Source organism: Thermoflexibacter ruber, assembly GCF_900113045.1.
In the GTDB taxonomy this organism is placed as follows: Bacteria; Bacteroidota; Bacteroidia; order Cytophagales; family Thermoflexibacteraceae; genus Thermoflexibacter; species Thermoflexibacter ruber.
Genome location: NZ_FONY01000038.1, coordinates 1 through 53,377, shown reverse-complemented (window position 1 = coordinate 53,377; position 53,377 = coordinate 1). Strand labels below are relative to the sequence as shown.

39 protein-coding genes and 1 tRNA gene are annotated in these 53,377 nt (G+C 37.9%); 12 read left to right on the top strand and 28 right to left on the bottom strand.

Annotated features, from left to right (window positions below):
• Positions 1-332, top strand: a 332-nt coding sequence (locus BM141_RS17905) for a transposase (protein ID WP_143090980.1), incomplete at its 5' end; no start/stop codon positions are given.
• A gap of 283 nt (positions 333-615) precedes the next feature.
• On the opposite strand, the gene uxaC is transcribed toward BM141_RS17905, so the two are convergent.
• Both uxaC and BM141_RS17895 read right to left on the bottom strand, forming a co-directional pair.
• Entirely contained in the window at positions 616-2,016 is a 1,401-nt protein-coding gene (uxaC, locus tag BM141_RS17900; RefSeq protein WP_091548844.1) for a glucuronate isomerase, read from the bottom strand.
• 120 nt (positions 2,017-2,136) lie between these two features.
• Positions 2,137-3,453: a DNA/RNA non-specific endonuclease gene (locus BM141_RS17895; RefSeq protein WP_091548843.1), complete on the bottom strand. Its 1,317-nt coding sequence runs from the start codon at positions 3,451-3,453 to the stop codon at positions 2,137-2,139.
• A 227-nt stretch (positions 3,454-3,680) separates the two neighbouring features.
• On the opposite strand from BM141_RS17895, the gene BM141_RS17890 reads away from it, so the two are divergent.
• Positions 3,681-4,751 carry an Mrp/NBP35 family ATP-binding protein gene (locus BM141_RS17890; RefSeq protein ID WP_091548842.1) on the top strand — a complete coding sequence of 357 codons (1,071 nt, stop codon included), beginning with the start codon at positions 3,681-3,683 and terminating at the stop codon, positions 4,749-4,751.
• A gap of 138 nt (positions 4,752-4,889) precedes the next feature.
• Here the strand turns inward: BM141_RS17890 and BM141_RS17885 are convergent, their stop codons facing one another.
• Positions 4,890-8,267, bottom strand: coding sequence for a DUF4175 family protein (locus tag BM141_RS17885; RefSeq protein ID WP_245764100.1), 3,378 nt, complete (start codon positions 8,265-8,267; stop codon positions 4,890-4,892).
• 855 nt (positions 8,268-9,122) lie between these two features.
• Here BM141_RS17885 and BM141_RS17880 point away from each other — a divergent pair.
• Positions 9,123-15,767, top strand: a complete 6,645-nt coding sequence (locus BM141_RS17880; protein ID WP_091548841.1) for a T9SS type B sorting domain-containing protein — start codon at positions 9,123-9,125, stop codon at positions 15,765-15,767.
• Between the two features lie 126 nt (positions 15,768-15,893).
• Here BM141_RS17880 and BM141_RS17875 read toward each other — a convergent pair whose 3' ends face one another.
• The 3 genes from BM141_RS17875 to BM141_RS17855 form a co-directional block, all read right to left on the bottom strand.
• Positions 15,894-16,640: an ABC transporter ATP-binding protein gene (locus BM141_RS17875; RefSeq protein ID WP_091548840.1), complete on the bottom strand. Its 747-nt coding sequence runs from the start codon at positions 16,638-16,640 to the stop codon at positions 15,894-15,896.
• Positions 16,641-17,964: 1,324 nt separating this feature from the next.
• Positions 17,965-18,189 carry a hypothetical protein gene (locus tag BM141_RS17860; RefSeq protein WP_091548837.1) on the bottom strand — a complete coding sequence of 75 codons (225 nt, stop codon included), beginning with the start codon at positions 18,187-18,189 and terminating at the stop codon, positions 17,965-17,967.
• 131 nt (positions 18,190-18,320) lie between these two features.
• Positions 18,321-18,512: a hypothetical protein gene (locus tag BM141_RS17855; RefSeq protein WP_091548836.1), complete on the bottom strand. Its 192-nt coding sequence runs from the start codon at positions 18,510-18,512 to the stop codon at positions 18,321-18,323.
• 195 nt (positions 18,513-18,707) lie between these two features.
• Between BM141_RS17855 and BM141_RS17850 the strand changes: the two genes are divergently transcribed.
• On the top strand, positions 18,708-20,090 hold the full coding sequence (locus BM141_RS17850; RefSeq protein ID WP_091548835.1) for a leucine-rich repeat domain-containing protein: 1,383 nt from the start codon (positions 18,708-18,710) through the stop codon (positions 20,088-20,090).
• Positions 20,091-20,163: 73 nt separating this feature from the next.
• Entirely contained in the window at positions 20,164-20,652 is a 489-nt protein-coding gene (locus tag BM141_RS17845) for a CAP domain-containing protein (RefSeq protein ID WP_091548834.1), read from the top strand.
• Between the two features lie 7 nt (positions 20,653-20,659).
• Here BM141_RS17845 and BM141_RS17840 read toward each other — a convergent pair whose 3' ends face one another.
• From BM141_RS17840 to BM141_RS17830, 3 genes are all read right to left on the bottom strand, one after another.
• Entirely contained in the window at positions 20,660-22,576 is a 1,917-nt protein-coding gene (locus BM141_RS17840) for a PP2C family protein-serine/threonine phosphatase (RefSeq protein WP_091548833.1), read from the bottom strand.
• Entirely contained in the window at positions 22,569-23,843 is a 1,275-nt protein-coding gene (locus tag BM141_RS17835) for an McrB family protein (protein ID WP_091548832.1), read from the bottom strand. Before BM141_RS17835 ends, BM141_RS17840 begins: the two co-directional genes overlap by 8 nt.
• Positions 23,844-23,910: 67 nt before the next feature.
• Positions 23,911-27,021, bottom strand: a complete 3,111-nt coding sequence (locus BM141_RS17830) for a hypothetical protein (RefSeq protein WP_091548831.1) — start codon at positions 27,019-27,021, stop codon at positions 23,911-23,913.
• A 264-nt stretch (positions 27,022-27,285) separates the two neighbouring features.
• Between BM141_RS17830 and BM141_RS17825 the strand changes: the two genes are divergently transcribed.
• Genes BM141_RS17825 through BM141_RS17810 form a run of 4 tightly spaced genes read left to right on the top strand, consistent with a single transcriptional unit; the run spans position 27,286 to position 32,676 of the window.
• On the top strand, positions 27,286-29,292 hold the full coding sequence (locus tag BM141_RS17825; protein ID WP_177217439.1) for a CHU_0125 family OmpA-like outer membrane integrity protein: 2,007 nt from the start codon (positions 27,286-27,288) through the stop codon (positions 29,290-29,292).
• A gap of 10 nt (positions 29,293-29,302) precedes the next feature.
• Entirely contained in the window at positions 29,303-30,547 is a 1,245-nt protein-coding gene (locus BM141_RS17820; RefSeq protein ID WP_091548829.1) for an ABC transporter permease, read from the top strand.
• Positions 30,548-30,552: 5 nt separating this feature from the next.
• Positions 30,553-31,245, top strand: coding sequence for an ABC transporter ATP-binding protein (locus BM141_RS17815; RefSeq protein ID WP_091548828.1), 693 nt, complete (start codon positions 30,553-30,555; stop codon positions 31,243-31,245).
• Between the two features lie 3 nt (positions 31,246-31,248).
• Positions 31,249-32,676: a hypothetical protein gene (locus BM141_RS17810; protein WP_091548827.1), complete on the top strand. Its 1,428-nt coding sequence runs from the start codon at positions 31,249-31,251 to the stop codon at positions 32,674-32,676.
• A 32-nt stretch (positions 32,677-32,708) separates the two neighbouring features.
• On the opposite strand, the gene BM141_RS17805 is transcribed toward BM141_RS17810, so the two are convergent.
• Both BM141_RS17805 and BM141_RS17800 read right to left on the bottom strand, forming a co-directional pair.
• The gene (locus BM141_RS17805; RefSeq protein ID WP_091548826.1) at positions 32,709-34,892 is read right to left on the bottom strand and encodes a PP2C family protein-serine/threonine phosphatase; all 2,184 of its coding nucleotides are present in this window, start codon (positions 34,890-34,892) and stop codon (positions 32,709-32,711) included.
• A 244-nt stretch (positions 34,893-35,136) separates the two neighbouring features.
• The gene (locus tag BM141_RS17800) at positions 35,137-36,426 is read right to left on the bottom strand and encodes an aminopeptidase P family protein (protein ID WP_091548825.1); all 1,290 of its coding nucleotides are present in this window, start codon (positions 36,424-36,426) and stop codon (positions 35,137-35,139) included.
• A gap of 580 nt (positions 36,427-37,006) precedes the next feature.
• Between BM141_RS17800 and BM141_RS17795 the strand changes: the two genes are divergently transcribed.
• Entirely contained in the window at positions 37,007-38,866 is a 1,860-nt protein-coding gene (locus BM141_RS17795; protein ID WP_091548824.1) for an ABC transporter ATP-binding protein, read from the top strand.
• 5 nt (positions 38,867-38,871) lie between these two features.
• Here the strand turns inward: BM141_RS17795 and BM141_RS17790 are convergent, their stop codons facing one another.
• From BM141_RS17790 to crcB, 11 genes are all read right to left on the bottom strand, one after another.
• On the bottom strand, positions 38,872-40,146 hold the full coding sequence (locus tag BM141_RS17790) for an NRAMP family divalent metal transporter (protein WP_091548823.1): 1,275 nt from the start codon (positions 40,144-40,146) through the stop codon (positions 38,872-38,874).
• 6 nt (positions 40,147-40,152) lie between these two features.
• Positions 40,153-40,941 (bottom strand): acetylglutamate kinase, encoded by a 789-nt coding sequence (argB, locus tag BM141_RS17785; protein ID WP_091548822.1) that lies wholly within the window; start codon positions 40,939-40,941, stop codon positions 40,153-40,155.
• Between the two features lie 225 nt (positions 40,942-41,166).
• A complete protein-coding gene (locus tag BM141_RS17780; RefSeq protein WP_091548821.1) occupies positions 41,167-41,850 on the bottom strand; it encodes a porin family protein in 684 nt (227 codons plus the stop codon).
• A gap of 160 nt (positions 41,851-42,010) precedes the next feature.
• A complete protein-coding gene (locus BM141_RS17775) occupies positions 42,011-42,769 on the bottom strand; it encodes a YoaK family protein (protein WP_091548820.1) in 759 nt (252 codons plus the stop codon).
• A 177-nt stretch (positions 42,770-42,946) separates the two neighbouring features.
• A tRNA-His gene (locus BM141_RS17770) sits at positions 42,947-43,022 on the bottom strand.
• A gap of 53 nt (positions 43,023-43,075) precedes the next feature.
• The gene (locus BM141_RS17765; protein ID WP_091548819.1) at positions 43,076-44,419 is read right to left on the bottom strand and encodes a dihydroorotase; all 1,344 of its coding nucleotides are present in this window, start codon (positions 44,417-44,419) and stop codon (positions 43,076-43,078) included.
• A gap of 51 nt (positions 44,420-44,470) precedes the next feature.
• Positions 44,471-44,674: a hypothetical protein gene (locus BM141_RS22630; protein WP_143090979.1), complete on the bottom strand. Its 204-nt coding sequence runs from the start codon at positions 44,672-44,674 to the stop codon at positions 44,471-44,473.
• Positions 44,675-44,786: 112 nt separating this feature from the next.
• Positions 44,787-45,548, bottom strand: a complete 762-nt coding sequence (locus BM141_RS17760) for a sulfite exporter TauE/SafE family protein (RefSeq protein ID WP_091548818.1) — start codon at positions 45,546-45,548, stop codon at positions 44,787-44,789.
• A complete protein-coding gene (locus BM141_RS17755; protein WP_091548817.1) occupies positions 45,545-45,952 on the bottom strand; it encodes a DoxX family protein in 408 nt (135 codons plus the stop codon). The genes BM141_RS17760 and BM141_RS17755 overlap by 4 nt, the downstream gene beginning before the upstream one ends.
• A gap of 35 nt (positions 45,953-45,987) precedes the next feature.
• Positions 45,988-47,238, bottom strand: coding sequence for an aminotransferase class I/II-fold pyridoxal phosphate-dependent enzyme (locus BM141_RS17750; protein WP_091548816.1), 1,251 nt, complete (start codon positions 47,236-47,238; stop codon positions 45,988-45,990).
• A 124-nt stretch (positions 47,239-47,362) separates the two neighbouring features.
• Positions 47,363-47,737: a fluoride efflux transporter CrcB gene (gene crcB, locus BM141_RS17745; protein ID WP_143090978.1), complete on the bottom strand. Its 375-nt coding sequence runs from the start codon at positions 47,735-47,737 to the stop codon at positions 47,363-47,365.
• A gap of 77 nt (positions 47,738-47,814) precedes the next feature.
• Here crcB and BM141_RS17740 point away from each other — a divergent pair, with 77 nt between their 5' ends.
• Both BM141_RS17740 and tnpC read left to right on the top strand, forming a co-directional pair.
• Positions 47,815-48,153: a DUF6444 domain-containing protein gene (locus BM141_RS17740; RefSeq protein WP_091548814.1), complete on the top strand. Its 339-nt coding sequence runs from the start codon at positions 47,815-47,817 to the stop codon at positions 48,151-48,153.
• Positions 48,131-49,240, top strand: a complete 1,110-nt coding sequence (tnpC, locus tag BM141_RS17735; RefSeq protein WP_091548813.1) for an IS66 family transposase — start codon at positions 48,131-48,133, stop codon at positions 49,238-49,240. Before BM141_RS17740 ends, tnpC begins: the two co-directional genes overlap by 23 nt.
• Positions 49,241-49,434: 194 nt before the next feature.
• On the opposite strand, the gene BM141_RS17730 is transcribed toward tnpC, so the two are convergent.
• From BM141_RS17730 to BM141_RS17705, 6 genes are all read right to left on the bottom strand, one after another.
• On the bottom strand, positions 49,435-49,929 hold the full coding sequence (locus tag BM141_RS17730) for a hypothetical protein (protein WP_143090977.1): 495 nt from the start codon (positions 49,927-49,929) through the stop codon (positions 49,435-49,437).
• Positions 49,930-50,001: 72 nt separating this feature from the next.
• Entirely contained in the window at positions 50,002-50,172 is a 171-nt protein-coding gene (locus BM141_RS23075) for a hypothetical protein (protein WP_177217438.1), read from the bottom strand.
• Positions 50,173-50,334: 162 nt separating this feature from the next.
• The gene (locus BM141_RS17725) at positions 50,335-50,835 is read right to left on the bottom strand and encodes a peroxiredoxin family protein (RefSeq protein WP_177217437.1); all 501 of its coding nucleotides are present in this window, start codon (positions 50,833-50,835) and stop codon (positions 50,335-50,337) included.
• 25 nt (positions 50,836-50,860) lie between these two features.
• Complete coding sequence (locus BM141_RS17720; RefSeq protein ID WP_091548810.1) at positions 50,861-51,520, bottom strand: hypothetical protein; 660 nt, start codon at positions 51,518-51,520, stop codon at positions 50,861-50,863.
• A gap of 679 nt (positions 51,521-52,199) precedes the next feature.
• Positions 52,200-52,421, bottom strand: coding sequence for a hypothetical protein (locus tag BM141_RS17710; protein WP_091548808.1), 222 nt, complete (start codon positions 52,419-52,421; stop codon positions 52,200-52,202).
• A 45-nt stretch (positions 52,422-52,466) separates the two neighbouring features.
• On the bottom strand, positions 52,467-52,658 hold the full coding sequence (locus BM141_RS17705; RefSeq protein ID WP_091548807.1) for a hypothetical protein: 192 nt from the start codon (positions 52,656-52,658) through the stop codon (positions 52,467-52,469).
• Positions 52,659-53,377: the final 719 nt, after the last annotated feature.

Sequence of the window (53,377 nt, the reverse complement as noted above, 5' to 3'; positions counted from 1 at the left end):
CGGCAGATGTTTCTGATAATCAAGCGGGTATAGCAGCTATTGAGCAGTTATCAGGGAAAGTACCAAGACTTCAAAAGATAGCCGCTGATAGTGGCTACAAAGATAGTTTCATTACACATGTTCAAGAAGTCTATGGCTGGGAAGTAGAAATTGGACAAAAACCAGAAAGTCAAAAAGGATTTGTACCTGAAAAAAATAGATGGCAAGTGGAAAGAGCTTTTAGTTTCTTAAATTTCCGAAGGAGATTATTCAGAGAAATAGAAAAAACAATAGAATCAGCAGAAGCTATGATACAAATTGCTTTTATATCTTTTATTATCAATTATTTATAATCGCAAAACATTATCTTACAGCATAGGAATATATAGTTAATGTGATTGGGTTATTACAAAAATTATATATCCTGTGCTTTTTTCCAAATTTACAAGCATTTACTGCTGTTTATTTGTGTACGGTTTTAAATTTTTCCTAATCCAAATTTCAAAACCTTTTACTTTTTAGTATAATATATCAGCTAATAGACTTCTTGCGAAAATGTTTTTTATCGCCTCACCCTCCCTCTCCTTCTGAGAGGGAAAATAAGTGCTTTCGCAAGAACTCCAATAAAAAATCACTTCAAAAACTAAAGTATTCTTTGGCATTGTAGTAACAAATATTTTGTACCATCTGCCCCAACGTATCTATGTCAGAAGGGAGTTCTCCATTTTCTACATCATTGCCCAGCAAATTGCACAAGATGCGTCGGAAATATTCATGTCGAGAGTAGGAAAGAAAACTTCGGGAGTCGGTCAGCATTCCCACAAAGCAGGAAAGTAAGCCCATATTAGAAAGTGCGTTCATTTGCTTTTCCATGCCGTCTTTCTGGTCTAAGAACCACCAACCTGAACCGAATTGTATTTTTCCTCTGACTGAACCATCATTAAAATTACCTAACATAGTAGCAACGACCTCATTATCTTTGGGATGGAGATTGTAAATAATAGTCTTAGCCAAGCGGTCGTTTTTGTCTAAACTGTCTAAAAATCTCGACAGTGGCTTAGCAATAGAAAAATCGCCAATAGAGTCAAAACCAGTATCAGGTCCTAACATCTCTAACATACGAGAATTATTATTACGCATTGCTCCTAAGTGAAATTGCTGTACCCAACCTCTCTCTGCATATCTTTCTCCTAAGAATAACAATACCGCCGACTTATATTTGAGTGCTTCTTTTCCTTTGACTTCTTTACCTTCTCGGGCTGTTCTGAAAATTTCTTTGATTTCGCTTTCTTTGAAATCCTCTGCGTAAATAGTTTCCAAACCATGGTCAGAAAGCCTACAACCTAAACTATGGAAAAAGTCTATGCGGTCTTGGAGGACTTCTTGGAGGTGTTTAAACTTACGAATCTCCATGCCAGATGCCTGCTCTAACTTGTCCAAATAGGCATTGAACTGAGCAATATTTTCTATATTGAGAGCTTTATCAGGTCTGAAAGTAGGCAAAACCTTAGTACCAAAATCCTCTTCGCTGAGGAGTTGGTGATATTCTAAGCTATCCGTAGGGTCGTCAGTCGTGCAAACAACCTCTACTTTCATTCTTTTTAGGATTCCTCTTGTTGTAAACTCGGGAAGTGCCAGTTTTTCGTTACACTCTTCGTAGATTTCCTCTGCGGTTTGAGGATTGAGTATTTTTTCTATGTCAAAAAACTTTTTTAACTCTAAGTGCGTCCAATGATAAAGAGGATTGCGCATCGTTTGTGGGACAGTTTCTGCCCATTTCATAAATTTCTCGTAGTCGCTTGCCATACCAGTGCAGTAGTATTCGCTGATACCATTGGTACGCATGGCTCGCCACTTGTAGTGGTCGCCGTCCAGCCAAATCTTAGTGATATTCTCGAATTGCCTATTTTCCGCAATCTCTTTAGGGGAGAGATGGCAATGGTAGTCTATGATAGGCATTTGTTTAGCAAAATCATGGTACAAGGTTTTTGCTGTTTTAGTGTGCAGTAAAAAATCGTCAGTGAGAAATTTTTTCATGAGATTTTTAAATATTTAAAGCCATTAGTTGATATTTATTACTTCGCTGAAGGATGCTTTCTACAAATATATATTAAAATCATTTACTTCGAGTAAAAACTAAATATTTATCAAAGTATCTTACTCTATTCTTACATTATCTACTCTTGTTTCTATGGCATTTTGAGTAGCAGCAGGTAAGCGGCTAAAAAAATCCAGCCCTGTTTTTGCCTCTATTTCTCTTGCACTCACTCTAAACTCAAACCACTTTTTATCTTTGGAATCTTCTGTATTGGGCACATCTACGGCAATCACTCTGGTATTAGCGTTGATGCGGCTCAGGTCATCACCCCCGTCAGGAAGTACTAATATGACTTTCCAAATCCTGCTTGGTACTACTACCCTACCGTTAGCAATCGTTTCCGTAACTCCTCCATTACTTCCTGCGCCTCCTCTGCCGTACACCCCAGAAATGATATACATTTCATTTCCTTGCTCTGCCAACTTTCGGCAGTATTCTTCTAAAAGTCTCCATGTTTGCCTGTTATTTTGAGGGGCTTGTGGGAAAATATTGGTCATTAAGAAAGTAGCAGAATTGTCTTCTTTACTTGCATCGCGGTCATCAGAAGGGCAGAGATGTCCCCTATCAAAACCTGTATTGGTGTAATCACTTGGTCTTACAGCATACCAACTCGAGGGAATATCAGGGTCTGGGCGAAAATCGTCTTGGCGTTCTGCATTGCCTTTCCAGTCTTTATTTAGATGCCAACTTACCCAGTTAGCAGTTCCGCGGCTGCGATTGTAAGAAAGTACATACTGAGGCTTGGACATGAGGTAGTTATCAGGAAAGTTTACATTGGTGGTAGCGTTAGATGGATTGCCAAGTGCTAAGTGGTCATCTTTGCCTGCTACGCCCCTACTGGTAGTTTTTACACTCTCAAAACTAATATTGTCTATGTTTAGTCTGCCACCGTCTATCTTGCGAATTTCTATTTGCAAGTTGGCTGCGGGTCTGATGTCAAAAGCTACTACTTGGAGGGTAGTGCTGCCTGTCTGCACTGTATTTCCTTGCTTGCGCCAGTTTCTGCCATTATCCGTAGAAATCCACAATTCCCAAGTGGCTGGGTTATCTGTTCCATAAAGCGCGTGTTCTATGGAAATTTTCTGCACATTGATATTAAAATTGGCAGTAATTTTCCCATTATCTCTGATTCTCACTGCTCTGCTTCCTTTTTTACGGTCGCTCTCAGAAGTGCCTATGAGTGCCTCCTCCAGCGTCCAAGTCCCTAAACTTCCATTGACATTGCTTGTAGTGTAGGAAGTTTTGCTGGCAGATTCAAAATCTTCTGTAAGAATTTCTACATTGGGGTCAGAAGGACTTACCGACTGAGTTTGCTTACAAGCTACTGCAAACACAATCAAAGAGAAAAAAAATACGTATTTTACAAGATATTTCATAAGGAGAAAATTAATTTTTTTCAAAATTAATACTTTTATTTAATTTTTTTTGATTCTTTTCAATTTTCCTTGAAAAATATACCTTTGCAAAGCAAAAATGAAATCGTTTACTGGTTATCTGACCGATAATTAAACAAATTCTATCAATTATGATTTTATTTGATAGAAATTTGTAAAAAGATAATAAAGATAGATTTCGTCAGCCATTATTTAGAAACTTAAAAAATATGACCAAAGAAGATATACTCAAAGCCCTTGCGACGGTGGAAGAACCAGACTTGAAAAAAGATTTGGTTTCTTTGAATATGGTACAAAATATTGGTATTCAAGGGAAAGTAGTGCGATTTACCATAGTACTTACTACGCCTGCTTGCCCTCTCAAAGAACTCATCAGGCATAACTGCGAAAAAGCTATCCATAAGTTAGTAGATGCAGAGGCTCAGGTGTTTATTGATATGACAGCTTCGGTTACGACTTTGCGGGATAGTACGCCACTCTTGCCCAAAGTGCGCAATATTGTAGCTATTGCCTCTGGGAAAGGGGGAGTAGGCAAGTCGACAGTAACTGCCAACTTAGCCATGTCTTTGGCAAATACAGGGGCAAAAGTAGGCATCATAGACGCAGATATTTTTGGACCTTCTATGCCTACGATGTTCAACTGCGAGTCAGCGCGTCCAGGGCTTATCAACCAGAATGGCAAACAGTTACTTCTACCCGTAGAACAATATGGTATTAAGATTTTGTCTATAGGATTTCTTGCCCCTCCTGATGATGCAGTAGTTTGGAGAGGTCCTATGGCAAGTTCAGCATTGCGTCAATTCATTAGTGATACGGACTGGGGCGAGTTAGATTACATGCTCATAGACCTACCTCCCGGCACGAGTGATATTCACCTGACTCTGGTACAAACTGTCCCTGTTACGGGTGCGGTGATAGTTACTACTCCTCAGAAAGTTGCCTTAGCAGATGCCCAGAAAGGTTTGGCGATGTTCAGACAGAAACAAATCAATGTACCTATTTTAGGAGTAGTAGAAAACATGGCGTATTTTACCCCAGCGGAACTTCCTGAAAATAAGTATTATATTTTTGGGAAAGACGGTGGAAAAATTTTAGCCAATAGGAATCAAGTTCCCTTTTTAGGGGAAATCCCCTTAGTGCAAAGTATAAGAGAATCAGGAGATAAAGGTAAGCCCATAGTTACCCAGCAAGACAACCCAGTAGCGATTGCTTTTCAGGAAGTAGCTGAGAAATTAGCTCAGAATATTGCTATTAGAAATGCACAAGTAGCTTTAGTTTAGAAGATTTCTTTAAAAAGATGTTTGTTAGATTTAGAACACAGATTTTACAAAACGGTTTTCACAGATAAATCTCTGCTTTTGATGCCATTAGTAAAGTAAAATCTGTGTTCCATTGATTGACTTCCCCCAAAAAGAGCCTTACTCATTTATCTTTTTGAAGTACTCATTGACCTCTTTTTTATAGTACGGGTTTAAAGAGGCAGGAATAGACTTGAGCAATTCTACTTGTTTTTCCTTGATTTTCAGATACTCTGAAAACTCAGTAGGATTTTTTCGCTCTTTAGTATCTTTTGGCTTCTCAGCTTCTCGCTTCTCATCTTGCTCTCTTTCCCTCAGTGCTTTTTCTGACTCTAACAGTCTTGTCAAAATTTCCTTTTGGCGTTTGAGTGTTTCTTGGGTAATACGCTTATTAACAAGGTCTTCCTCTGTTTTCTCCATGTCGTCTAAGAGTTTGCCTAAGTTGCCATCTCCTCCATCTTCACCTCCATCACCTTCTGTACCTTTGCCGTCTTTTTGTCCTTTTTTCTTTCCTTCCTTTCCTTTCATTGCCTCTTTGAGTGCTTTGCGGATAAGCTCTTGCTGTGCGGCTAATTTTGCTAATTCTTGGGAAAGTTCCTTGCCCGATTTTCCACTTTTCATCAAGTCTTGGATTTGTTGGTTCAAAGATTTTTGCATTTCTCCCATTTGTGGGGAGGGTCTTTTCTTATTGATAATTTGCATACCCGCCATTTGCTGTCCCATTTGCTGTTGCATTTGGTGCAAAGTTTCATCGAGCATCAATGCCAAATTGTTCATAGAAGTCATAGCAAACTGCTGTTTACCTGAAGCGGCAGGTAGGTTTTTCTTTTTAATTTCCTGCAAACTTTCCTCCATGTATTGGTTCATCGTACCTACCTCACGCGTTACGTAGGATTGGATTTGAAAAACCCTTTTGGCTAAGGCAAGCAAGCTATCCTCGATGATTTTTGCATCATCTTTGAGTTTGAGTTGGGTTTGTCCTAACTGCAATATTCTTGGGTCATCTTGGCGTATTTTCCTAAAATCTTTCATCAAAGATTCTTGGTCAAATGAAAGTTTCACTAAATTTTCCAAAATTTTCCTCAAATCATTGTAGTCCTCTATTTGTTGTTGCATTTCTGCATTTTGCTGCATTTGTTGCATCTGTTCGGACATCTCTTTCATTTTTTGTCCTGCTTTTTTCTGGTTCTCAGCTGCTTTTTGAGGTTGATTTTGCTCTAAATTTTCTTGCCCTTTTTGCTGTTCCTCTTTGATTTCTTGCTGTTTGTCTTTGGTCTGCTCCAAGTCCTTCTGATTTGCTTTTTGCAAGTCCTCGTTCATTTTCTCCATTTTTTTCATTTCTTCTTGGATTTTCTCAAACTTTTCGTTGAGTTCTTCTTGCTCTTGTTTGAGTTCCTCTATTTTTTCACTGTCTTTGGGCTTAGTTTCCTTGCTCTCCTCGGCAAGGTCTTTCTGCTCCTCGCTAAGTTTTTCCAATTCTTTAGCTGTTTCTTCTATTTTCTGCTCCAACTGCAATTTTTTAAATAATTCCAATGCCCTATCTAACTCTTTTTCAAGGTTTTTCTCTTTTTTCTCCAATTCTTCTAATAGGTTTTGGAAGTTATTATTTTGTGATTCTTGTTCTAAGAGTTTTTGCAACTGCTCATACAACTCACGAGTCTTCTCGTCCATGAGTTCGTCCATGAGTTCTTGCAATTTTTCTGCTTTTTCTGCAATTTTTTCGCTTTTCTCATCAAAACGCTCTTGCTTTTCGTTCAGCATTGCATTCTGTTTTTGCAACTCCTTGATTTCTTTTTGCAATTCTTGGCGTTTTTTGAGCAGTTCTTCTATGGCTTGCTTGTCTTGCCAATTCAGTTTTTTCTTGCCTTTTAAGCGGTCTTGTAATTCCTCTAAACTTTTCTTGACCTCTTCCGCTTTTTTCATGGTTTTTTCCATTTGGTTAGACGTATTGGCGGCAGAGGCTTCCAATTCCTTTTTGTACTCCTCTCTATCAGGCAAGCCAAACTCCAAAATAGTGCTTCTACTGCTTTTGCTCCCTTGAATACCGTCATTGTCCCAAACCTGCACAAAGTATTCTAATTTATCGCCTTGTTTCAAGCCTAATTGAGTAATCTCGAACTGATGAAAATAGCTTTGACTCATCAAAGAAGGGTTATGCTTGAGAATAGTAGTTTCAAAAGGCTTATTTTTATCGGCTTCTTTATTCTTAGGGCTGATGATTCTGTATTTCAACTCTAATTTAGTAATGCCGTAATCATCGGCGATATTTCCACCTAAAATCAGGTAGTTATAAAGCGTAGTATCTTCTGATTGCTTCAAAGTTATGCTTGGGTACTCATCAGGAATAGCATTGATGTAATACTCGATAGCTTCTTTGTTGCTACTGTATTGATTTTTTAACTGCACTTTGTAGGTTTCAGATTGCATAACACGGCGGACAAACTCAAAGGTATCTGCTCCTTTTGCCAATGCGTAATCCATCTTGTCTTTGAAAGTAAGACTAACAGAATCAGTAGTTTGTGTATTGAATACCCATTTGATAGTTGTTCCCGCAGGCACGATGAGATTACCTGTATTGCTTACTTTTTCCTCTTTTTTATTCAAATAACTTGGATAGGACAAGTAAGCAGTAAAGTTGCTCAAATTGGGTCTTTCTAATACTTTGATTTTATAGGAGTTAGATGAAAACCCTGAAGACTCAAAGCTAAAATCTATATCTTTTTGTACTTTTTTGAAGGTATAGGTAAAAATATTTCTGCTTGTACCAGCCTCCATTTTTAACTTTCTACCGTTAGAGGTAAGCAAGTCGACTTGGGTAGGAATGGCTTTGCCTGTAAGTTCTAAGTTTAAGGTAAAATCCTCATTTTTAAATACATGAAGTTCATTATTTACAACATTGAACTTAAAAGGGGCTTGCGGTTCAAAAGTTTGGCTGTAGTTCACGATTCTGGTGGTGCTTTCCGTAAAAAGTTCAGGAATGACATTGTAAAGCACCAAAAGAACAAGAATAATCGCTAATAAGTATTTGAGATACTTGCTGTTAGATTCGTATTTAATTGCATCGGGGAAGTTAATCACACTCAAACGTGCAGATTTCTGCTCTATGCTCGCTACCAACAAGGCATTGTCTTGCATATTCAATCTACCTAACTGCAAGAGGTTCAATAGTCTATCACCTACCTCTGGGAAGTAGTTGCCAATTTGATTTGCTGCCTCGTCAAAGGACAAAGGTCGGTTCAAATCGAAAAGGCGCAGTAAAGGAATAGTAATCCAAAAATATAAGCTCAGCAAAGCAGCAGTGAGGAAGGAAAAGAACAGCACTCCTCGCCAAATACTGCTGAAGTTGCCCACATATTCTAAGGCATTAATCACTAAAAAAGCACTTAAAAGGGCAAGTAAGGTAAAAATAGTACCCTTTAACAAGAGATTTTTATAATATTTGCTCTTGTAAGCCTGTAATTTTTCTATAATTTGATTATAAGAATTGGGCATGGTCATTATTTTTTATGAAAGAATACAATGCGTTTTGGGTTGTTGATATGCGAATCATAAAGATATAAAAAATTTGTGATTTATTTTCCAAATTTACATGAATTAACATGATTAAAAAAATTAATGGGGTAGCCAAGCAAGGGTATTTTGTAAAAATATTTGGTTATAAGTAGTTCAACAAAAATAAAAATCTTTGTATTTGTCAGTCCTGTAAGAACTTGCGTGTTGTAAATACTTTTGAGTTCCATGGGAACGTAACTAATTCACTAAGAAATGCTTGCGTTTCCTCCACGAGGCTTTACAACGCTTTGGCATGATATACTTTTACAAAACAAGAACTTCTACGAGGTTCAATAAAAAGAATAGACTTACTATTATGTAAAAATCAGGTATTTACAAAATTATTAGAGTTTTTATTATCTGATTTTCAATAGACTGCTTTTTCAATCATAGATGGTTAATTATTCATCTAAATTATTATTGGCTATTGATAGAAAACGGATAATACTGATTTTACGAATAAAATACAGATTTTTTGAGTAATTTCAGTGAAAATCTGTCTAATCTGCAAAATGTGTGTTTTAAAACTAAAAAGTTGTCTGTTTAACTCGTTGATTATGAATAGACAAAAACTCTAATGGTTAAAATTGAGGTTGCTTTGTTAGACAGAGCAAAATGAGTTAAATTAAGAGTAAGTAATAGAAATTGCTGATGTTTAGCAATAAAAATTTTGTTTTTAGCACCTTATTTGAGGGCTTTTAAAATAGGTTTCATTTTATACCGTTATGTATTAACAGTATAATATCTATATATTTACATGAATATTTGTATATTTAACTTTGCTTTCAAACCTAAATTCCTATGATTAAACGATATATTACAAACCAACAGCATTTAGACAATATGTTATTCATAACCAATACGCTATATAATAGGCAGCAGATTTTTTTCAAATTTTTTTTGACTTTCTGTTTATTATTTCTTCTTCATTATTCATCAAACGCCCAAGTAGCTACACCTACTACCTCTGATGTAAGCCGATGCGGTGCAGGAAGTGCTACTCTTACAGCAAGCGGGGCTCCTATGGGTGGCTCTTATAGGTGGTACACCGTAGCTACGGGCGGTACGCCAATAGTGGGTGCTACTTCTTCAAGTTTTACTACGCCTACGCTCACTACTACCACTGACTTTTTTGTCAGTGCGGTATCCGCTGACGGCATGAGCGAGAGTGCAAGAGCCAGGGCAACGGTACAGATTTTACCTTTGCCTGTTGCTCAAATCCAGCAAGGGGCGATCATTGGCTACTGTGGCTCGCCTACCCTTACCCTCAATGCTGTATTAGTAGGTGGTGCAAGCTACCAATGGCAAAGGTTTAGTACCATTGGCGGCGGTTCCTTCCAGAATGAAACAGGGGCAGGGAGCAACACCCCTAATTATACGCTTACTTCGCCTACCAGAGGTTTTTTCAGGGTAGCTGTTACAGGTGCTAACGGTTGTACAGCTTTCTCCCCTGTCATAGAGGTACTGCCTGACTTTGTGCCAGAAGCGGTCATTGTGCAGGGAAATATGGGAACGATTTGTGAAGGGCAGCCTTTTACTTTGCAAGCCAAAATAGATGAGTTTAGTGTAGGGAATACTTATCAGTGGACTTTTTCCCCTAATAATACCACTTATACAGATATTACGGGAGCCACTATGAACGCTTTTAATGCCACCAATGCAGGTTTCTACAAAGTAAGAGTTACCAAAAATGGTTGCTCGGCTACTTCTGATGCTATCCAACTTACGCAAAGCCCTACGCCAACGGCAAGTATTCAGCAAGGGGCTTCTGCAAGTTTTTGTTTAGGGGGAAATGTAGTTTTAAATGCTCAAACAGATATTGGCAATCAATTTCTCTGGCTTATAGGTCCGAGCGCAACAGGTCCTTTTGCTCCTGCCTCTGGATTGAATAATACAATGACCTATACAGCCAGCTCAGCAGGTTTTTATGTAGTAGATATTACACGCAACGGCTGTACAAAACGCTCTAATCCGATAGAAATTACCCAAGAACCTGCACCAGTGGCAATCATCACTAATCCTAATCCTACCTCTTTTTGCTTTGGAAGTAATGTAACTCTGAATGCACAACAAGCCACAGGAAATATTTATCAGTGGAAGTTTTCAACGACGGCAACAGGGACATATACAGATATTGTAGGAGCAGTCAATGCAAATTATCAGGCAAATCAAGCAGGATTTTACAGGGTAGAGGTGAGAAAACCTAATTGTAGCGTGGCAGTTTTATCTGACCCTATCCAAGTTACAGAAACCAGAGCCGTCATTCAGCAAGCCCCTTTGGCAAGTTTTTGTAAAGGAACGACTACTACTTTAAATGCCGTACTTGTTGCCAATGCCACTTATCAATGGCAGTTTTCTACCACAGCTACAGGAACTTTTACTAATGCAGCAGGAACGAGCAATACAGCGACCTACACCACAGGCGTAGAAGGTTTTTACAGGCTAAACGTTACCAAAGACGGTTGTACGCATACGTCTGAAGTGATGCAAGTCAAAGAAAAAACAGCTACCATTGCTCAAGGCTCTAACGCTTCTTTTTGTAAAGGTGGAAATATTACCCTCATAGCTAATGAAACAGGAACAGGTTTTACATATTTATGGCTGTTTTCCCCCACATTGACAGGCACTTACACCCCTGCAAGCGGGACAAATAATGCAGCTACTTACACAGCTTCGCAAGTAGGTTTTTATCGCATCAGAATCACTGAGGCTGGTTGTGAAAGTACCTCCGACCCCATTTCCGTTACAGAAGCCGCCTTACAGCCCAATGCCGATATTTTACAAGGTGCTTCTGCACAATTTTGTGTGGGGGGCGACGTCATCATTAGTGTTACTCCTCAGCCGGGTGCTACTTATCAGTGGTTATTTTCTCCCACTGCGACAGGGACTTATATTCCTGCCTTAGGCACAAACAATACCTCAAACTATACAGTTGTACAAGCTGGTTTTTATAAGGTCAAAGTTTCTCTTGGAGGTTGTGAGGTAACAACTACAGTTCCTTTGCAAGCCTCCCAAGTAACTTCTATGCCTAAGCCGACTATTCAACAAGGAGGATTGGCGACTTTCTGCACAGGGGGCAGTGTAAGTTTGCTTGCCTTACTGAATATGACGGGAGTAACCTACCAATGGCAATACTCGCCGACCTTGGCAGGAGTATATGTCCCTGCAAGCGGAGTTACCAATCAGCAAATTTATACCACCAACCAAGTCGGTTTTTATAGGGTACAAGTAAGCAAAGATGGCTGCGGGACTAACATTTCTGACCCTGTGGAAGTGAGAGAAACGGTAAATAAGCCTGTGGCAAAAATCTTACAAACTTCCCCTGCCCAATTCTGTGCAGGAGGCGATGTACTCTTAGAGGCACAAACAGGCACAGGTTTTCAATATCGCTGGCAGTATAGCACTACAGAAACAGGCACTTACGCCAACGCAGGCGGCGTAAACAATCAAGCTACCTACTTAGCTAACCAAGTTGGTTTTTATAGAGTGCAAGTAACTTTGGGTGGGTGTATCGAGGTTTCTACCCCGATACGTGTAGAGCAAACTACCATGACCCCTAAACCTACCATAGACCAAGGAACAGTTACCAACCTTTGCCAAGGAGGAAACGTTACGCTTTCTACTTCATTAAAAGGGACAAATTATTTTTACTTGTGGCGTTATTCTCCCACAGTTACAGGAACTTATACGAATGCACCGGGTATAAATAATACTGCCAACTACTCAGCTACCCAAGCAGGATTTTATACTGTAGTAGTAGGCATTACCAACTGTACGAATAGAGCAGAATCTGACCCTATTGAAGTCAAGTTATCTACCACTAAACCCATAGCAACTATTTTGCAAGGCGCAACAGCCCAATTTTGTGTGGGGGGAGATGTAATTTTAGAAGCCCTACAAGGAGTTGGCTATCTGTACCAATGGAAGTTTTCTGCTACGCAAACAGGTACTTATACTAATGCTATAGGCGTAAGTAATCAGTCAAACTACATCGCTACTGAAGCAGGTTTTTATGTGGTCGAGGTAAACTTAAACGGTTGTAAGGAAACTTCTGCGCCTATTGCCGTAACTACTACTACCACTATGCCTAAACCTATCATCTTGCAAGGTACTTTGGCTTCTCTCTGCCAAGGCAGTACACTTACGCTCAATGCACAAACTAAAAGTACAAAATATACCTACCTTTGGGAGTTTTCTGCCACACAAACAGGTACTTATGCTCCGGCAAGTGGAATAAATAACCAAGATAATTATACTGTAAGTATGGCAGGATTTTATCGCTTGCGAACAAGTAGCCCTACTTGCGGAACGGCTACTTCTGACCCTATAGAAATTAGAATTGCTACGGAGATTCCTGTTGCCAAAATTTTACAAGGTAGTGCCATTCAGTTTTGTGCTAATGGAGATATAATTTTGGAAGCACAAAAAGGTACTAATTATACTTATCGTTGGTTGTATTCGCCTACCGCCACAGGTACATTCAACAATGCCATAGGAGCAAATACGAGCGATGCTTACACCACCAACCTAATCGGATTTTATAAGGTAGAAGTAACCTTGCAAGGTTGCAAAGCCACTTCCGATGCTATCAACGTAAGTTCTACTACTGCGATGCCTAAACCTATCATTGCCCAAGGTGGCTTGATTTCTTTTTGTGAAGGAGGAAATGTTACCTTGAATGCTTTGACCAAAAGTACCAAATATACTTACCAATGGTTGTTTTCTACTACACGAACAGGCACATACACCAATGCGAGTGGAAACAGTACCCAAGATAGTTATGCTACCAATGTAGCTGGTTTTTACAAGCTAAGAACTACTGCGGAGGGTTGTGGAACGGCAGAATCCGACCCCATAGAAATCAGAGTAACCACAGAAAAGCCCAAAGCAGAAATCATACAAGCCCCTTCTGCACAGTTCTGTGTTAATGGAGGTGATGTGATTTTAGAAGCAGTACAAGGCACAGGCTATCAATATCAATGGAAGTTCTCTTCCACAGCCACAGGCACTTACACCAACGCAAGTGGGAATAGCACCCAAGCATCTTATACTGCCAATGTTGCTGGCTTTTATGTGGTAGAAGTAACCTTAAATGCTTGCATAACAACTTCTAACCCGATTCAAGTTACGGGAACATCTACCATGCCACCTGCAACCATTGTGCAAAGCGGCGTGATTCAGTTTTGCAAAGGTGAAAGCGTTACTTTGAATGCCAAATCCAAAGGTACAAATTACCAATACCAATGGTTATATGCTACTACAGCGACAGGAACTTTTACTAATGCAAGCGGAAACAGTACCTCGCCTAACTATACGGCTACCTTAGCGGGGTTCTATCGTTTGAGGACTACCTTTGCAGGTTGTGGGACAAGCACTTCTGACCCTATTGAAGTAAGAGAAACGCCTTTTGTGCCAGAACCTAAAATCCGTCAAGCCCCTACGATTTCTTTCTGTACAAATGGAGATGTATTTTTAGAAGTTATCCCTGAGCCTAACGTAAAATATACATGGCTTTTTTCAGAAACTGCCAGCGGTACATTTGCCTTAGCAGAAGGGAAAAACGACGATACGCTCTATGTAGCTAAAAAAGCAGGGTTTTATAAGGTAGTAGCCACTTTGGGAGCTTGTGTAAAAACTTCAGAAGCTACAGAAGTCAAATCAACCAATATGCTTCCTGTGCCAGAAATTTCGCCAAGTGGTAGAGTTTTCTTCTGTCGTGGGGGCAGTGTGGTACTAAGGAGTTTATACAGAGGCACAAACATTACTTATCAATGGCAAACTGCGACCTCAGCCACAGGAACTTTTACTAATGTAAATGGAGGAAATGCCTTTGCTCTTACAGTAAGCCAAGCAGGATTTTATCGGGTAACTATCTCAGCAACAGGCTGTGGAACGGCTACTTCTGCCGTCATAGAGGTTGTAGAAACTACTACACCTCCTGTCGCTACTATCTTGCAAGGTTCAAGAGCAGAATTTTGTACTAACGGAGGCGATGTCCTCTTGGAAGCTCAAATTGACCCAACATATACCTACCAGTGGAAATTTTCAGAAAGTGCTAATGGCGTTTTTGAAAATGCCACAGGAGTAAGCAATTTAGCCAATTATTTAGTAAATCGTGCTGGTTTTTATAGGGTAGAAATTAGCGTAAATGGTTGTAAAGCAACTTCCCAACCTATCCAAGTGGTGGGAGTTACGACTCTTTCCCGACCTACTATAGTGCAAGGGACTACAGTAGAATTTTGCCAAGGCGATAATGCCGTCTTGCAGACTCTTGTCAAAGGAACAGGTTATGTCTATCGCTGGTTTTTCTCTGAAACTGCCACAGGTGTATTTACGCAAGCAAGCGGAAACTCAACTTCTGATACCTATATTACGACTATCTCTGGTTTTTATCGCTTAGAAATCAGCCGACAGGGCTGTGGCTCCAATGTGTCTGAAACTATTGCGGTGATTTCCAAGCCAAGACCTACACTTACATTTGCTACACCTAAGACCATAGAAATATGCGAAGGAAGCAATTTGCAGTTAGCCGCAGAGGAGGTCGTGGGAGCAAGCTATGCTTGGAGAGGAGCAAACGGTTTTAGTTCTTCTTTGAGAAACCCAAGCATCAATAATATTACCAATAGCGGTAGAGGCTTTTATGTACTTACTATTACAGGAGCAAATGCTTGTACGATAACAGATAGCGTAGAAGTTAAAGTAAATCCCAGACCTACATTTACTACAGCCATCACAGATAATGTCTGTGCCAATGATAGAAACGGGCTAATACGTCTTACCTTTACAGGCAACTTGCAGTTTAGACTTGGCAATACAGGAAATTTCCAATCTGTATCAAGTTTTAATAACTTAGCAACAGGGAGTTATACAGTCTCTGCTCGCAACGAACAGGGTTGCGAAAGTAGCCAAACCGTAACTATCAGAGCAACTAATCCCGCAGGGGCGCAGGTAAATGCAGGGGCAGACGTAAGCATACAAAAAGGTGCGGCAGTTAGATTGCTGGCTACCAACGCCGTAAGCTATCGCTGGTCGCCTGCTGAGGGACTAAGCAATCCTGAAATTGCCGACCCCGTAGCCAGTCCAAGGCAAACCACTACCTATACAGTAACAGGTACAGACCGAAATGGTTGCACTACGACAGACGAAGTAATAGTAACGGTAATAGATAATGGAGAGATTGTGGTGAAAAACTTGCTTACCCCCGATGGCAACGGCATCAATGATACTTGGGAAATCATCAATATAGAACGCTACCCCGATGCAGAAATAAAAGTGTATGACCGTTGGGGCTTAGAAGTATTTAGCACCGTAGGCTATCGCAACAACTGGGACGGAAGAAGCAAGAGTGGCGAAAAACTCCCTGACGGGGCTTATTATTACCAAGTAAGCGTAACCATTAATGGACAAAGAAGAACGATTACAGGAGGTATGAATATTATGAGGTAGGAAAATATTTAAAGAGGCTTTATGTTTTTCTATTTGGATTTTTAGTGCTTGTATTACTGTATCAAATGTATAGTAAGCAAATACTAAGAGTATCATTTGTAAATAATATCGGACTGAGAGGATATTTTATCCTAACCAACTCAAATTCAAACTATTATCTTCTTTGACCAAAAACTGTTTTACATGAATTTTCAGCGCATCAAGCGAGTCATAGTCTTGTTTGTTTAGCTCTGCTATGATATGTCCTTTGTCCATTATCAAAAATCTATCGCAAAGGTCAGCTACCAATTCTAACTGGTGAGAAGTGATGAAAATGGTCTTTTTACCTTTGAAACTTTTGAGAATATTCATGATTTTTTCTGTAGTACCTATGTCCAAGTTTACAAAAGGCTCGTCCAGTACCAACATTTTAGGGTTGTGAATCAACGCCCCGCCAAGCGAAACTTTCATTTGATTGCCAGAGGAAAGATTTTTGATAGGCTTTTTGGTATGTTCATTGAGTTCCAACAGATTTACCAAGTCATCTATGCGCTGATTTATCTCGTTTTTAGGCACTTCTTGGAACTTGCACACAAACTTCCAATACTCCACTACATTAAACTCCTCCACATAGTACGGTTTACTAAGAACAATCCCTAAATGCTTCTTATAAGATACATAGTTTGGTGTAACTTTTTTTCCTTCAAATAGCACCTCGCCATTATCATAAGGAATCAAATTACAAAGGATATGAATGGTTGTGGATTTGCCACAACCATTGTTGCCTATGAGGGAAATACTTTCACCTTGCTGAATATCAAAAGATAATTTTTTAAGAACTTCTTGCTTATTATATTTCTTTGTCAGTTTATTAAAATAAATTATTTCTTTCATAACCTTTTTTATAGAAAATTAAAATTTGCAAAATTGTGGAAAATATTATAAGTAAAATATACCATTCAAATTGTTTCATTAATAGATTTAAAAATAATGTAACGATTGCTAAGATTAGAAATTTATAAAATAAAATGTTTATATTGTAGATAATTACCATCACTTGAAAACCTATGAAAATATGAGTAATACTATCAAGCCATAAACATAAATTATTCCCTAAAATGCTATTAGATGTGATACTTACAGTAAGTAATATTGAGATAATAATTAGTTTTATATAGTTATTGTCAAATGCTGTGATATTGTAAACCTTATAAAAAAGAACTTGATTATGCTTCAAATCTTGTGTATATATCAGCATAGTGGGTATATAAGAAAAAAAAATGAGATAATCTCTTATATAAAGCATCTTGTTGGGCAAGATGAACTTCATTAGTATATTTATGATAATCAATATCAAATATATTTTAAAGTGATTATTGTACTTTAAAGCATGTAAATGAAAAATTAATAAAATTTTTTTATTGCTTAGAGCCATTTTTTTAATGAAAATCTCGACAATAAGTAGAATAAGACAATAAAAGTTAAAGATAAAGCCACACCTATATAAATACCATAATTACACTGACATGATTTGTAAAGAATATAAGGTATTGTTAGTATGCTTGATGGTAGGCATATTACATAAAGGGATATAGCTAAATTATCAGAGTCTAATGCCCAAGACATAAAAACAAATTGAAAAAATAGAGTATATGCTTGAAATATGTATACTCCTCTATTTTTAATGTTAATAATATTTCTGAAAATAATAATAGAAAATACAAGAAAGACAAGCTGAAATATTGCGATGTATAATAGAAAAATAGAATTTGGTGCAATAAATGTAATGTATATCAAAAGGCAAGAAAGCCATAATTCAGGAAAGGTAAATAGAAATAGCTTAAACTCCTGCAAAATAAGCTGATGTCTTGACATAGAAAAACACATATAGTATTTATGCAGAATCCTTTCTGGATTAAATCTATGATGAAATAGATAGATAAAAATAATAATGAAATGGGTAATCATTATTAGTAGAAAATATCCTGAAAAAAGAGAAGGTGCAGTATTAAGTTTTTTACTTGTGGTGTACCAAAGCACCCAGATACTTGCAATTAGCAAAAATATGCTAAATATTCTTATATATCTGATATGATTAGGTATTTCAATGTTACTTATATTTGTCATATATGCAATATAATTAGTGAAAATGCTTACCTATCTTTAAAAGTAAATCCACTTTTATAATTATGATAGATAAGCAAGAAGTTAATCAATTTTAATTATTCATAGGACATGACCTTGATATACTTACTACACTAACAGCCAAACCAGCTGCTCCTGCGGTCGCATCTACAAGGCTTAATCCTCCTGTAAGTGGTGCACCGGCAACTCCAGCAACAAGAGAAAGCAAACCAAACCCGTATCCGGCTAACGAGAGTGCGCAATCAGTGAAGCCTCCCCCCTGAATTTGCTCCATCTCATTCAAACTTAACTTTTTCATAAATTTACAAAGGTTTTAAATGTTGAACAATATGTTTTGAACTATTGTAAATCGATTTACAGTAGCAAACATAAGTCGCAACAGTCCGATAATATCGGACTGAGGGGAAAAAATTTTACAAAAAAGCAATTTCATTTTTGCGACTCTGCCCATAGCTTTTCAAAACGTTCTATCGCTACCTGCTCGCCTAAAGAATTGTAAAAAAGTTCTTCGGTGATGAAAAATGCTTGGGAAAGGTAGGTAAGCAATAAGGCAAACAAACATATCAGTACAAACAAAAAACGCTTGTCTGTATTGATAAAGGCACAATGTAAGAGATTCATAAGATTTGATACTTATTTACAAATTTTTAATTCTTAGAAGCTGTTTGAATTAACCCCGAAGGAGTGTATATTTTACTCCTACGGGCGTTATTTTAGCCTAATGAGTTTAAGAATTTCTATCAATATACCATTCCTAACGGAATTAAGGCAAACAAATTTTTAAAACTAAGTTTTTAGTAAAAATTAACTTAGAATATGGTAGTAAATCGCACCAATTTGATAACTTTGGACAAATCTCTACATTTTTTTATGGAAAAGAAATTCATTTTTCTACTTGCTGCCTTATTGGGCTATCAACTTTTTGCTTATGCCCAAGTGCAAAAAATACCTGCTATGCCTGCACAAAAAGCAATACAATCAGGTCAGAAAGATACTATTGTAGCAATTAGTATGACGGGCAATGTTCGCCAAATTCCCTCTTGGTTATTGGAATGTAAAAACTTAGAAGAGTTGGATATTACAGCGGATACAGTTATACTTTCCGCTGAACTCAAACAACTAACTAAGCTAAAAAAGATGCGGATTAAAGCGATTCCATCTAAGGACTTTTTTAGCATACTCAATCAAGATAGCAACTACAAAAAATACTTTGATGCCTTACCTAATACGGAGAAAAAAAGGGTACAAGACAGTGCTTTCCAAGCATTTCAGAAATCAGAGCAGGTAAGAAAACCTGTGTATATGAAGTTTAATCGCTTGGAAAATGTGCGTTGGTTGGACTTGGCGAGTTGCTACCTAAGCGAGTATCCCCAGACCTTAAAGAACTTACCTAACTTAGATACACTTTTTTTGAGTAGGAACAGAATTTCACTTTTCCCTAAAAAAATAAAAAAGTTGAAAAAGCTATCAGCCTTATTTTTAGACTATAACCCTGTAGCAGTCAAGCCCAATAGTTTTCCTAAGATGAAGTATTTGAAAAAGTTAAGCATTGCTTACGGCACTATGCAAGAAGTACCTAAGAGCATCAAAAAACTATCTGGCTTACAATCGCTTACGCTTGCAGGAAATCAAATCACTACAATTAGCCCTCAGATTGCCAAATTACAAGACCTCAGACAAGTGATTTTCTACAAAAATAAGTTAGATAGCCTGCCTGATGCTGTATATGAACTGCGCAACTTAGAGGAGTTAGATGTGTACTACAATAACTTGAAAAGAATCTCCCCCAAAATAGCCAATCTGCAAAATCTGACCCACTTATATCTTTCTTATAATCAGTTGAGCATATTACCTAATGAAATAGGCAGCTTAGCCAACTTGCAAGCCATGTATATTCACCACAACCAGTTTCTGTTTGTCAATACGAACATAAGTAAGTTAGAAAATTTACAAGTACTTCATATTCACAATAATAAACTAAGTCTTTTCCCTATAGAAATTTTACAACTCAAAAATCTGAAAGAATTGGATTTGACTAATAATGCAATTTCAGATATTCCCATAGAATTGTTGCAACTGTCCAAGCTAAAGACCTTCCGAATCTCCAAGAATTTATTTCCAGAGGACGTAAAGAAGGGAAATACTTTTCAAGAAATAGAAAAAGCACTCAGCCAGCGTGCTGGTACGTTTGAATACTAAGCCATTTGATGAGTTTGGAATAGATATTGAGTATAAAATAGAAAAGGAATAGAACAATTTTATCCTTAGAAATATGCTCAGCGAACTCCGCTCTATCCAAATTACTATTTTATTTCTGATTTCTTTAGCTCATTTCCAAGTATTATTGGCACAGCAACAGATAACAGAAGAAAAAGCAGTGGCAGAACGAACTTTGCTACTTATCAACAACTATCGTCAGTCCAAAGGGCTACCTGCCCTGATTGCTATTCCTGTTATTTATGAGGAATGTTTGGCACATAGTTTTGTTATGGCGGAGAGCCGAAAGATAAACCATGATAATTTTGAAAAAAGAATTAGAAAAATAAACGAAATGCTCAATGTCAGTGCTTCTGCGGAGAATGTTGCCTATAATGAAGGATTAGACAATCCTGCGGAAATGGCTTTTAAGCAATGGAAAGGCAGTAGCGGGCATCATAAAAATATACTTAGTAAAAGTTATACACATACAGGTTTGGCAGTAGTGAAAGGGAAAAATAACTCTTATTATTTTACTCAAATTTTTGTTAGAGTAATTCACTAACAGAGATTTATATACATATCCCTACTACGGATATATCATCTCTTTGTTCTTCTTGATTTTGGTGTATTTTTAAAGTCTCAAGGAGTTTTTCTCTTTGCTCGCTAATGTCTAACTTCCCTATTGCTGCGAGCAGGTGAGTAAATGCTTGCGAGCCAAATCTTTTTCTTTCTACATTATTTTGGTCTATGAAGCCATCTGAGGTAAAGTAAAGCATATCGCCTTTTTGTAGGGCAAAGGACTGATTGTGAAAAATCCTTGCTCTTTCTACTGAGCCACCTATCCCCAATCTATCTCCTGCGATGATGTAGCAGTGTTCATGTTGGAAATAGTAAAGATTGTTTCTTGCACCAGCAAAGGTAATGTCCATACTTCCGTCTATCTGTTTTTGGAAAAGAGCTATTCCCATATCCATACCATCGCTATTTTTCCCTTCTTTTTGCTTTAATACTTTAAGGATAGCGGCATTAAGACTTTGCAAAATAAGCGCAGGAGAGTGTACTTTGTTAAAATTCACGATTTCGTGTAGGAGCGTATTACCTATCATGCTCATAAATGCCCCCGGTACTCCATGCCCTGTGCAGTCCACCATAGCAAAAATAGCTTGATTTTGATTGAGTTGGCTAAACCAGTAAAAGTCGCCAGATACGATGTCTTTCGGAAGGTATAGAAAAAAATGCGATTGGAAAAAAGCATCAAGTTTTGCGGCTTCAGGGAGTATGACTTGCTGGATATTGTTAGCATAGGCAATGCTCTTGTTCAGTCTATCGTTAGTGTATTTTAGTTTTTTCAAAGTACTTTCTAAGGCATCGTTTACACTAATAATCTCTTCCTGCTGCTGTTGGAGTTCCTCATTTTGAATAATGATCTCTTGTTGCTGTTCTTCTAAAAGTTTGGTTTTTTCTTCTAATTCCTTCTCCCTTTGTTTCAGTTTTTCATACGCCTTTTTCAAGATAGTTTCATTATTTCTCAATTTATTAGCTGAAATTTCCAAATTTTCGTTCATTACCTTCATTTCCTCTTGCTGTTGCAACAGTTCCTCGTTTTGGGCTATCATCTCAGCTTGCTGTTTTTCCAGTAGCGCTGTTTTTTCTTTGAGTTCTTTTTCCTTTTCTTTGAGTTTTTCATAGGCTTTTTTCAAGATAGCTTCGCTTGATTTGAGTTTTTGGGTAGAGTTTTCTAGGTTTTCATTCATTACTTTCATTTCCTCTTGCTGTTGCAAGAGTTCCTCATTTTGTGCTGTAATTTCTGCTTGCTGAGCTTGCATTTCTTGCTGGTTTTTCTCCAATTCTGCGTTTTTTGCATTGATTCTTTCTAATAGATTTTGATTCCGACGTTCAGATTTATTATTGATGTACATTAAAATAAACAAGCCACCTGAAATCGCCAAAGCAGCTACTCCTAAGACAGTATTGCGCAGAAGCGGTTCTTTGAGCAAGTCAAAGTTTTCTAAGGGTATTTCTAACCAATTGTTCAGATAAGGTATAGCAAAAGAAGTGATGAGATAGTAGGATACGTACAAGAGCAACCATTTGCTTTCTCTAAAATCAAAAAGTAGCCAAGGCGGAAGCCAAAAAACCATTTGTATAGCAAATAGAGAACCTATTAAATGGTGATTGGCTGGAAGTATAAAGGCATGATAAAGTGTATAAATAGTATTAAAAACCCCACACACAATAAAGCGAGAAAGTAAATGAAAACCAAAATGATTGAAGATAACTGCCAGTAATCCAAAAAGAAAAAAAGCAATAGGGTATATCAGCAAAGGAGTAAAATACAGGTAAGTAAAAATACAGAAAGGCAAACTCAACGTTGCAAACAACAGTGCAATGCTATTGGTAAGGATAATTTTTTGATTCAAATGTGCTGGGTTCTTTGTAATTACTCCCGCCTCGAGTATCTTATTGATATAGTTGATTTTACTCATAAATCTCCTTGTAAATCTGATTGTTAAGCAGTTCGTTCCAGTTTTTGGTTTGATAGGTGGCTTTCTCGTGCTTCAAATTATCAATATTTTTCTTAAATAAGTCTTTGGCTTTCAAGTTTTTTTTCTGTAAGAACTCACATTCTCCATATTTATTGCTTAGTACTAAGGCAATTTTTTCCCATTGGTCGTAAAAGTATTCTTGGAGCAGGGGAATAATTTTAAAAGTAAAAAGTTGGGCTAAGTCTGCTATGGTATTTACTTCATAAAAATAAGTATGCCCAATCTCTTGGCTCTGATTAGCAAGAAAAATGATGCGCTCATTTATCTTGGTCAAAAGTCTTTCTAAATCAATACCCTCTATGATTTTGCCTTTTAACAGTGCAGGCGTAGAGGGCATCTCAATAAAAACAAATCTCCTCCTCAACGCAATGTCCAGTTGGGCGATGGAGCGGTCTGAGGTATTCATACTCCCAATAAGATAAAGATTTTGAGGTACACCAAACTCATCATGCGAGTAAGGTAGTCGTACCGTTTTAGCCTCGCTTGCCCACAGTCGTTTGCTATCTTCTATCAAAGTAATAAGTTCTCCGAAAACTTTAGAGATATTGGCACGATTGATTTCGTCTATGATAAGTACGAAATTTTGAGGAGCTACTTTTTTGCGTTCTTCTTGAAATTTTTTGGCGATTTTCAACAGTTCTATTGCTAAAAAATTGTACCAATGAGCGTAACGTTTATCTGTTTTGAGCGAGCCAGTCAAATACCTTTCTCTTAGTACCTTTTTGCTTAAGGAATAATAGGGATTGCGGGCATGGTTTTCTATGTCAATCGTATCTCCATTGTCAGCCACTACAAAAAAAGATTTACCTCGCATTTTCACTTCTATCTTTTCCTGTTCTCCTTCAAAAATTGGGGACATAAAAACATCAAATACTTTCTCAAAAGGTACTAAGTCAGTTTGTTGGGAAACTAACTGCTGGTTTTCTAAAGCTCTTTGGGCAATGAGTTTGAAGATTCCGTCCTTTACAAAATAGCGGATATGCTTGCCTTGTGTTTCTGCACTAATGCCTTCTACAAACTCGTGGTAAGAGAAAGATTGGTGAAAACTCACAAACTCTATTTGCCCAAGTTTGCGGTAATGTTCGTAAAGATTTTGGTCGTAAGTAGGTGTGCCTGTAATGATTTCTAAGGCTTTCACTACGGTCTGATAGGTTTTTCCTGTGCCTGAGGCACCGTAATATATGAGATTTTTGGAATGTATTTCCATTGATGAGTAGTATGATATTTTTCAAGTGTTTATAGTTGCATAGATGCAAGTTTACTCAGCAATTTAATCAATCATTTACCAAAGTAATATCTTTGGAAATAACTATAGACTCATTTCCACATTTGTCTTTGAATTTGATATAGACTGTTTTCAAACCGATATTGCTATCCAAAAACCAGATTTTTGTAGGCGAATACTCTTCCCAATTAGCTTCCTTGAAGTCAGACGTATTGCTGATGAGCATGTAATCGGCATTGCGGGCATTCATAGTTAGCGTTACTCGGCTGGATTTGGTCAGTGTTCGCCCGTTGTTGATAAGTAAAGTTCCCGTGATAGGAGGTTCATTGTCCAGTAAAATGCTTGCACTAATGAGCTTGGATTCGTTCCCTGCCTCATCTCTAAATTTGGCATAGACTGTTTTTTGTCCATTCCTTCCTTGCAAAGTCCATTCTTTGCTTGTTTTATAGCTTTCCCAAGCGGTATAGCTAATAGCAGGGGAATTGCTTATCGCCATTTCCAAAGCCCCTTCGGCTTTGAGTTGGAGTCTTACTTTGTTGTTTAGGTTATTCGTGCAAGTTTTTCCACTATCTATCATAATTTCCTCATTATAAGGCTCTTGTCTATCTAAGATAATGGTAGCAGATACAGGCTGACTTTCGTTTCCTGCTTTATCTTTAAACTTAACAAATACTTTTTTCTCTCCGTCTTCGCCTTCCAGTATCCAATCAGGTACAAAAAACTGATAAGGCTGCCACTTAGCTTCTTTGAAATCCTCAAAATTGCTTATCATCATTTCCTGAGCAGAGTTAGTGGCTATACGGAGTAGCACTTTTTTATTGATGTCTGTGCAGTATTTAGCACTGTTGTTAATGCGAATGCTTCCGTTAGCGGGAGCTTTGGTGTCCAAGCCAATTTTATCTACTACGATAGATGATTCAAGGGCAACAGGTGTTTCTTTGAAAGCTCTATCCAAGATAGGTTTTTTCCTGAACTTCACATATACCGATTTTACACCATCTTCCCCTACCAATGTCCAAGGCTTACTTTTCCTGTATGGCTCCCACTTAGCATTGGTAAATCGGAAGTCATTGGCTATCATCATTTCATCTGCTCCTTCGGCATATAGTTCTAACTGTACAGTTTGGGTGTTGGTTTGGGCATTTTCTCCTATGATTTTTACAGAGGCTTTCATGGGCGGGCGGCGGTCTAACATAATACTATCTTTATAGACAAAAGATTCATTGCCAGCCTCATCAGCAAATTTAGCATAGACAATTTTTAAACCGTCTTCACCTACTAATTTCCAAGAAATATTTTCAGGCGAGTAAGCCTGCCAACGTGCATTTTTGAAAGTAGAATCGTTGCTAATCATCATTTTGACTGCATCTTTGGCTTTGAGATGTAATAAAACCGCTTTGTCTATATTATTTGTAGCTACATCTCCACGATTGACAACTACCTCACCATCATAGGGTGTGCTTGTATCCAAAATGATTTTATCAGAAACTATCTCTTTGGATTCATTGCCTACTTCATCTCTGAACTTGACGTAAACTGTTTTGATGCCATCTTCCCCAATAAGCTGATAATCAAGCGCAGGCTGGTAGGGAATCCACTTGGCATCTATGAAAGAGGTATCTTGGCTAATAAGCATTTCTGCTGCGCCTCTGGCTTGCAAGGAAAGTGTAACTATTTTATTGCGATTGGTAGTAAATTCTACATCTCGGTCTATTTTTACATGGCAGTCTATGGGTCCCATTCTGTCCAATCGGACTACTACCGATACAACATCAGAGATATTGCCTGCTTGGTCGCGAAACTTTGCAAAAATGGTTTTCTTTCCGTCTAAATTTCCTTTGTCCAACTTCCAGCCCTGATACTCAGAGCGATAGTTTTCCCATCTTGCTCCGTAAAAAGTACTTGAATTGCTAAGCATCATATACTTAGCCCCTTCTACCGAAAGTTTTAAATCTACCTGTGGAGCAACTTCACTCAGCATATTATTTTGTATAATTACTTCTATTTTAGGATTGATAGGAGGAGTTCTATCCAACACAACTTCCCCAGAAACCACCTCAGCTTCATTTCCCGCTACATCTTGAAATCTGGCATAGACTGTTTTTAAGCCGTCCTCGTTGCCTAAGTCCCAACTCGCTATGACAGGCATATAAGGCTGCCAAAAAGCCTTAGCAAAATCAGAAGTATTGCTTATCATCATTTTTTCTGCCCCTATTGCAGAAAGTTTTAAGGGGATACCGCTTTCTCTCGAGTAACGATTTCCGTTATTGACGGAAATATGAGGCATCAAAGGGGCTTCGGTATCCAAAATAATATTGTCAAAAGCCACTTCAGAAATATTACCTACTTCATCTCTAAAACGCACCTGTACCCATTTCTCCCCGTTAGCAGGCGAGTCAAAAGTCCACTTCAAAGTAGGTTGGAAAGGAAGCCAGCCTCCACTTCCCTGAATATACATTTCATAGACATCTTTGGCAAAAAGGGAAAGCGTTACCTCTGGAGAATTGGTAAACATATCGCCATTATTGATAAGTACCTTTGGTTGGGAAGGAGGAAGACGGTCAAGAATAATACTTGCTTCTGCAATTTCAGAGATATTTCCCGCATTGTCTATAAAGCGAGCATATACAAACTTTTGACCGTCCAACCCAGGCAGTTGCCAAGTTTTTTTTTGTTCAAAAGCGACCCATACTGCTCCTGCAAAGTCTTTACGATTGCTTATTTGCATCTGACTTGCTCCCTCTGCTTGAATATCCAACTGCACAATCCTGTCTTTCATATTGGTAAATTTCTTACCTCCGTCTATGGTCAATTTCACATTGGTAGGGGCTTGTCTATCGAGTTCTATGCTTTGCTCTACAGACGCAATCAGATTGTTTTCACTATCTCTAAACTTGGCATAGACTGTTTTTATGCCGTCTTCATTGGAGAGTTTCCAGACGATTCTGGGTACGAATGGTTGCCACCTTGCTCCTATAAAGCTCCCATTGTTACTAATTTGCATCTGTACCGCTCCTTTGGCAAAAAGTTTTATGATTACTTTCCCCTCTTGGTCGTTAGTAATAGGAGAACCGTCATTAATCTGTATTACTCCTTCTTCTTGAGCATATAAAAAGGTGGATACGGATAAAAATAAAAAAGTAAAGACAATTTTTTTCATATCATCATTCAATAGCCAGAAACACACAGTCTAAGGTACAGCGAACCTGTACGTAAGCTAAGTTAGCAAATATTGTTCTATAAATGAACTCTAAGTTAAGACTTTTTCTGATAAAAATGCACCTTGCTTGCCACCAAGCTATCTATTTTCAACGTATTAGGTATGATTAGTATTACTGAAAGTTAAAAAATGCAAAGGAAAATTCAAATTATTAGAATTTTTGCTAATATTGAAATATCAATGAAGAATCTAACCTCTATCCCAATGAATAAAATATTGCTTCTGTTCGCTTTGGTAGCTTTATCTGCGTGTATGACCACAGTGCAAAAGGCAAAAAGTAAATTTGATGTGGCTGAGTACGAAACAGCTATCAAACTATACAAAAAACACCTTAGTTCCAATCCGCCTGACGCACCGATTACCAACTATCAGATTGGGGAATGTTACCGTCTTTCCAACCGAATCAAGCAAGCCTTGCCTTACTATCAAGCGGCATCAGAGGGCAGGGCAAAAGCCTCCAAATTAAATTTTTACATGGGTTATGCCCTCAAAGCCAATGAGCAGTACGCCGAAGCGGCGGCATTGTTGGACAGGTACTCGAAAACAGGTGCTGATGGCGACCTTATGCGATTGGCGGCTCAGGAAGCCAAAAATTTAAAAGAGATAGAGAAAATCAAAAATACCCCATCTTATACTACTATTGTAAACTTGGAAAACCTAAATACCTCTGCAGCAGAGTTTTCCCCTATGATGTATGGAGAAAAACTCATTTTTGCCAGCGACAGACGCAAGGAAAAAGTTTTTGAAACTACGGGAACAGGCTTTCAAGATTTGTATGCCTTTGAGTTTACGGATACTATCCGACACACAGGCTCAGTACAGCCATTTTTCGGTGAAAATATCAACTTAGACGGGCATCACGAGTCCGAAGTTACCTTTGCAAGAAATGGGAAATTCATGATTTTTGCTCGAAGCAATAGTGGAAAGAAAAAAGAACCTCACCAAGACGTAAACCTATTCTCAAGCCGCTTAGAAGATGGACAATGGACTGAACCTGAATTGCTTGATAAAGTCTGCTTGGAGGATACTTGGGACGCTTGCCCTGCCCTTTCACCTGACGGAAGAACACTTTATTTCTCCTCTAATCGCAAAGGAGGTAGCCAAGGAGGACTGGATATTTACGTTTCTCGCCTCAACCAAGGCACTTGGTCAAGACCGCAAAATTTAGGAAAGTTGGTCAATACCGCAGGGGACGAGATGTTCCCTTACGTAGCCCCAGACGGCAGGTTCTTCTTTGCTTCTTCTGGGCATCAAGGCTTGGGGGGGTTAGATATTTTTGTGATTGATACCGTGCAAGTAGGGATAGATACAGTTACTAAAAAGCCCATCCTACAGCCCAAAGTAAGAAATGTAGGCGTGCCTATGAACTCTAGTGCTGATGATTTTGGTATCGTATATAAAAGCAAGGTTTCGGGCTATTTCTCCTCCAATCGCGAAGGAGGCAAAGGAGACGACGACATTTATTATTTCTACAACGATTCCTTAGATGTGAAGAAAACAGTAGCTTATTACCTCAGAGGAGTTACTTACTCGACTAATTTTAAAAATGAGCAAAAAATCCTTCCTAACGTTTCAGTAAAATTGCTTGATGACAAGGGCAATTTGATAGATTCTTTGCTTTCAGACAACTCAGGAAAATTCTCTTTCCCTAAACCTGTGGAAATAGATAAAAATTACAAACTCAACGGTCAGAAAATCAACTATTTGAAAGGAGAAAATGTCTTTTCTACCGTAGGGAAAGGCGTAGATGTGGCTCTGCTTCCTAAAAAAGAAAACATCATTTATTTTGATACGGATTTATTGCTCAAAGTCAATGAGTTTGCTCCCTCAGATAGCACCCCCACAGGTAAGCCAACCACTAAAATCTTAGAGTTAGAAATCTTGTATGAGTTTGATAGTGCCAGAATTACCGCAGAAGCAGGCGTACTCTTAGACGAGTTTTCTACCTTCTTGATAGATTACTACAAAGAATTTCCTAATACAGTCATAGAGTTAGGCTCGCATACTGACGAAAGAGGCTCGGCAAATTACAACAGAAGATTGGCACAAAGAAGGGCAGATTCCGCAGTAAAATACTTGATTTCCAAAGGAATTCCTGCGGATAAGATGATTGCTAAAGGATACGGGGAAGACCAACCTAAAATCAAAAACGCAAAGACAGAAGAACAACACCAAGCTAACCGCCGAACTACGATTCGGATAGTGAAGTAAAACAAAACCTATGAAACTTGCTTTCCAAATAGCCATTACCCAACTGCTTGCCAAACTAAGTCAAACTATTGTGGCAATGCTGGGAGTAACTTTTGGTATTGGAATGTTTATAGGCATGATTAGCTTGATGAAGGGGCTGAACGGTTTTACTGATGACTTGGCTATGGCTACTACCCCACACATTCGCATTTACAACGATGTAAAGTTGGAAAGAACGCCCTTGCTGGAGGAAATTTTCCCTAATCAAATGAACTTGGTGCATCATCAGAAACCTAAAAATGAACGCAAAGACCTCAAAAATGGCTTTCAAATAGTCAATTACATCAAAAATGACCCAAGAGTTTTAGGTGTATCTCCTCAGCTCTCTACCCAAGTTTTCTATAACTACGGTGTAGTCCAACTCAACGGGACGATTTCTGGGGTGGACATTTTGCAAGAGGACAAAATGTTTGACCTGCAAGGCAAAATCAAAGCAGGAGGTCTCCAAGAACTCATACCCCCTAATGATTGTATCCTGATAGGCAAAGGCTTAGCCAAAAAACTTAACGCCAAAGTCGGCGACAGAGTAACAATTACTACCCCGCAAGGCTACACGATGAAACTCAAAGTGGTAGGCATTTTTCAAATGGGCATAGGAGCAATAGACGACATCAAAAGCTACGCAAATATCGCTACTGTGCAGAAAATCATGCAAAAAGATAGTAGATTTATTACAGAAGTCAGTGTAAAAATGAAAAATATTAAAGAGTCTGGAGTAGTAGCCAAAGAATACAGCAAACTATTTGACTATAAAGCTGAGGACTGGGAAACAGCCAATGCAACTATTTTAGTTGGGAAGGTTTTTAGAGATATTCTCACTTTTGCAGTGTCTTTTACTTTGTTGGTAGTGGCAGGCTTTGGGATTTACAACATTCTGAACATGACTATCTACAACAAAATGAAAGATATAGCTATTTTGAAAGCTACAGGCTTTACTTCTGGCGATGTGGTGAGGATTTTTATGGTGCAGTCTATTTTGATAGGTTTGGTAGGAAGCGTAGCAGGTTTACTTATGGGTTTTGGGCTTGCCTCTTGGCTGGCGAGTATTCCTGTGGACTTCGGAGATGCTTTTAGTTTGACTCGCTTGCCTGTTAGTTTTGACCCTACGTATTACTACATAGGAGTTATTTTTGGCATTACTACTACTGCCTTAGCAGGTTACTTGCCTTCGCGCAAAGCAGGAAAAATAGACCCAATTCAGATTTTAAGAGGTTAAAAAACATGAAAGAAGTCGTCTTAAAAGCAGACAAACTCAATAAATATTTTTACGAACCTACTAAATTTCAAGTCCTTAAAAATATTAGCTTTGAGGTAAAAAAAGGGGAATTTGTGAGTATTGTCGGAAAGTCGGGCTGTGGCAAGTCCACCTTGCTTTACTTGCTCTCCACTATGGATACGGACTATGAGGGAACTATCAGCATGACAGGCGAAAAATTGACAGGAAAAAGTAAGAATGACTTGGCAAAGTTTCGCAATGAGCATATCGGTTTTGTTTTTCAGTTTCACTACCTCCTTCCTGAGTTTACGGTTTTGCAAAACGTCATGATTCCTGCCCTCAAATTGGGGAAATTTAGCAAAAAAGAAATAGAGGAACAGGCTTTGGCAAAGCTGGCACTGCTGGGCATGGAAGAACACGCTCACAAGCTATCCAGCAGACTTTCAGGCGGTCAGCAACAAAGAGTAGCCATTGCAAGGGCTTTGATTAACAATCCTACTATCATCATGGGCGATGAGCCTACGGGCAATTTGGACAAAAAAAATACACAGAACGTATTTGAAATTCTGAAAAATCTCTCTCAAACCTATCACCAAACCATTATTGCCGTAACCCACGATACAGACTTTGCCCAAAACTCTGATAGAATTATCGAGATGAGCGACGGGGAAATTATCAACGGTGAATCAGCAAAGTAGGCTATGAAAAATGATTTTCTTGCAATAAAAAAACTCCCTTGGACTTTCATTTTCCTGTTGTTTACTAATAGTTTGTATTTATTTTTTGTATTAAAAATTGCTTTCTATAATCGTTTAGCCTTAGATGACTACTGTTTTAAGGCATGGTTGCAAGAATATGGCTTTTTTGGTGCCATTCATCACAACTATACTACTTGGCAGGGTAGATTTGGCTCGCAAATTTTGATTAATCTTTCTCTCCTGCTCTACGATTTGATTCCCACTTTGCTTTTTTATCACATAGTTTTAATTGGTATTTTTTTATTTTCCATTTTTAAAATTCTCAGCCAATTTCTACCGCCAAGAATCCTAAAAAATTGGCAAGTTTTTACTCTTAGCCTGTTGATATTCAATAGTTTTTTGCTTACTATCTATGATTTCAGTGCTTTTTATTGGCTGAGTGCCTCAGCTATGTATTTTGGAGGGATTGCTTTTGCTCTGTTGGGCTTTGCAGAGATAATATCTCCTTCAAAATCAGTGTTTTCTTACCTAATCTTGAGCGTAAGTTTTCTTATAGCGGGAAGTTCCTCTGAAAGTTTTGGAATGGTGTTGCTAATGTTTTTAATGCTACTATTATTTTTCCAAATTTTTCCTAAATTGTTCAACTATACTTTTCAACTCCTTGATTTAAAGGGAACACAAACAGCTCAAAAAAATAAAAAAATCTTGCTTGCTTTTATTTTTTGCTTGTGTGCTTTTTTAGCTATGATTTTTGCCAGAGGCACTTGGGAAAGAAAGAGTATTTTTCCAGAAATGAGCCTCATCTACACCTTGTACCGCTCTGCTAAGTACTTGTATTATACTATTTTAGCATTAACAGTCCAAAAAAGTATTTTCTTATTGGTGCTTTCTGTGTGCATGATTTATGTAGGTGCTTTGTGCAGAAAGACAAATAGCATCAACGAGCATATCACAGTCAAAATTTTGGTAGTTGGTATTTTTGCACTGCTTTTGCTCTTACTGATAGGTATATTCCCCAATGTATATGCGATGGGAGGCATTGGAGCGTATCGCTCACTTACTCATCTGGCTTTTTATGTGCTTATATTTACTGCAATACTTTCATTTTTAATAGGTTATCAGACAACCTTTCCTTTGCAAATAGCTAAGACGCTGACTATTTTTGCTGCTGTAAGTTTCCTCATCATGTCCAATGATTTACGAATAGGTTTGCATTACACTCGCCTCTACCTCGAGAGCGACAAGGCTCGTATGAATTACTTATTAGCACTAAAATCAAAAAATACGCAAGGCATAGTCAAAGTAAAACCGCTCTACTATTCTCCTTATAATATATTGATAATGAATGAGATAAAAGGAGATAATGCCTTTGTAGGAAAGTGCATTTGTGAGGCTATGGGGGCAGAGTTTCGGGTGGAGGAGGGAGAGTAAAGCGATTTTTTAGTTAGTAAATCAAGAAAAATTTACAGCCTCAACCCTATCAAACTCATATCATCTCTTTGCTCTGCCCCTTGCTTATGGAGATTGAGTTCCTCCATGATAATGATTTGCTGTTCAGAAAGACTAAGATGCAGGTTTTCTTTGATGATACTTTTTAGCCTTACTGAGCCAAACTTTTCTTGTTTTATATTGGGTTGGTCTGTTAGTCCATCAGTATAAAAATAGAGTACATCTCCTTTTTGTAAGACTACTTCGTGGTTGGTAAATTGATTGTTGCGGTTTTCCTTGAAAAAGCCACCAATGGTTTTTTTATCTCCTTTGATTTCTAAAAGTTGGTCGCCTTGTGCCTGACTGCAATAGACCATGTTGCGTTTTGCTCCTGCAAAAGTAACCTTTATCAAACCCTCTTTGTCAGGTTTAGCGATGGCGCAAAGAGCTACGTCCATGCCATCATCGTTGTCTGTATGGGTCTGTCTTAGGGCTTTTCTAATGCTTGTGTTGAGTTCTTCTAAGATTTGGGCGGGAGAATGTATATTTTTTTGATTGACAATCTCATTTAAGGAGTTGTTGCCAATGAGGGACATGAAGGCACCGGGAACGCCATGCCCTGTGCAATCTACTAAGGCAAAAAAAGTGAGGTTGTCTAAGGTAGAAAGCCAATAAAAATCACCAGAAACGATGTCTTTGGGGAGGAAAATTTTGAGAAATTCATCAAAACGTTCGTTAAAAGTTTCATCTAAGGGCAGGATAGCCTTCTGCATAGTTTCTGCATAACGAATACTGGTTGTGATGAAATTATTTTGCTGCTCTATTTTATTTTTTTGTTGCTTAAGTTCCTCGTAAGATTTTTCTAACTCGCCTTTTGCTTTTTCCAATTCCTCATGCTCTTTTTTCACTCGTCTGTTGGCGATAAAAAAGGCTAAAACTACAGCGGCTAATGCAACGGCTATTACTCCAAAAATAATTAAGTTTCTTTTAGCCTCCTTTTCTTTTTCTTCTATTTCCCGCTGTGTTTGTATCCTTTCCAATTCAGAACTCTGAAGCACAATACGCATACTGTCCAAAGCTACTTTGGTTTTTTCTACGGCATCTTGATAAGCTAATTCGTTATCTACTAAGGCTTGTTCCAACTGTATCCGCTTGATATTGAGTTCTTCTCTTTCTTGTTTGCTAAGGTTAGGGTCTTCTATGAGTCTTTTGGTAATTTCCAATATCTCCAGTCTTGTTTGTTCATTCATCTGTAATAGCATTTGTTTTCTTACTTCTAAGTCTGCTATCATCTGATTGAACTGCTCTTTGTAGTTTCCTGCCAAAGAGATAGTGGCTTCTGATTTGATAATCTCCTCAATTACTTGCGTAGTATCTACTTCTTCATTTTCTCTGATGCGTTCTGCATTGATAAGGAGATAAAACTCGGTAGGCAGGATTTTGATTTTAAAGCCTTCCATAAAAACTCTGCTATCTTTGCTTATTTCGTGCTGGGTAAGTACTTCTCCCTTGGCATCAGTGATGTAATCTTGTCCGTCTATGGTAATTTTTTGCATCTCTAATGCACTCCCTGTCAAATCCATAACTTTGATTTTGGTAATTTTCTTCTCCTCCAAAATTTTTGTTTTTTCAATCAGTGTGTTATTCACTGACTCTAATTCCACCGTATTTTTAGAGGCTTTGATTTTGATATTACCATCGGTGAGGGAAAAACTTTCTGAGGGAATCTGCTTACCGTTGATGTATATTTCACCGGGTTTAGAGATGTCTGCTCCTTCAGGAAGCGGAACGTTAAATTGTCCTAAGTTATTGGTCAAGGCTGGTTTGTCAGGGTTAATTTTTGATAGTGTTATCTTAGCATTTGCGATGGGTTTTTCATTTTCATCTTTTAGTTCACCAGAAAGTATGGTGAGCGGTTCCATCACAATCTGTATCTTTTTTGCTTTTTCATCATACTTCCAACTTTTCTGGGTAAAATTTTTCTTGGTAGCTTTTACGCTTTGAGGAGTGTTTCCTGCAATCTCAACTCCAAAAATACCCATAGTAGTTGTAATCACAGGCTTTTGGTTATCTACTACTACACTCACATCTTTCAGTGGTTTCCCATCTGTAAGCACTACCTTACCATAGATAATAGTCTGGGAGAAAACCCAAAAAGTATTAGTTTGTAAAAGTAATGTGAATAATAAAAAAACAATTATATACAAGTGTCTTTTCATAACATTGTATTTGGAATGCAAACTCAAATTTTTCCTCAACTAAGGATAAATTTTATTTATTAAAAGTTTTTATAAAAAATATACAGGGGCTAAATCCTTACTATTTTATGATGAATAAAATCATTTGAAAGTATTTATTTTATCTTTTAGTAAAGTAGTTTGACTAAACATTTCAATAAATGCAATTTACAAAAATAAAAGACGAAGCCAAAGAATAATATGACAAATAACTTATAAAAATTAACTATTTTTTCATTAATTCTTCTATTTCCTCTGCTTCGATAGGGATAGATTCCATCAAATCTACATTGCCGTTAGGTGTAATGAGTATATCATTTTCCAATCTTATGCCAAACCCTTCTTCTGGAATATAAATCCCTGGTTCGCAAGTAAACACCATACCCGCCTCAAAAGTGCGGTATTTGTTGCCGTAATCATGCACGTCTAAACCTAAGTGGTGTGAGGTGCCGTGCATAAAATATTTTTTGTAAAGAGGTTTCTCAGGGTCTTGCTTGGCTACTTCGTGCTTGTCCAGTAAACCTAAGCCGATGAGTTCTCCTTCCATAATTTTCCCTACTTCTTTATGGTAGTCTATCCAATTATTGCCTACTACCAGCATTTGCTTAGCCTCTTTCATTACTCTTAAAACAGCATTATATACTGCACGCTGTCGGTCTGAAAACTTACCACTCACGGGAATGGTTCGGGTAAGGTCTGAAGCGTAGTTAGCGTACTCCGCCGCTACGTCCATGAGTAGTACATCGCCAGCTTTGCAGGGTTTGTCATTGTCTATGTAGTGCAAAACGCAAGCATTTTTTCCAGAAGCAATGATGGGAGTATAAGCAAAACCTTTTGAACCGTTGCGGATAAACTCGTGTATCAACTCTGCTTCTACTTCATACTCCATAACTCCTTCTTTCACAAAAGAAAGCACGCGACGGAAGCCTTTTTCTGTAATTTCACAAGCCTTTTTGATGAGTGCTATTTCTATTTCTGATTTGATAGCTCTCAAGTAGTGCATGAGGGGCTGTAAGCGTTCTAAGCGATGGAGTGGGAAAGTTTCCTTAACCCATTTGATAAAGCGCATATCTCTGGTTTCGACTTCTATCACGGCTCTTAGATGCTCGTTATGATTCAGGTAGATGCTCTCACACTCACAGGTTAGCTGATAAAAAATAGACCTGAATTGAGAAAGCCAATAGACGGTTTTGACCCCAGAAACCTGAGTAGCTTCTTCTTTGGTGTATTTATGCCCTTCCCAAACAGCAATATGCTCATCTGTTTCTCTCAAAAAGAGGATTTCCTTATGCTTTTCTTCTTTGGCATTAGGAAAAATAACCAAGATACTTTCTTCTTGGTCTATGCCCGAAAGGTAGAAAATATCACTTTGTTGCTTAAAAGGCATCGTACCGTCTGCACTTGTGGGCATAATATCATTAGAGTTGAAAACTGCTAAGCTATTAGGTTTGAGCATCTGTGCCAAGTTTTGGCGATTCTGGATAAAAAGTTGGTTGTTAATTGGGGAATATCTCATTTCTCTATTTATAAGTTTTTTTTATTATGTTTTCTATGAAAAGCAATACTATGAAAATATTTTCATTTTGCTTAGTCTATAGGTAGATTTATTTTGCTTTGTGCTGTATTTGAGTTGTTTGGCTTTTCATGCAAAACTGATGAATCGCCGATTTACATTACTTGAAGCCTCCTGAACAAGAAAATTTGTCTTTTAGCATCTAATAATTCAGCATAATAATCCTGCTCTTTATTAATTACTTAGCACTATGTTAGAATTAATTTAATATTGGGTTCAAAAAAAATTCACAAATATTTTGACTTGAATACTTGTTTTTGTATATCTTTGTATCAAGATAGTAAATGTTTAGGGTTTTGCCTTAAATATTCTTTTCATAGCTGGTTGAAAAAACACGGTGCGGGCAGACGGCTTTGCACCGTGATTTTTTTTATCCCTGCCTGATTATCTTGCTTAACTAAATTCTACCAACTTAGATAAATTAATCAATGCTATGTGAGTTTTATTATTAACTTTGCAGTTAAAATAGCATTGCTACAGATTCTTTTTACATTGAGCTAAACACATTAAATTAATCCTAATCATGGCAGGTAGAAGACAATACAACTACGATGACGAAATAGATAAAAAAGTAGTTGTTAATCAAAATACACTGAAGCACTTACTTGGTATTTATAATTTTATCTTACCCTATCGAGGTTATTTTGTAGCGGGTATTATTTGTTTGGTTTTGTCCAGTGCTACGGTTTTGGCTTTCCCCTACTTTACTGGTCAGTTGATAGATACTTCTTTAGGCAAGCAGTTGGACGTAGGTTATGTTTTTACTAATGTTATCAAAATCCCGCGTGATAGCTACCAGTTTTTAGGGAAGGACATCAACATGATTGCTTCCTTGCTTATTCTCATTTTAATAGTTCAGAGTATTTTTTCTTTTCTACGAGTTTTTTTCTTTGCCAGAGTAAGTGAGTTGGGCATTGCAGATATTCGCAAGACTTTATACCAAAAACTGATTACTTTACCTATTACTTTTTACGACAAGCGCAGAACAGGGGAACTTATGAGTCGACTGACTGCGGACATTTCACTTTTGCATGATACTTTTTCTATCACTTTAGCAGAGTTCCTCAGGCAAATCTTTATTTTCATCATTGGTTTAGCCATTTGTTTTTGGGAAACCCCCAAGCTGACTTTCTTTATGCTGGCAGTGATTCCTTTACTCATTATCGCAGGCTTGTTTTTTGGTAAATCTATTAGGAAAATGTCTAAAAAAACCCAAGATGAGTTGGCTAATGCCAATACGATAGTAGAAGAAACCTTGCAAGCCATTCATGTTGTTAAAGCATTTACTAATGAGTTTTTTGAAGTCAGTCGCTATCGTCATTCGTTAGACCGTGTAGTAAGAAATGCACTCACGACAGCAACTTATCGCGGTATTTTTGTTTCGTTCATTATTCTATCTATTTTCGGAGGAATCGTTGCAGTGCTTTGGTATGGAGTTACCTTAGTTGAGAACAAGGAAATCAGTATAGGTGAACTTACAAGTTTTGTAATTTATACGGTTTTTGTTGGGGGGTCTATTGGGGGATTAGGGGATATTTATGGGCAACTCCAGCGAGCAATAGGGGCTTCGGAACGCGTGCAAGAAATCTTGCATACTGACAGCGAGTTTGATATTATGCTTTTGCAACCACCGATGCGTTTTGTAGGCAACATTACCTTTGATAATGTTCGCTTTACCTACCCTACTCGCCAAGACATAGAAGTACTCAAGGGTATCAATTTGGACATCAAGGCTGGTGAAAAAGTAGCTTTAGTGGGGCATAGTGGAGCGGGAAAATCTACTATTATCCAACTATTGATGCGTTTTTATTCGGTTAGTCATGGACAGATTAAAGTAGATGGCAAAAATATTCAAGAGTATCCTTTGATTGCTTATCGCGACAATATCAGCATCGTGCCACAAGAGGTGATACTTTTTGGTGGAACTATCAAAGAAAATATTGCTTATGGCAAGCCCGAGGCTACAGAAGAAGAAATCATAGAAGCCGCAAGAAAAGCCAATGCTTTGGAGTTCATAGAGTCTTTCCCTGAAAAATTTGCCACTTTGGTCGGAGAAAGAGGGGTTAAACTCTCGGGCGGACAAAGACAAAGAATCGCTATTGCCAGAGCGATTTTGAAAAATCCTTCTATCCTGATTTTAGACGAGGCAACAAGTTCCTTAGATGCTGAGTCAGAGCAGTTAGTCCAAGAAGCCTTAGAGGAACTGATGAAAGACCGTACTTCTATTATCATAGCCCACCGCTTAGCCACTATCCGCAAAGTAGATAAAATCTATGTGATTGAGAGTGGACTGATAGTAGAGGAAGGCTCGCATGAGAAACTTACGAACATAGACAAAGGTATTTACAGCAATTTGATAAAATTACAAATGTTGGAAGTTTAAAAAAACTATTTTTTCCCGCCCAATGCCCATAAAATTATGACTGCGGACAGGGATAAAATACCTATAAAAAGCAAGATAAAAGTCGGATGGACGGCAAAGGGTAAATGAGTTAAAATTGCTTTTTGCAAATTGTTTAACCCCAAGAAAATAACTATCCCTATCACTATCAATAAGGTAAAGTTTGCTTGTTTACTGTTTTGGTACGGGTGGGGAATGATTTTTTGGTTATTGATAATCAAAAAAACCCAAATACTCACTAAGGGCAATAGCAAGCCGTTCAGTGCCTGTGCGAAAAGGATAATAGGAATAGGTTGTGTGCCTAAAACCCCAAAGATAATTCCTACTACCATCACCAATACCCATGTCCAAGAGCTGTATTTTGCCCAATTTTTATGCCCTGTATAGACGATGCTTCGCATAGTGATTGTAGCGGCTAAGGGGGCGGTAATGGAAGAAGTAAAACCTGCGGCAAATAAACCTACGGCAAAGCAACCGCCTGCCCACACCCCTATTCGTTCATTTAGTGAATTTACCGTAGCTACAAAAGAAAATTCCCCTTTCACTATGCTCCCACTGACAAGAATAGCCATAGAAATCAAACCACCTATGAGGATAGCTAAGCGTATGCCTATCCTCATCTCTTTGATGTCTTGTCCTTTGCTAATCCCTGAACCCAAGAAAAGATTGTAAGGGACTATGGTAGTTCCCACCAAACCAATGATAAGCAAAGCAGAATTAGAAGGAAAAAAGGGAATCAAAACAGATTTTACCACTTGTGAAAAAGAAAATGTAGCTTGGGTTGCCACAAAAATAAACATTAGCCCCATCAATGCTACCCAAATGCCCATAAACTTGGCAATGCTTTTATCTTTGCCTAAGGCTAAGGTCAAGGAGGCAAAAAATGCTACTAAAAGCGTCATGAACACTTTATCAAAAGTAAAAATAAGTTGTAAGCCAGCTACTGCCCCCAATATGTTACCTGCTTGGTAAGCAGCACAGCCAAAAACAATAGCAAAACCTATCAAGTATTTCATGGTCGGGTAGGACATAGCGATTACCTCGCCCAAACTGTATCCAGAGGCAATCGTAATGCGAGCCACTGTTTCTTGCAAGATAGTACAGGCGATAATAGCAAACGTCAAAGTCCACAATAAGTCTAAACCAAAGGTTGCCCCAGACATCGCACAGGTGGTAATCGTTCCCGGTCCGATGAAGGCGGCAGAGATGACCGACCAAAACAATACCGACTTGACGGATTGAATAGGAACGAATTTGGGCATATCTAATTATTGTAAAGTAATTCTTGTTCCAATAAAATATTGATTTTCTATATTTTGCAAATTGTCTGCTTCTAAAATTACTACTTCTCTTACTCCTTTTTTCAAGGCAGAAAACGCATTGTCTAACTTAGGAATCATGCCTGCAAATATGACATTTTGAGCGAGGTATTCTGCATAATTTTTTTCATTAAGTGATGTAATCACTGAACTCTCATCGTTCACATCTTTGAGTACTCCCTTTTTCTCAAAGCAGTACAAGAGATGAGTTTGGTAAGCAGAAGACATAGCTGTAGCCGTTTCAGAAGCAATCGTATCTGCATTGGTGTTCAGCATATTGCCTTTACCATCGTGAGTAAGTGGAGCGAGAATAGGCACACAATCATTTTCCAATAAGTCGGAAAGTGCTTTTTGATTTACCTGCGTTACATCGCCCACAAAACCGTAGTCAATATCTTTGACGGGACGTTTTACTGCCCTAACAACGTTCAAATCTGCACCTGTAAGCCCTACTGCATTGCAGCCCAGAGCTTGCAACATACTGACAATATTTTTATTCACCAGCCCCCCGTACACCATTTGCACTACTTCCAGCATAGCTTGGTCGGTAATTCGCCTCCCGTTGTGCATTTTTACCTCCAACCCCAACTTATCAGCTACTTGAGTGGCGATTTTTCCGCCTCCATGAATCAGGATTTTTTTCTCTTTCAAAAGGGTAAAATTTTTTAGAAAGAGATGCAGTTTTTCATTGTTGTCAATGACATTTCCTCCTATTTTAACTATGTATAGCTTTTCCACAAAGATTGATGAAGTGTTTTTTATGTATTATTAGACTTCTTGCGAAAGCGTTTTTTTATCGCCTCAACCCTGCCCCCTCTCCTTCTGAGAGGGGAAATAGGTACTTTCGCAAGAACTCTATTGAATCAAACCTACGAAGTCATACCCAAACAATTTTTTAAACCTGACAAGTTTGCGAAAACTTGTCAGGTGGAGTTAAACATTTGAAGTAATTAATTATATCAGTTAAAAATAATATCCAAGGTCTAAGGAAAGATAGCTGACTTTGATTCTTCCTTCTGTGTTACTAATGGTATTGTTACTAACCGTAGAAATGCGGTCTGTGGCTAAAAACAGGGGAAGGTTAAAGCGAAAACCTAAGTCTATCATGCCTGCATCTCTCAAACTCCATTCTACCCCTGCACCAAAGAGGAAGTCAGGAACAAGTTTGTAAATACCGTCGCTTTTTTTAGTAGAGAAAGGCGTTGCACCTGCGGAGGTAATGTCAGTTTTGGAAGAAGCCAAAATATTAAAAGAGCCACCAAATAAACCTCTGATACGCAATCCATTAGATATTTCGTTGGTTCTCATGTGTAGGGCTAAGGGAATTTCTACGGTAGTTAAGTTTACCTTAGTAGTTTGTCTGGTACTTCCCGCAGGAAAAGCTCCTTCGTATTCAAATCCTTTTAAAACAATATTTAGCCCAGAGTGAATGCCAAACTTTTCCGCAAACTGATAGGTAGCCATTAATCCCCCCGCAAAGCCAACTCGTGAACTTTTAGTAAGTCCACTAACGGCATTTTTGTCTTTATCGCTGATAGATGAGAAGGCAAGAATAGGGCTAAGACGCACTCCAAAGCGAACCTCTTGGGCAAAGGTGAGTTTGCTCACTAAAAGAAATACTACCACAAATGCAATTTTTTTCATCATGACTGTTGTTTTTTAAGTTTTTAATCTCTTGAAAAATAAATAGTTAAATGGAAAAATGCTTTCTAATACTAAGTGTTATACGTAATTAACCTTTCAAAGTTAATTTTAATTTTCACAAGATAAAAGTACAAATAAGATTAGCGTAAGATTTTAGCAAAACTTAGGCACTTAATTTTTCTAAAGTCTTGGTCTTGTTTTTCTGCTTAGCAGAGTGAAGCTTGCTGTAAGCAATGTCATAAGAAGCGGCAAGCACAATAAGGAATATAGGGAATAAGAAAGAAATAAAAAGATAGTTGGCATACAAAAAGCCTCCGATAGTCCCACCCAACAAAAAAGAAGCAACAATGATGATATGTAAAGTAAATTTGTCTCGCATTTTTTGTTTTTCTTTTGGGTCTTTAAAGCCAACCATGAGTTTTGCTCCTTCTATGCCAATATCGGTAAAAAGACCCGTCAGGTGCGTAGTGCGGACTACGGAGCCAGAAACCATTGTTACCATAGCATTTTGCAGCCCCATAGCAAATAGCAGACTACCCGCCAATAACTGTATCAGTTCTTGGCTATAGTCGTAATAGTGAGTACCATGATAGGTTACAAAAATAAGCAAGCCCAACTCAACAGCCAAAGGAACGGTATGGGAAAAGCGAGGATAACGCCTACCAACTATTTCTATCATCAGTCCAGAAAAGAAAGCACCTAAGAAAAACATTACCATCCAAAGTACCTTGACCATCGCCCACTGCCAACGCTTGGCTACGATTTCACTTGCTAAACTCGCTACGTGTCCTGTTACGTTGGTAGTAAGTACCTCAAAAGCAAAGAAGCTCGCTACATTGACGCTACCAGCGACCATAGCAAGCAAGGCGGCTAACCCTAAATCGTGAATAAACCTCTTTTTCTGACCAATTTGTTGAAACATATTGGATAGGGATTGATAAATAGTTGAAAGAGCAAATTAAAAAAAGAGGGGGTAAAATTGAAGGTAAAGATTTTACTTTTAAAGCAATATAAAAATTAGTTTGCAAAAAACGTATAATGTACGTATTTGAAAACCCTAAAGGGTATAAAAGCCTTTAGGGTTCAAGTGATTCACACTGGGAGAGAGATGGGATTCGAACCCACGGCCTCCAGAGCCACAATCTGGCGCTCTAACCAACTGAGCTACAATCTCCATTTTGGGACTGCAAATATACGAAACGTTTTTGTTTTTTTGCAATACTTCTTATCAAATATTTCTATCAAATAAAATTCTTTCTCCTTTTATTGTTTCGTTGAAAACACCATTGGCATAAATTAAGTTTCCTGAAACAATGGTATAGAGGACTTTTGAGTTAAAAACTTGCCCTTCAAAAGGCGACCAAGCACATTTGTAGTGCAGGTTTCCCTTTTTTACTTCTGTGGTCTGTGCTAAATCAACTATCGCTAAATCAGCCCAATAGCCTTCTCTGATGAAACCTCGCTCTCTGATTTGGAAGCAAGTAGCTACGGCGTGGCTCATTTTTTCTACGATTTTTTCCAAACTAATTTTCCCTTGTCGGTAAAACTCCAACATGATATTCAAAGAGTGCTGCACCAAAGGCAAGCCAGATGGGGCTTTCCAATAATTATTTTGCTTTTCTTCCCAAGTATGGGGGGCGTGGTCGGTAGCAATGACATCTATTTTATCGCTTAATATTGCTTCTAAAATCGCTTTTTTATGGTGTGCTGCTTTGATAGCAGGATTGCATTTGATTTGACTTCCCAATTTTTCATAATCACTTTTATCAAACCAAAGATGGTGTACGCAGGCTTCTGAGGTGATTCTTTTGTCTTTTAAAGGTATTGTATTGTCAAAAAGTGCTATCTCATCAGCGGTAGAAATGTGCAAGATATGCAAACGCGTATGGTGTTTTTTTGCCAAATTTACCGCTAAAGTTGAAGACAAAAGACAGGCTTCTTCGTTTCTGATTTCGGGGTGCGCAGAAAAAGGGACAGCATCACCGTATTTTTCCTTGTAAACGGCAGAGTTTGCCCTGATAGTAGCTTCATCTTCGCAGTGAGTAGCTATCAGCATGGGGCTTTGACTAAAAATGGCTTCTAAGGTTTGGGGATTATCTACCAACATATTGCCAGTAGAAGAGCCCATGAAAATCTTGATGCCACAGACGTTTTGCGGGTTGGTTTTCAAGACTTCTGCCAAGTTATCGTTAGATGCTCCCATAAAAAAGGAATAGTTTGCCAGAGAAGTTTGGGAGGCTATCTGATACTTGTCTTCTAAAAGTTCCTGAGTAAGTGCATTAGGCACAGTATTAGGCATTTCCATAAAGGTAGTCGTGCCTCCGGCTACTGCGGCTTTGGCTTCGGTTTGTATCGTGGCTTTGTGAGTAAGTCCCGGTTCGCGGAAATGTACTTGGTCGTCTATTACGCCCGGTAGCAGGTATTGCCCCTCCGCATTGATTTCCAAGTGATTACTTTCTTGTGAAATGGAAGAAGCTATTTTTTCAATCCTTCCATTTTTTACTAAAACATCGCCCGTAAAAATTTTTCCTTCATTAACGATTTGGGCATTTCTGATAAGTATAGTGGACATAAATTCTAAGAAGTTTTATGCCAGCAATTACACAAATTTTCAGGAGAAAGGCTATAAATTGGGATTTTTCTTTTTTACTAAGCCTCTTTTATCGCGTTTGACGGGCTTTATTTTAGCTTCTATGAGCTTTTTGTGCATTTCTTCTATTTCTTCTTTGGTCATATAGGTCGGACATTTTTGCTTTTTACAAGCAGGCATAGTAAAGACGAGTAGCAAGCAAATAATCAAAATGAGAATAGGAAATCTTTTTGTCATAAGTATTGATTTTTCTGAGGAGTATGTATTCTTTTATGTGATATAACTTGCTTATTTTTAACAAATTTATTGCCAAGTCGAGTAGTGAAGCCGTAATAATTTAGGTTTGAGTTTAATCTATAAAAACAAACTTAATTCCTGCGGAGAAAAGTACAAGAAATAAAAAGGCTACAATGACCTGCTCGCTAAGACTTCCTTTGCTTTTAGTAGAACTGCCAAGATGCGCACCCAAAAAACCTCCAATAGTTACTGCAACTATCCATAAGACAACAGTTTTCTCCAATGTGCCTACCGCAGACAAATGCCCTGTTAGACCTATGACAGAGTTACACAAAATAAATAAAGCGGATATTCCAGAGGCTTTTCTCACACTTGTCCAGTTGAGCAATATCATCAAAGGAGAAAGAAAGATTCCCCCTCCTACGCCTATCATGCCAGAGAGCAAGCCAATCACTCCTCCTAAACCTAAGCCAAGCCATAAAGGAACAGGTTTTTCTAAGTCTATTTGTTTAGAAAAATATTTTTTTGCGATAAGTAAAATGGAAGAAGCAATTAAAAATATTCCTGCCATCAACTTGAAAATTTGTGGGTCTATGAGAAGCCGCCCACCTATAAAAGCAGCAGGTATAGAAGAAACAGCAAAAGTAAGAAATATTTTCTTATCAAAATAACCTGCTTTAATGTATTTATAAGAAGCAATAGAAGCTACTACAATATTGAGAATCAATGAAATAGACTTGATGCTTGTTACAGGAAAAGAGAGCAGTGCCATCACAGCCAAGTATCCCGAAGCCCCTGCATGACCTACGGTAGCATACAAAAAAGCTACTAATAAGAACAGCGAAAAAGCTGAGGCTACTAACTCGACACTCATTTCTTAAAAAGAATATTGTCCAAACTCCATATCCCCGCACCTGTAAAAAAGAAAAGTAAGCCAAACAAGGCAAACATAAAAGGATGCTGGTCTTGATACCAAAACTTACCCCCTCCTATGAAAAAGGTAATATACAGAAAAGTCCCTACACATATCAACGCACCTATGCGAGTAAGCAAACCCAAAAGTAATAAAACTCCTGCTACAAACTCCGCTCCTTTGCCAAGATAGACCATCAAAGTTCCATTCATGCCTTTAAAAGCCTCCCATTGAGCATATTCCTGTATCAACTTGGCTTGGAAAACTTCCTGCCCGTGGTAAATGAGGAATAGCCCAATGATTATCCTTAGGGTAGCAAGCACTTGAGCTTGTCCTATTGGAATATTTTTTAACAAAATATTCATCTTATTTTCAAAGATAAGTGTAATGATTGTTTTGCTTAGCCTGCCATATTTGCTAACTCTCTGGAAGCATACTCTCCCGCCATGAGTTTATCCTTGATAGCTTCAAAAGCATGGATAGTACGTTCTACATCTTCTAAGGAGTGTGCCGCAGTAGGTATTAATCTCAACAAAATCACATCTTTAGGTACAACAGGATAGACAACCATAGAACAGAAAATTCCGAAATTTTCTCTCAAATCTACTATCAAGTTTCCTGCCTCAGGTACTCCACCTTGCATAAATACAGGCGTTACAGGTGTATTTGTAACACCAATGTTAAATCCTTTTGACCTCAATCCATTTTGTAAGGCATGAGTGATTTCCCAAAGTTTGTCTTTATACTCAGGGTGTTTACGCATAAGTTCCAAGCGTTTCATATTGCCAATTACCAAAGGCATAGGTAAGGTTTTAGCAAAAATTTGAGAACGCATATTGTACCGCAAAAAGTCTATGACTTTCTTAGGTCCTGACAAAAAGCCTCCAATACTCGCCATAGACTTAGCAAAAGTAGAGAAGTAAATATCTATCTCGTCCTGAACTCCCTGCTCCTCGCCTACCCCCGCGCCAGTCTTGCCCATAGTTCCAAAACCATGTGCGTCATCTACTAAAAGGCGAAACTTATACTTTTTCTTTAAATCTACTATTTCTTTTAGCTTGCCTTGGTCGCCTAACATTCCAAAGACCCCTTCAGTAATGACTAAAATCGCTCCTCCTGTTTCTTCTACGATTCTGGTAGCTTTTTGCAGGCGGTCTTCGCAAGACTCTATATCATTATGTTCAAAGCGAAAACGCTTCCCTATGTGCATACGCAAGCCGTCAATGATACAAGCATGGCATTCAGAATCATACACCACTACATCTTTCCTGTCTAAAATAGAATCAATCGCTGACATAATGCCCTGATAGCCATAATTTACTACTACGGTATCTTCCTTGCCTACAAACTCAGATAGCTGACGTTCAAACTCTTCCAAAATAAAAGAATTGCCTGACATCATTCTCGCCCCCATCGGATAAGCTAAACCATATTTGGCTGCGGCTTCTGCATCGGTTTTTCGCACTTCTGGGTGGTTTGCCAAACCTAAGTAGTTATTCAAACTCCAAACCAACACCTCTCTACCTCTGAACCTCATGTGAGGACCTATCTCGCCTTCCAATCTTGGAAACATGTAATAACCGTATGCCCTATCAGCATGCTGCCCCATCAAGTTGCTATTTAGTTGTAGCTTATCAAATAAATCAGTCATTGAAAAATCTATTTAAGTGGTTAGAAATCAGTACAAATTTTGAAAATTCGCAAAAAAATTTTGCAAATTTAATACATTATTAAAAAATGAAGCTATGAAATGAAATAATTTTTACTGTGCTGATTTATAGATTTTTGGCTACAAACATACCTAAGAGTAAAAAGGAATGACAGAGCAGTAGGCTCATCAACATGTATGTCAATAGACTTAGCCACTGCTCGTTTTTCCAGAAACTCCACAATTCGCTGCTAAAAGTAGAAAAAGTACTGAATCCACCACACACCCCAACCATGATAAATAGCCTAAGTAACTCACTATGAAGTAGTTTATGTTGAAAAAAATATGCCACCATGCCCAGAATAAAGCAAGCAAGAGCATTGGCAGAGAGCGTGCCAAAAGGAAGAAAAGAGGAGAGAGGATTAAGCCACGAAGAGATAGCATAACGCAAACAGCTTCCTACTCCGCCCCCTAAAAATACAGCTAAGAATTCTTTATACATAACTATAAAATGACTTGTCAATTTTTGTAACTATTTAGGTACTTTCAAAAGTAAGAAAAAGTTTGTATATTTCTGCCATGAAATTACCCAATACCATAGAGGAATTACAAAAGTTACTGCTGGAGGTGCTTGGCAAGTTATCGGTTTTGAAAGAAGATAATAGTAAACTCCGCTTGGAGAATACCCAATTAAAAGCCGAGAATGCTGAGTTACGCAGGCGTTTGGGCATGCACTCTGGCAATAGCCACAAGCCTCCAAGTAGCGATGGGTACAAGAAAAAGAAAATCGTAGCCGCCTTGCCCAAAGAAGCAGTCAAACGACAGGGGGGACAGATAGGTCATCAAGGAAAGACCTTAGAGCAGGTAGATAAAGCCGATAAAGTGGTAGTGCATCATGCTGAGCGATGTAGTGGTTAAGTTTAGTGAGCAAGAGGCATATGAGTTATTGCCTACTTATCGTCAAGTGTTTGATATACCCGAGCCACGCTTAGAGGTGATAGCGCATAGGATTAGTTGTAGGCTTTGCTGTGGTCAGGTACATTGTGGTCGTTTTCCAGAGGAGGTATCCGCCCCTGTTCAGTATGGTCTGCGAGCCAAGACCTTTATGAGCCTGTTGAATGTGGACTATCGCTTGCCTTATCAAAAAATAAGTCAGTGTTTTTACGATATGTATGGGTATGCTTTGAATGAGGGGACGATAGTCAATGCCAATGAGGGTTTATATGAGCGAAGTGCAGAGATAGAAGTTCAGATTAAAACAGGCTTGCAATCATCGGCAGTGGTGCATGCCGATGAGACGGGAGGGGGTGTGGCAGGAGAGTTACATTGGTTTCATACGGTTTGTAATGAGTTAGGGTGTTATCTGTTTGTGCATAGCAAAAGGGGGAAAGAGGCATTGGAAAGTGCAGCGTCTTTGTTACCTTTCATGCGTGGCTATGTGGTTCATGATTGCTGGTCAAGCTATTTTAGCTTTGATACTTGTAAACACGCCCTTTGCCATGCGCATCTGTTACAAGAATTAAAAGCCCTCAGCGAGCAAGGTAGTCAGTGGGCAGCCAAGATGAGTGCTTGCTTCTTAGCCCTTTACCAAGCCAGCCAGCAAGGAAAGGCAGTAGTGGAGAACTTTGAGGCTTGGAAAGCGCACTATGAAGCTATTTGCCAGCAAGCAGACCGAGAAGAACCGCCTCCTGAAAAAACAGCAAGGGGCAGACCCAAAAATAGCAAAGGTAGGAATCTTTTGAACCGTTTGACAACTTACCAGACGGAGTTGCTTGCTTTTGCCTGCGTCAAGGAAGTCCCTTTTACCAACAATATGGCAGAACAAGCTATTCGGGGCATTAAAATCAAGCAAAAGGCGGCGATGTGTTTCAGAACCCTGCGCGGGGCAGAAATATTTGTACGCTTGCAAGGAGTGATGACTACGCTCAGAAAACAGGGGCTAAACCTATTCCAAACACTGCTTAATATCAATGCAAAAATCAATGTGCAATTAGAGACTACCTAAATAGTTACATTTTTTCATAATTTTAAGTTGTTTTTAAATACTGAACAATGTGTTTTAAATGAATGCAAGCCAGCGTCCGTCTGACGGGTTGCCATCCAACTGATTTACAGTAGCAAACATAAGTCGCAGCAGTCTGATAATATCGGACTGAGGGAAAAAGTTTTCAGTTTTTTTATCTCATTTGCATAATTTATTTAAGCAGGCTTGATGTTTTTCTCTACTTGAGTTTTTAAGGGTTGTATTAACGTGCCGAGGGTATAAGATTCATAAAACCATATCTTTAATTTGAAAAAAAAAGAAATGTATTTTGGTTTATATTGATAAAATGTTCTCGTACCCTCGCCTACAAAAATTTCTGACTTATACAACCTATCTTCAAATAAATAATCTACTTGCCTCCACTCTTTTAATAAAGGAATTTCTAAAAATTTAGTAATTAAGCTACAATGAGTTTTACTTATTAATGGGTCTGTAAATTGATAAAAGATTCTATATGAAATATTTACGATACTATTCTCCTCAGAAAACAAAATATCTATGAGATTATCTTCTAAAAATACAAAGTTAATTAGGATATTATTAACGCCATGTAGGCAAATGGTAAGGGTATCGTTACTTGACTCTATAACGGCTTCTTTGTTTTGTACTAACTGATATGCATAATTAATCCAGAATTCTTTGTTTGTCATAGATATATTGAAGTCTATTTTGTAAAATTGAGATACTGTTACAAAGGTCAAACAGTATCTTAATGAAAATGATTATGTTGTAACAGCACAATAAATTATATTGGATGCCAAATAGAACCCTACCAGCCAAGGATTAAATGCAATGATAGCTTTACTTCTCATACAATCTACATACGAATTACCTGTTGGGTGCATTAGCCCCCCATTCACAGCCGCCATCTCATTCAAACTTAACTTTTTCATAGTTTTAAATTTGTTTTAAAAGTTGAACAATGTGTTTAATTTTTGTAAGCCGCGCGATTTACAAGAGCAAACATAAAGCGTAGGAGTCCGATAATATCGGACTGAGGGAAAAAAAATTTTGATTGTTGTATTTGTCTTTCATTCCAGATTCCTAATTCCAGATTAATCATTCATCATTAGCAATTCCACCTTCGTTTCCCCTTTATAGTTTTTAACTAATTGTTTTTTAGTATTATAGATAAAAATGCTTGGAATGGGATTACTGCCAAAAACCTTGTAAAAACCATTATCTGGGGCTTTGAGAAACTTGATATTTTCCTGCTTATCTAAGCTATATCTTTCAGAAAAAGTACGAATTTCCGCTAAGTTTTGCTCTGATACAAAGAGCAAATTCACATTGCTAAATTTATCTATCTGCTTGCTTATCTCACTTGCCTCGTACTGACAATGCTCGCAAGTGGAATTAAAATAGACCAAAATTGTCTTTCTCCCCGCCAAATCAGCAACAGAAAAAACCGTACTATCCAATGCCAAAAACTCAAAGTCAGGCATAGTTTGTATTTTCTCTTTTGCTTGCGCTTTTTCCTCTGCCTTCTTGTTTATCAGGTAAAAACCTCCCAAAGCAAGGCTCAGAATGAAGCATAAAATGACATACTTTCTCATAAAAAATTCGTGCAAATTGGTGAAATTAGTGGCTAAAATTGACATTCAAAAACATCACCAGCACCACCCAAAGCAACAGCCCACTGCCATAGCTACTTAGCACCAAACGAAGCATACTTTCGTACTCCTTCTGCGTATGCAGGTGCAAGCCGTAGGCAAGCAAAAGCCAATACGCTACCTCAAATAGGTTTGCCAACTGAAAAGGATAAACCCACCAAATTTCTAAATGCTTCACATCAAAAAGATTGGCAAGGGAAAGTGGCATAAAATACTGCAAATCTGACAAAGTATAGTCGGTCTGTACAAAAGTAAACCAAGCTAAACGCAGGATAATAGGGAGAAAAAATACTGCCTCCGCCACCAAAACCACCTGAAACACCCGCTTAAAACCAATCTTCACATTTGCCAATAGCGCACCTGTAACTATGCAGAAACTCACCAAAGTAAACTTGACCAAGTACAAAATAGGCAAGATAAGGTAAGTTACCCACTGCCACCTTTGCGACTCTGCCCATAGCTTTTCAAAACGTTCTATCGCTACCTGCTCACCCAAAGAATAGTAAAATAACTCCTCTGTAACAAAAAAAGACTGCGCCAAGTAGGTAAGCAAGCCACTCAGCAAGCAGATAAAGACAAAAGCCCAACGCTTGTCTGTATTGATAAAGGTAGAATGTAAGAGATTCATACAATTTTCTTAAAATTTTAACCTAACCAGCTTAAATTGATATTATTATCTTCTTTGACTAAAAACTGCTTCATGTGAGATTTTAGGGCTTCATTAAAAACTGGAATTTTTCTTATATATGTGATAATTAATATAAGTGATATAGCCAATACTAATAGCATTGAGGAAATAAACCATTCCCATCATATATTTGCTTATGGGTTGTATGAATATGTGTATGACTATTAAGACTATGCAAATAAAAATTGATATCGATGCAAACAATATTTTGTAATTCATAAAAATAAAAATCATTTAGTTATCAATAAAAATATTAAATCAAGTTCTAAGACTGAATTTAGTTCAAGTCTTAGAACTACTTAAAACCAACTATTAGGAACAACTTATTTATCTCTTTTATTGAGAATCAACTCATCAAATTTCTTCTTATTAAAAGCCATAAACAAAAAATAAAAGCCGTAGTACATTGCGCTTAAAAGAAATAAAAGCCAATCAATGGAACTTGGACTATTCTTGAAAATTAGGCTATAAAAAAAGTTAATAGAAAAAATCAAAGATATAAACATTAAACTAATGAAAACTAATCGTATCATAGTACAAAGGTTTTAAGTTTTTAATTAACATTCATAAAACTACCTAATTACATACATTAGGTAGTTTTACATTCACCACATTTATATTATAGCCAACCAGCTATTCGGCTTATAGCATAAGCACCACATGCAATGCCAGCAACTCCTAATATAGTAGCACCAGCAGGAGTTACAGTAAGTACGGCACGAGCAGCTAATATACCAATAACTCCATCTCCTACCCCTACAACAGCACAAGCAATATCACCTACATCTGTAAGGCTACCTCCTTTTATTTCAGTCATTTGATATAAAGATAATTTTTCCATAATTTTTAGACATTTGGATTTGGTTAATAATAAAAAAATTAAATGTTACATATTACCTGTTACATAACCCATCACTCCAATAAAACAAGCACCAGCATTAAGAAATGCTAATGGAGCGGTAGCAGGAAATGCTGCAAAAAGAACTGCTGCCCCACAATGAGCCCCAACTGCCCAATCCCAGAATTCAGGAGCTCCCCCTTGAATTTGTTCCATCTCATTCAAACTTAAATTTTTCATAATTTTACAAAGGTTTTAAATGTTGAACAATAATTTTTTTACATTCTTGCAAATCGCGATTTACAGTAGCAAACATAAATCGCAGCAGTCCGATATTATCGGACTGAGGGAAAAAAATTTTTTATTCGTCATTGGTAATTATACTCAAAATAAAATGATTTTTCAATCCCTTTCTCTTGCTAAAGAAAGGGACTTGGGTTCTCTAACACTTTTTGTGGAGTTAGCCAATAAACAATACTACATCTAACTCTAAGCCCGTAGGGCTGTCATCTTGGTAGAAAAGAGTAAACCCAACCCACCCGCAACGCCGTAGGCGTGAAATATGCCACTGCTACGCAGTTTTATGTGGGTATATGCATTATTTTCTACCAAAATAGCACACCTTCGGTGTTAGTCAAGGGCAGATGAAAGTCCATTGCTTACATAAGTTTTACACGGAAAGTGTCAGAGAACAGGGACTTTGGAGTAAAGAAAATTTCAAAACCACTTTTGATTGAGTATATTCATTTTCAATTAAGCAAACAGGTCTAATAGTAGGACTGTCATATTCCACTCCTACAGAGTTTTTTTACTAATCATTTCATAAAGTTCTACAAATATAGCAGTCCTACGGACTCAGAAAATTAACTCAAACAACTTCTTAGACTATTAGCATAGTTAAAAGTTTTGAAAAATTATATAGTTTCAATCTGGTTAATAAAATAAGTTTCTAACTCTTG

Coding starts and splice junctions, on each gene's coding strand:
- BM141_RS17725 (WP_177217437.1), bottom strand. CDS start 50,835: ATGAGAAAGTATGTCATTTTATGCTTCATTCTGAGCCTTGCTTTGGGA.
- BM141_RS17795 (WP_091548824.1), top strand. CDS start 37,007: ATGGCAGGTAGAAGACAATACAACTACGATGACGAAATAGATAAAAAA.
- BM141_RS17710 (WP_091548808.1), bottom strand. CDS start 52,421: ATGGAAAAATTATCTTTATATCAAATGACTGAAATAAAAGGAGGTAGC.
- BM141_RS23075 (WP_177217438.1), bottom strand. CDS start 50,172: ATGAAAAAGTTAAGTTTGAATGAGATGGCGGCTGTGAATGGGGGGCTA.
- BM141_RS17845 (WP_091548834.1), top strand. CDS start 20,164: ATGCTCAGCGAACTCCGCTCTATCCAAATTACTATTTTATTTCTGATT.
- BM141_RS17825 (WP_177217439.1), top strand. CDS start 27,286: ATGAATAAAATATTGCTTCTGTTCGCTTTGGTAGCTTTATCTGCGTGT.
- BM141_RS17895 (WP_091548843.1), bottom strand. CDS start 3,453: ATGAAATATCTTGTAAAATACGTATTTTTTTTCTCTTTGATTGTGTTT.
- BM141_RS17805 (WP_091548826.1), bottom strand. CDS start 34,892: ATGAAAAGACACTTGTATATAATTGTTTTTTTATTATTCACATTACTT.
- BM141_RS17720 (WP_091548810.1), bottom strand. CDS start 51,520: ATGAATCTCTTACATTCTACCTTTATCAATACAGACAAGCGTTGGGCT.
- BM141_RS17765 (WP_091548819.1), bottom strand. CDS start 44,419: ATGTCCACTATACTTATCAGAAATGCCCAAATCGTTAATGAAGGAAAA.
- BM141_RS17755 (WP_091548817.1), bottom strand. CDS start 45,952: ATGAATATTTTGTTAAAAAATATTCCAATAGGACAAGCTCAAGTGCTT.
- crcB (WP_143090978.1), bottom strand. CDS start 47,737: ATGTATAAAGAATTCTTAGCTGTATTTTTAGGGGGCGGAGTAGGAAGC.
- BM141_RS17730 (WP_143090977.1), bottom strand. CDS start 49,929: ATGACAAACAAAGAATTCTGGATTAATTATGCATATCAGTTAGTACAA.
- BM141_RS17810 (WP_091548827.1), top strand. CDS start 31,249: ATGAAAAATGATTTTCTTGCAATAAAAAAACTCCCTTGGACTTTCATT.
- BM141_RS17885 (WP_245764100.1), bottom strand. CDS start 8,267: ATGACCATGCCCAATTCTTATAATCAAATTATAGAAAAATTACAGGCT.
- BM141_RS17760 (WP_091548818.1), bottom strand. CDS start 45,548: ATGAGTGTCGAGTTAGTAGCCTCAGCTTTTTCGCTGTTCTTATTAGTA.
- BM141_RS17780 (WP_091548821.1), bottom strand. CDS start 41,850: ATGATGAAAAAAATTGCATTTGTGGTAGTATTTCTTTTAGTGAGCAAA.
- tnpC (WP_091548813.1), top strand. CDS start 48,131: ATGCTGAGCGATGTAGTGGTTAAGTTTAGTGAGCAAGAGGCATATGAG.
- BM141_RS17860 (WP_091548837.1), bottom strand. CDS start 18,189: ATGAAAAAGTTAAGTTTGAATGAGATGGAGCAAATTCAGGGGGGAGGC.
- BM141_RS17705 (WP_091548807.1), bottom strand. CDS start 52,658: ATGAAAAATTTAAGTTTGAATGAGATGGAACAAATTCAAGGGGGAGCT.
- BM141_RS17835 (WP_091548832.1), bottom strand. CDS start 23,843: ATGGAAATACATTCCAAAAATCTCATATATTACGGTGCCTCAGGCACA.
- BM141_RS17855 (WP_091548836.1), bottom strand. CDS start 18,512: ATGAATCTCTTACATTGTGCCTTTATCAATACAGACAAGCGTTTTTTG.
- uxaC (WP_091548844.1), bottom strand. CDS start 2,016: ATGAAAAAATTTCTCACTGACGATTTTTTACTGCACACTAAAACAGCA.
- BM141_RS17800 (WP_091548825.1), bottom strand. CDS start 36,426: ATGAGATATTCCCCAATTAACAACCAACTTTTTATCCAGAATCGCCAA.
- BM141_RS17790 (WP_091548823.1), bottom strand. CDS start 40,146: ATGCCCAAATTCGTTCCTATTCAATCCGTCAAGTCGGTATTGTTTTGG.
- BM141_RS17840 (WP_091548833.1), bottom strand. CDS start 22,576: ATGAGTAAAATCAACTATATCAATAAGATACTCGAGGCGGGAGTAATT.
- BM141_RS17830 (WP_091548831.1), bottom strand. CDS start 27,021: ATGAAAAAAATTGTCTTTACTTTTTTATTTTTATCCGTATCCACCTTT.
- BM141_RS17890 (WP_091548842.1), top strand. CDS start 3,681: ATGACCAAAGAAGATATACTCAAAGCCCTTGCGACGGTGGAAGAACCA.
- BM141_RS17750 (WP_091548816.1), bottom strand. CDS start 47,238: ATGACTGATTTATTTGATAAGCTACAACTAAATAGCAACTTGATGGGG.
- BM141_RS17850 (WP_091548835.1), top strand. CDS start 18,708: ATGGTAGTAAATCGCACCAATTTGATAACTTTGGACAAATCTCTACAT.
- BM141_RS17740 (WP_091548814.1), top strand. CDS start 47,815: ATGAAATTACCCAATACCATAGAGGAATTACAAAAGTTACTGCTGGAG.
- BM141_RS17815 (WP_091548828.1), top strand. CDS start 30,553: ATGAAAGAAGTCGTCTTAAAAGCAGACAAACTCAATAAATATTTTTAC.
- BM141_RS17775 (WP_091548820.1), bottom strand. CDS start 42,769: ATGTTTCAACAAATTGGTCAGAAAAAGAGGTTTATTCACGATTTAGGG.
- BM141_RS17880 (WP_091548841.1), top strand. CDS start 9,123: ATGATTAAACGATATATTACAAACCAACAGCATTTAGACAATATGTTA.
- BM141_RS17820 (WP_091548829.1), top strand. CDS start 29,303: ATGAAACTTGCTTTCCAAATAGCCATTACCCAACTGCTTGCCAAACTA.
- BM141_RS22630 (WP_143090979.1), bottom strand. CDS start 44,674: ATGACAAAAAGATTTCCTATTCTCATTTTGATTATTTGCTTGCTACTC.
- BM141_RS17875 (WP_091548840.1), bottom strand. CDS start 16,640: ATGAAAGAAATAATTTATTTTAATAAACTGACAAAGAAATATAATAAG.